Origin of the sequence: Mycobacterium sp. 1245805.9 (assembly GCF_001672915.1) — a bacterium.
Classification (GTDB): Bacteria; Actinomycetota; Actinomycetes; order Mycobacteriales; family Mycobacteriaceae; genus Mycobacterium.
The window spans coordinates 1-55,266 of record NZ_LZKR01000062.1 but is presented as its reverse complement, the minus strand read 5'-3'; the positions used below and the strand labels follow the sequence as shown (position 1 = coordinate 55,266).

Genomic DNA, 55,266 nt, shown 5'->3' with positions numbered 1-55,266 from the left:
ACCTCCACCCGCAGCGGCGATCGGGCGCGAATCCGTTCGGCGAGGCTGGTCAGGTTTTCCAGGGTGCCCAGCACGTACGCCGCACTCACCGCGAACGGCGCCGACGGCAGCCAGTCCAGCAGCAGGTCCGCCGCCGCGGCGACGGCGTCCACGCCCTGCAGCGCCGCGGTGGCCAGGATGTCCGCCGCCCCGGCGGCGCCCAGCGCGACCAACGTCGCCGCCTCGGCGGTGACCACCAGCGCGATGGCGCCGGGCAGCGTGACACCACGGAAGACTGTCCGCAGCAGCGCCGCCACCGCGTCGGGTTGCGAAACCACCCCGACGTCGGGGACCCCGGAGTCGGCCAACGCCTGACGAAACGCGTCCGCCTGCGCGGGATCCGGCGAATACAGCCGGGTGGCAACCAGATGGCGGCCCTCGGCGGCCAGCGCCTGCTGCGCGCCGGTCACCGTCTGGATCAACGTTTCGAACGGCTCGACGGGCAGCTCGACGACCAGGTGCTTGATCGCCGCGTAGCCGCCCCCGACGGGCCCGACGAGCGCCAACCGGGCGATAGAACCGGCGACCGCGATGCCGAGCACCGCGTCCATCGCCCCCAGCCGTCGCGAGGTGAGGCCCACCGGGCCGGTTTGAGCGTCGTCGTCCTCGGGCTCGGTCAGCCATTCCATCGGGAGCAGGTCGGACTCGCCGGCCATCGAGTACGCCAGGTCGGCTCCGACCTGGCCGGCCGGGGGCGTTCCCCCGACCGCGGGAGCCATCGCCGTCGCCTCCCCGAACGCGGGCGCCATCGCCGTCGCGTCCCCGACCGACCCGACCGCGGGGGCCATCGCCGTCGCGTCCCCGGCCAGCCCGGCCGCCATCGCCGCGCCCCGGGCCAGCACCACGGTGGGGTCCGCGTCGGGCCGCGGCCGCGCGCCCACCCCGGACAGCGCCTGCGCTTCCGAGAGCACGGCGACGTTCTGGACGCCCGAGTCCTCCAACGCCTGCCGCAACCGCTCGGCCCATTGCCGATCCGACCAGCACAGCCGCGTGGCGAGCAGCCGGTGGCTCTCCTCGGCCAGCAACCGATTCGTCCCGGCCACCGTCTCGGTGAGTTTCTCGATCGGGCGATCGGCAAGGTCAACGACGGACTCGTCGATCAGGCCGGCGCCCGCACCGACAAGCGCCAAGCGGGCACGGGGACCTGTGACCGCGACCCCCAGCACGACGTCCATCCCGACTCTCCTTCGGCCGGCTACCCCACAGCCAGCATGTCCCGGCATCATTACACTGCGATACCGTCGGCGGTAACAGTCATTCGGGCGACGAGGTTTTCGGTGTTCGCCTGTGAGCGCAGCGTAACCGCGTGGCGGCCACCCCGGAAACGCACACGTCCTCACCACTGCCGCGTCGCCCGAACGGAGATTATGTTTCCAAGTAAGCAACGTGGTCGATGCGGCAGGGGGTTCCCCAGCCGCGCAACCGAGGTTGCGCCGCCAGAAGCCGTCCTCGACACCCGGGGGGAACCGTGAGTCAGAGCAGCGACGACGCCCCGACCGGGCCAATCCGGGCGCGCACGCGGCAGACGCCGCAGGCATCGGCGGACGCGCGGCCCGGCCGGCGTTCGGACGTCGCGGTCGATTTGACCGCGGCCGCCTTGCTCGTCGTGGCGCTGCTGTTGCCGTGGAACCTGTATTTCGGCTTGGGTATCGACGGAAGCAACAAGCCGCTGCTGGCGGTGCTGTTCGTCGTGACGCTGCTGTCGCTCGCGTCGGTCGTGCTGGCCGGTTCCTGGCGGTCGGCGAGTCCGCGGTTCAATCCCGCGCTGGCGGGACGCCTTCGGCTGGCGCTCAACGCCCCCTACGCGCTCTTGGTCGTCGGCTTCGTCGCGTTCGACGTGTTCGAGACCGCGCGGTTCGGCGGCAGCGTGAACGTGCCCGGCGGTGTCGGGCCCGGGGCGTGGCTGGGAATCGCCGGCTCGCTGCTGAGCGCGCGACCGGTGACCACGGACCCGGCCGACACCGACTCCGCTGACGGTCCCAGGCCGGTGCGGATCATCGGTTACGCGTCGATGGTGGGGGCGGCGCTGAGCTTTTGCTTCAACCTGTTCTGGCGGCTCAAATACGCGCTGCACGACGCGGGCGGTTCGTCCGGCTTCGGCAAGCAGAACGTCGCGGTGATCGCGACGGCGCTGGTGTACGGCGTGGTGGCGCTGCTCGCGGTGCTGGTCGGGTCGCGGTGGCTGCTGCGCAGCAGCAGGGCGTCCCGGCTGGCGACCGTGGCTCTCGGGGTCTCGACGCTGGTCGCCGGGCTTCTGGTGTGGATCCTTCCCGTCGGCCGGGACATCGACGCGTTCCACGGCATAGCGCAGAACACGTCGACGGCGGGAGTGGGCTTCGAGGGCTACCTGGCGTGGGCGGCGGCCGCGGCCATCTTCGCGCCCGCGGCGTTGTCGGCCCGCCGTGACGCGTCGGCGACGGAGGAGAACGCGTGGCGCGCGGCGGCCCGAAACGGGTTGCTGCTCATCATCGTTTGGTGCCTGGGGTCGATGGTCATGCGCATCACCGACCTGGCCGTCGCCGTGACCCTGAACTACCCGTTCTCGCGCTACGACAGCATGGTGCTGGCCGCCTTCGACCTGGCGACCGCCGTGCTGGCGATCTGGCTGCGCATCAACCTGGGCAACGACGCCGTCTCCCCCAGGCTGATCTCGTCGCTGTGCGGACTCGTTGCGACCCTGGGCATTTCCCGCGTCGTGCTGGGCGTCGCGCTGGCGCCGCGGTTCGAGGAGGCGCCCAACGCGCCCGCACCCAACCCCGTGTACGGCAACAACCTCGCCCAGCAGATCACCAGCACCTTCGACGTCGCGCTGTGCGTGCTGGCGCTGTGCATCCTCGCGGCGGCGATCATCACCGGTCAGCTCGGCGCGCGGCGCGCGCGACGCCAGCGCCGTCGTCCCGCCCACACCCGGGGCGGCCCGGCCGGCACCCATCCGGGTCCGGGCGCGCCGACGACGCGCATCCCCGTGGGCCACGCGGCCCCGTCGGCCGCGGCGACGACGCGCATCCCGGCCGGCGGCGCGACCCCGCAGCTCGCCGGTTCGCCGCGGATCTTCCGGGGCGACGACTCCGCCACCCGGCAGATCCCCGTCCAGAAGCCCCGGATCTTCCGCCCGCCGCAGGGTTAGTGCTAGCTGGCGGCGACCCGCTGCGCCCGGCTTCGCCGCGCTTGCGATCGCCTTAACGCAAAGGCGCGAAAGCGAATTCGCGCAAGCCCTCGTGCGGATCGACGGCGGCGCGGAACCCCAACACCTCGGCGGCCCGCGCCGGGTCGGCGACGATGTGGCGCACGTCGCCGCTGCGATACTGCCCCGTGACCACCGGGGAGACCGAACCGTCCCGCGCCTCGCACAGCGCGGTGGCGACATCCAGGATCGAGATGGGCCGGCCCGAGCAGACGTTGACGGCGGTGAAGCCGTCGCGGTCGGTCATCGCGGCGGCCACGTTCGCGGCGGCGACGTCGTCGACGTGGACGAAATCCCGCATCTGCCCGCCATCCTCGAAAACCCTTGGCGGCTCGCCCTTTTCCAGGGACGAGCGGAAGATCGCCGCCACCCCGGAGTACGGGGTGTCGCGCGGCATGCCCGGGCCGTAGACGTTGTGGTAGCGCAGCGCCACCACCGAGCCTCCCGTCGCCTCAGCCCACGCCAGCGCGTAATGCTCCTGCGCGGTCTTGCTGGCCGCGTACAGGCTGCGCGGCCGCAACGCGGCGTCCTCGTCGACCAGGCGCCACGCCACGTCGAGTCCGCATGCCGGGCAATGGTTTTCGAATACCCCGGCGTCCAGGTCGGCGCGCCGGCGCGGCGGCGGGTCGACGAGCCCGTGCTCGGGGCAGGCGTAGTGGCCCTGCCCATAGACCACCATCGACGAGGCCAGCACCAGCCGACGCACGCCCGCGGCGAACATCCGTGCCAGCAACACCGTGGTGGCGAAATCGTTGTGGCTGCCGTAGGCCGGCGCGTCGGCCGCGTCGACGCCGGCACCCACCATCGCGGCCTGATGGCAGACGAGGTCCACGCCGTCCAGCAGCGGGGCCAGCGCGTCGCCGTCGCGGACGTCGACGCGTCGGCAGCCCTGCGGCAGCACCGGATTCGGGCCGTGCGCCGCGGGCAGCATCGCGTCGACGCCGATCACGTCGTGACCGGCCGCCCGCAGCGCCGCGTCCACCCGCGACCCGATGAACCCGGCCGCCCCGGTCAGCAGCACCCTCACGGCAGCTCCACCGGCAGGGTCACGCCGGTGTGCGGTTGGCAGTGCGTGCAGTCGCGCTCGGCGGCGACCCGGCCGATCGCGGCGCGCACCAGCTCCTTGAACGGCCCGATGTTCTTCTCGAATTGGGCGAACACCTCGACGGCCTTCACACCCTCACCGGCCTGGACGCCGGCATCCAAGTCGGTCACCAAAGCTATTGCCGCGTAACATATTTCAAGTTCGCGGGCCAGCACGGCCTCCGGATAGCCGGTCATGTTGACCAGGCTGAAGCCGGCCGAGGCGAACCAGCGGCTCTCGGCCCGGGTGGAAAACCGGGGCCCCTGGATCACCACCATGGTGCCGCCGTCGACGACGTCGGGCAGGGCCGTGGCCGCGGCCCGCAGCGTCGGGCAGTAGGGGTCGGCGAAGTCGACGTGGACGGCGCCGGAGTCGAAGTAGGTGTCGGGGCGGCCGGTGGTGCGGTCCACCAGCTGGTCGGGCACCACCACCGCGCCCGGGCCGTTGCCGGGGTCCAGGCTGCCGACCGCGCACGGGCCGAAAACCCGTCGCACGCCGAGCTTGCGCAGCGCCCACATGTTGGCCCGATACGGCACGGTGTGCGCCGAGAACTGATGGGTCGCGCCGTGCCGGGGCAGGAAGGCGACCTCGTGGTCGCCGACGGCGCCCACCGTGACCGGGGCGCTGGGCGGGCCGAAGGGGGTGTCGACGTCGATGTCGCGGGTGTCGGACTCGAAGAACGTGTAGAAGCCGCTGCCGCCGATGACTCCGAGCATCCGCCCATTGTGGTGCATGAGGCAGGATGGCCTGGTGGCCAGTCTCGCGCAGTGGGTCTCGGGCGCCCGGCCCCGCACGCTGCCCAACGCGGTGGCGCCGGTGGTGGCGGGCACGGGCGCGGCGGCGTGGCTGGGATCCGCGGTGTGGTGGAGGGCGCTGCTGGCGCTGGCCGTCGCGCTGGCGCTGATCGTCGGCGTGAACTACGCCAACGACTACTCCGACGGCATCCGCGGCACCGACGACGAGCGGGCCGGCCCGGTCCGGCTGGTGGGCTCGCGGCTGGCCGCCCCGCGCGCGGTGCTGACCGCGGCGGTGGCGAGCCTGTCGGTGGGCGCGGCCGCCGGGCTGGTGCTGGCGCTGCTGAGCGCGCCGTGGCTGATCGCGGTCGGCGCGGCCTGCATCGCCGGCGCGTGGCTGTACACCGGAGGCTCAAAGCCCTACGGCTACGCGGGTTTTGGCGAGGTCGCGGTGTTCGTGTTCTTCGGCCTGGTCGCGGTGCTGGGCACCGAGTACACCCAGGCGTTGCGGGTGGACTGGGTCGGGGCGGTGCTGGCGGTGTCGATCGGGGCGATGTCGTCGTCCGTGCTGGTGGCCAACAACCTGCGCGACATCCCCACCGACGCGCAGTCCGGCAAGATCACCCTGGCGGTGCGGCTGGGCGATGCCCGCACCCGGGTGCTCTACCAGGCGCTGCTGGCGACCGCGGGGGTCGCGACGCTGGTGCTCATGGCGGCCACGCCGTGGTGCGCCGCGGGATTGCTGGCCACGCCGCTGGCCCTGCGTGCGCTCGCCCCGGTGCGCTCCGGCCGCGGCGGGCGCGAGCTGATTCCGGTGCTGCGGGACACCGGGCTGGCGATGGTGGTGTGGGCGTTCGCGGTGGCGACGGCGTTGGCCCTCGCGCATTGAGTGTGTGCTCAGGGTTTTGACTGTGAGCCGGCGGCGGGATCCGGGCCACTTTTTCGCCCTGGACGCACACGCAACGCCACCGATGCACACGCAACCGAGCGGCTATGCCTCGGGCGGCGCGTCGGGCTCCGGACGCGGCGCCTCCTCGCCCCGCAACCGCGCCTGTAGCTGTTCGCGTTCGCGGCGCCGGCGTTCGCCGGCTACCGCGAGCGACGCGGTGGCGCGGCGGCGCAGCGGGCCGAACACCCAGATCCCCAATGGCATCGCGATGATCAGAGCGAACAGCACCGCGACCACAACGGGGAACTGGGCGATCCCCAGCAATCGCGCGATCCCGTAGATGGCGCCGCTCAGCGCGGCCACCAGCGCCACCCGCGCGACCGCGTAGAGCAAAACGTCGGCGACGACGCGATTGCGCGGGCGCTCTTCGGTGCTGCTGTCGGCGGGCCGTTCTGACACACCCCGAGCCTACGGCCCGCGTATATTCGCTCGGAGGAGGTGTTGAGTGCTCTACCTGCTACTCGTTCTGGTCCTGGGAACGCTGATCTATGTTGGCTGGCGCGCGGCGCGGTCGCAGGCGCAGCGGCCGAAGACGCGTGTCATCGGACCCGACGACGATCCCGACTTCTTGCGGCGGTTAGGCCACGGGGATAACCCCCGCTAGTTCCTCCTAAACCAGACCCGGGTTGCGCTGGTCGCCGGGGAACCCGTCGGCGACGACGGCGGCCAGCTCGGTGAGCGCTTCGCGGGTGCCGCGCCGCAACCGGTCCAGGTCGATCTCGGCGCCCTCTTCGAGGTGCGGGTCGAACGGGATCAGCCGCACCGCGCGGCAGCGGCGCGAGAAGTGGTCGACGACCTTGTTCATGTCGACCTTGCCGGTGCGCGGGCGCACCGCGTTGATGACCGCGACCGAATTGCGGACCAGCTCCTCGTGCCCGTGGGCGTCCAGCCAGTCCAGCGTCGCCGAGGCGCTGCGCGCGCCGTTGATGGACCCCGACGCGACGACCAGCAACACGTCGGCCTTCTCCAGCACCGACGACATCACCGAGTGCAGCAGCCCGGGGCCGCAGTCGGTGAGCACCAGGCCGTAGAACCGCTCCAGGATCTCCAGCACGCGGCTGTAGTCCTCGGCGCCGAACGCGTCGGAGATCCCCGGGTCGGTTTCCGACGCCAGTACCTCCAGGCCGCTCGGGCCCTTCGAGGTGTACCGGCGGACGTCGCTGTAGCGCTCGATGGCACCGGCGTCGTGCAGCAGCTGGCGCACGGTCGCCGCCGTCTCCAGCGGGATCTTCTGGCTCAGCGTGCCGCGGTCGGGGTTGGCGTCGACGGCGACGACGCGGTCCCCGCGGATCGTCGCGAACGTCGCCCCCAGCGTCGCGGTGATCGTGGTCTTGCCGACGCCGCCCTTCAGCGACAGCAGCGCTACCCGGTAGCAACCCCGCAGGGGCCGGTTGACCTGCGCCACCAGGTTGTTGTGACGCTGGGCCCGCGGGCTCTCGCCCAGGTTGATCAGGTGACCGGACAGGTCGTAGATCACCCGGCGCCAGCCCTCGGAGGGCGGCGGTTTGACCGGGCGCAACAGCATGCCGGTGGACAGCTCCGGATACGGCGTGTGCGGCAGGTGCTCGGGCCGGTACGGGGGCGCCTGCGCCTCGGCCGGGGGCGCCTCCGCGGGCCCGTTGTAATAGGCCCCGAACGCGGTGGGGTCGACACGGGGGATGCCGGTCACCGGCGTGGGATCCCAGGGCGGCATCCCGCCGGGCGCGGCGGGGGGCACGGGGGCCACGGCCTGCCGCCGCTCGGGCCCGGGGACGCGCCGCTCGGTGCGGAATCCGGCGAAGGCGCGGGTGGGCGCCTCGTCGCCCGGCCCGGCCTGCGGGGGCGGCGCTTCGGGGGGCGTCTGCGTGGTCGGCGGCTCGGGCGCACCCACGCCGGTGGTTGGATGGTCGGACACGTGCACTCCCCCTGTTGTGTGTTACTCGGGTCGGTTGCTGACTGTCATCCCACGCCCGCATACGAATGCAGGCCCACGGTCACCAGGTTAACGAAGAACAAATTGAAGATCATGGCGACGAAACCCGCGACGTTGATCCAGGCCGCCTTCCTGTCTCGCCATCCCGCCGTCGACCGTGCGTGCAGATAGGCCGCGTATACCACCCACGCGACGAACGAAACCGTCTCCTTGGGGTCCCAGCCCCAATACCTGCCCCAGGCCTCTTCGGCCCAGATGGCGCCGAAGATGACCCCGAAGCCGAACACCGGGAACGCGAAGATCGTGGTGCGGTAGGCGACGCGGTCCAGGGTCTGGGCGTCGGGGAGCCGCCGAACCATGCGGGCCAGCGCTCCGTCGGCCTCCGGATCACTGAGGCGCGACGTGCGCAACAGGAACAGGATGCTGGCGATGCCCGCGACCATGAACACCCCGGAGCCCAGGCTGACGACCGACACGTGGATGGGCAACCAGTAGGACTGCAGCGCGGGCATCACCGGCGCTGCGTTGGTGTAGAGCCAGCGCCCGGAAACGGTCAGCAGGATCAGGATCGGCAGCAGCAGGAAGACCCACAGCGGGCGGTACTGCGGGCGGCGCAACACGATCGCGCCGGCGACCAGGCCGCAAAAGCAGGTCAGGTTGATGAACTCGTACATGTTGCCCCACGGCACCCGCACGGTGGCCAGGCCGCGCAACACGATGCAGGCCAGCAGCAGCCCGATGCCGAGGTAGACCACGGCCAGGCCGGCCCGCCCGACGCGCTCGTCGAACGGCCGCGCCTCGGCGTCCTCCACGATGCCGGGGACCGAGCTGTCGGCCGCGACCGAGCCGGCCAAGACCGCCGCGCGCTGATCGGCGCGCCGGGCCCCGACGTAGGCCAGCTCCACCGCCAACAGCAGCAGCGCGACGACCAGGGCCACGATCGCCGAGGTGAACGCCCAGTCCGAGTAGCGCGCCAGCGTGACGTTGACGTGCAGCGTGTTCATTTGACGTCCACCTGAGAACTCCTTACGGACCCGGCGCTGTCGGGCTCGCCCAGCCCGTGCAGCAACCGCTCGGTCAAGCGCTCGAACTCGTCCCCCCACCCGGAGTTGTCGGTGCGCGCCAGCCCGCCCATTTCGACGTTCACCGTACCGGCCGCCGGGCTGAGCCTGACCCACACCCTGCGGCGGCGCACCAGCAGCGACACCACCAGCCCGCCCATCATCGTGACCGCGAAGACGAGTACCCAGGCCTGCCCGGGGTCGTGGGAGACCTGCAGGTTGACGAACGGCACGGCCCCGTCGAAGCGGACGACGGTGCCGGCGGCCGGGCCTTGGTCGAGGCGGACCTCCTGGCCGGCGCGCAGGTTGACCCGCTTCTCCTTGGTCAGCCGACCCTGCTCGATCAGCCGGGGATCCAGCGTGAACAACGACTGCGGCCGCCCGGTGTCCAGGCCGGTGTCGCCGCGGTAGATGTCGACGGCCACGGCCGGGGCGTTCAGCGCCGGGAAGCGCGACGACAGCAGGGTGCCCTCGAGCTGCTCGGTCGGCGCCAGCAGACCCTGGATGGCGATCTCGTGCTGGCGGCGCTCGGCCGCGTTGGGATAGCTGCCGGCCGGCGGGTCGATGCGCGCCACCCCCGAGGACAGCAGGGTCTGCGGGTTGTCGGGCCGCCATTGCACGGTCGACGTGCGCGTCTGCCCGTCCGGGAACCTCACGGTGAAGGTGGGCGCGTAGCCGTGGCCCTGCAGGTACACCCGGTCGCCGCCGACGCGCAGCGGGTGGTTGACCTCCAGCAGGTAGTGCCGCCAGCTGTTGGACGCCAGGTCGCGGCCGTTCTGGTAGTCGATGTCGGCGGCGAACGAGGTGGCCTGCCCCGACGGCAGGTAGTGCGCGGCAAAGTCGTTGACCCGGATGCAGATTGGGTGCAGTGACGTGCCGTCGACGGTGTTGCCGGCGCGGAACGAGTCGAACGCCGCCGGCGAGGCCGAGCAGAAGCCGGGGCCGCCGTCGGCGATGACGATGACGTTGCCCTCGTAGCCGAACAGCTTGCCCACGGCCACCGCGACCAGCAGGCCCAGCAGCGAGAAGTGGAAGACGATGTTGCCGAACTCGCGCAGGTAGCCCTTCTCCGCGGACACCTCGACGACCTCGCCCTCGTGCCGGATGGCCGTGCGCCAGCCGCGCAGTCGCCCGGCGATCGTGTTCGCCAGGGTGTTGAGATCGGCCGCGTCGCCGGCGATTTCGGCTCCGGCGTGCTTGGGCAGCCGGGCCAGGTTGCGCGGGGCGGCCACCGGGGTGGCGCGCAGGCTGCGGGCGTGCTCGATCAGCCGTGGGGTCAGACAGCCGACCAGCGACACGAACAGCAGCACGTAGATGGCGGTGAACCAGAAGCTGGAGAACACGTCGAAGGCCTGCAGCCGGTTCAGCCAGGGCCCGATCACGCGGTGGGTGGCCAGGTACTCGTCGACCTTGCCGGCGTTGAGGCTGCGCTGCGGCAGCAGCGCGCCGGGTATCGCGCCCAGCGCGAGCAGGAACAGCAGCACCAGCGCGGTGCCCATCGAGGTCAGCGCGCGCCAGGTGTTGCGCGTCGTGGCGCGAAGGGTCGCGAACAGACGCAGAATCGCACTGGCGCGGATCTTTTCGTGCGATTCTGCGTCTGCTCGCGCATTCAGGGGGGCACTCAAATCGGCAGCCTCACGTCGGAGACGAACGCATCGCGCAGCCAGGAGACGAAGTCGTTCCACACCCCGGTGACCAGCAGGGCGCCGACGGCGATCAGCAGCGCGCCGCCGAAGATCTGGATGGCCCGGGTGTGCCCTCGCAGCCAGCCCAGCGCCCCCACCGCCCCGGCCGAGCCGAACGCCAGCAGCACGAACGGGATGCCCAGCCCCAGGCAATAGGCGATCACCAGCGCGACGCCGCCCGCGACGTTCGCGCCGTCGGTGGCCGACGCGACGGTGATCACCCCGGTCAGGGTGGGCCCCAGGCAGGGCGTCCAGCCGAGGGCGAACACTGCGCCGAGCAGGGGCGCCCCCGCGACCGTGGTCAGCTGCCGCGGGCTGAACCGGGCCTGGCGCTGCAGCGCCGGGATGAGGCCCACGAACACCAGGCCCATCACGATCGTCAGCACGCCGCCGATGCGCTGCAGCAGCAGCTGGTTGGTGATCAAGGCGGTGGTCATGCCGAGGACGGCGACGGTCCCGAGGACGAACACCGTGGTGAACCCGGCGACGAACAACGCCGCGGATCCGGCCACCCGCCACCGCGCGGCCGGCGGCGCCTTGATCGCGCCGGGCGGCGGCTGCTCGTCCACCCCGACGACCGCGGCCAGGTAGGACAGGTAGCCCGGGACCAGCGGGACCACGCACGGCGAGGCGAACGACACCAGCCCGGCCAGCAGGCACACGCCGAGCGCCAGCAGCAGCGGCCCGGCGGCGGCGATATGGGCGAAGCCGGTCACTGCTGGGCCACCCGCTGCACCACGGGCTGCAGGTCTCCGGCCAGCAGCTCGCGCAGGAACACGGCCGCGACCCGGTGCTCGCGGTCCAGCACCAGCGTGGACGGGATCACGGTGGTGGGGTACTTGCCGCCGAACGCGATCAGGGTGCGCATCGCCGGATCGTAGATGGACGGGTAGCTGACGTGGTGGTCGTCGACGAAGTCCAGCGCCGCCTGCCGGTTGTTGTCCCGGACGTCGATGCCGAGGAAAGACACCCCGGCGCCATGGGTGGCGTCATACACCTGCTGCAGCTGGGCGACCTCGGCGCGGCACGGACCGCACCACTGTCCCCAGATGTTGACGACGACGACGCGGCCGGCGAACGTCGGGTCGTCCAGCGAGAGCGTGTGCGCCGGATCGGCCAGGTCCGGCCCGGACAGCGGGCCCGGCCGGCCGCGGCTGGCGGGCGGGTCGTAGGAGATGTCGGTCTTCCCGCCGGGCGAGACGAATTCGAAGGTGCCGCCCTGGGCCACGGCGTCGCGACCGGAGCAGCCGGCCAACACAATGGCCACCGCTGCCCCGGCCATCGCCAGCCGCCGGAAGCTGATGGCGCCGCTCCTCCTCATCGCTTCGTCCTGCATCGTCGCCGGCGCGCCGTCATGTCGCCGCGGGTTCGCAGTACTCGATGTCAACCAGGCGATCGCCGTCGTAGACCAGGGTCGTCACCGAGGCGAGCCCGCATTCCCGTCGCCGCGGGTCGTGCCACAGCCGCCTGCCGCTCAGGTGCAGCCGCAGCGTCCACACCGGCAGCTGGTGGCTGACGCACACCGCCTCGTGCCCGGCGGCGCGGGCGCGCGCCTTGTCCACCGCGGTCGTCATCCGCGCCGCGATCTCGGCGTAGGGCTCACCCCACGAGGGGGTGAACGGGTTGCGCAGCTGCCACCAGAACCGCGGGTCGCGCCAGGCGCCGTCGCCCGGGCCGACGCGGCGGCCCTCGAAGAAGTTGAGCGATTCGATCAGGTCGGGGTCGGTGTCCACGGCCAGGCCGTGCTTGGCGGCGATGGGCGCGGCGGTCTCCTGGGCCCGCTGCAGCGGGGAGGCGATGACGGCGACGATGTCACGGTCGGCCAGCGCCTCGGCGACCGCGTCGGCCTGCGCCCTCCCCCTGTCGGACAGATGGAATCCGGGCAGCCGGCCGTAGAGCACGCCGCTCGGGTTGTACACCTCGCCGTGGCGGACCACGTGGACTTTGGTCTGTTCGGCCATCAGGGCCTGTCCTCCTGTGCGGCCGCGCTGGCCGCCCGGGCCTGCCCGGCCGAGATCCGGTCGAATGCGTCGTCGTCCAGGGCCGTCGAGACGAACCACGCCTCGAACGCGCTGCACGGCGGGTAGACGCCCGCGTCCAGCAGAGCGTGGAAGAACGATGGGTATCGCCAGGTCTCGCTCGCCCGCGCGGAGGCGAAGTCGGTCACCGGCGACTCGGAGAAGAACACGCTGAGCATGTTGCCGGCCCGCGGAACCTGGTGCGGCACACCGGCTTTCGTCAGGGCCTCGGACAGCAGTCCGGCCAGCCGGTCGGCGTTGGCGTCCAGCGCGGCGTAGGCCGCGTCGTCGGCGGCGCGCAGCGTGGCCAGCCCGGCTGCCACCGCCACCGGGTTCCCCGACAAAGTGCCGGCCTGATACACCGGACCCAGCGGCGCCAGCCGCTCCATCACCTCGGCCTGCCCGCCGAACGCGGCGGCGGGCAGCCCACCGCTCATCACCTTGCCGAAGGTGAACAGGTCGGCGGCGACGGGATCGATTCCGTACCAACCGCTTCGGCTGACCCGAAACCCGGTCATCACCTCGTCGACGATCAGCAGCGCGCCGTGCTCGGCGGTGATCGCGCGCAGCGCCGCGTTGTAGCCAGGCGCCGGCGGGACGACGCCCATGTTGCCCGGGCTGGCCTCGGTGATCACGGCGGCGATCTGGTCGCCGAACTGGGCGAAACTCTGCCGCACCGCATCGATGTCGTTGTACGGCAACACGATTGTGTCGGCCGCGGCCGCGCCGGTCACCCCGGGCGAGGACGGCAGGCCCAGCGTCGCGACGCCGGAACCCGCGTCGGCGAGCAGCGCGTCGACGTGCCCGTGGTAGCAGCCGGAGAACTTGACGATCTTGGCCCGGCCGGTGAACCCGCGGGCCAGCCGGACGGCGCTCATCGTGGCCTCGGTGCCGGAGTTCACCAGCCGGATCCGCTCGACCGGCGCCACCCGCCCGATGATCTCGGCGGCCAGCTGGCTCTCGGCCGGCGTCGGCGCCCCGAACGACAGGCCCGAGGCGGCGGCTCGGGTGACGGCGTCGACGACGGCCGGGTGGGCGTGGCCCAGGATCATCGGGCCCCAGGAGCACACCAGGTCGACGTAGCGGTTGCCGTCGGCGTCGGTGAGCCAGTACCCCTTCGCCTCGGTGATGAAGCGCGGGGTGCCGCCCACTGCGGTGAACGCGCGCACCGGGGAGTTCACCCCGCCGGGGATGACGGCGCAGGCGTCCTCGAACAGCCGCGCCGACGCCGCCGTCGTGGCAGCATGGGCGGTCGCCTGGTCACTGGTACCCATGCCGACCAGTGTCCCAGCCTCGGCCGATCGTTCAACTACAGGGTGTAGCAGAGCGCGGGCCGTCAGGCGTCTTGCTGGTCGGCTTCCTGCGCGGCACGCAGCTCGCGGCGGGCGGCCTCGCGTTCCTTTGCCGCCGCGCGCCGGTGGGCGGCGACGTCGCCGAGGCCCTCCGCGACCGCGAGTTCCTCGACCTCGGCGGCGCGTTCGTGGGCGGCGCCGGCCGCGTAGTGGCGATACACCGCGCGTTCCCGGGCCGCCTGGTCCCGCCGGTGGGCGCGATCGGCGCGCTCGGCGGCGCGCCGCACATCGTCCTGGGTGACGGCCTTGCGGGCGGCGAGTTCGGACTCCCGTCGCAGCAGCTCCTGGGCGCGCTGGGCGGCCTCGTCACCAGGCGAGTCGGCCATGAAATGACACTACGCTTGCGCGGGTGACACGGCACACGGCCGCCGAAGTCGCCAGGGCCCGGGTCGCCGGCGTGCGCGACGATCCGGATGCCCGGCTCGCGCTGATGCGGGGGCTCTACGAAGTCCCGGCGCGCGTCGACCGCGGACACCTGCCGTATCGCCAGGCGGCCTCGGCCTTCATGGGATGGCAGCTGCGGCGCGGGCTGCTCAACCCGGCCGGGGGGCCGTCCCCCGGCAGCCCGTGGTGGCGCGCGATCAACGAGCGCCTGCTCCGCGACGGGTGGGAGGCGCGCGCCCTGGCCTTCGGCCACCCCGGCGCCCCGAGCTCTGCCGCGGTCGCCGCGTCGCTCGAGTTCATCCGGCGGCCGTCGGCCCAGCGCTGGTACCGGGCGCACAACGTCAGTGTCGTGACCGCGTACCTGGAGAACCTGCACCTTGCCGCGCGCGAGTCCCGCGTCGAGCGATTCTTCATCAACCTGGTGCTGATGCGGGTCCTCTACGCCCACGCGCTGGTCGCCTCGCCGCGCCTCGCGCTCGGCTGGCTGGCCGTCGCCGGTCGGCCGCTCGGCGACCCGCGGCTGGGCATGACTGGGATCTTCCTGTCGCTTTCCCGGGTGCTGCCCGATCGCTACCCGCTCGGCGATGACCTCGCGCCCTACCTGCGGGCCGAGCACGGAGTAGGGCATCTGCTCGACGTCGGGGTCATCCAACCGCGAGTCGAACTGCTCTACGACTGGTCCGCAACCGAGCTGGCCATCCCCGGTCTGCGACGGCTGCTGGACGGCCAAACCCCTTGCTACGCATGGCCCGCGCACGATCAGCAGCCCTGGCGGCCGCCCCCGTCCCGCCCCGCCCGGCTCAAGGCATGCGGCGTGTCGCGGGCAGCAGCGCGCGCGCCAGCCGGGCGGGGCGGGCGGGGTGGATGGACGGCATGGAACTCCCACAGCGGCTCGCGCGGTTCAATCGGCACGTCACCAACCCCGTCCAGCGGCTGTGGGCCGGCTGGGCCCCGACGTTTTGCATCGTCGAACACGTCGGCCGGCGCTCCGGAAAGCCTTACCGCACGCCGGTTACCGTGTTCACCGCCGAGGTCGACGGCAAGCCCGGTGTGGCGATCCTGCTGACCTACGGCCCCGACCGCGACTGGCTGAAAAACATCACCGCAGCCAACGGGGCTCGAATCCGGCGCTACGGCAAGGCTTTCGGCGTCACCGACCCGCGGGTGGTCAGCAAGGAGGAGGCCGCGCCGCATGTCGCCCGCGGGTGGCGGCCGATTTTCGCCAGGCTGCCGTTCGAGCAGGCGGTGTTGCTCACAAAGACCGACTGACCCGGCCGCGCGCCCTGGCCACGAAATACAGCGCGATCACCACCGCCCAGGACAGCAGGCTGAGCCACAGCTGGCTGCGCGCCGAGCGGTCGAACGCCATTTGCACCAGCACGGCGGTGATTCCGGCGAGGGTGAGGATCGACAGCACCGGGAAGAACCACATCTTGATCCGCAGCTTTTCCTCGGGCGTCCGGCGCCGCAGCACGATCTGTGACAGCGCGATCAACCAGTAGACGAACAGAATGACGGCGCCCGACGAGTTGAGCAGGAAGAGGAACACCGTGCCGGGCGCGAGCCAGGCCATCAGGACGCAGCCAAAGCCGATGGCCGACGAGCACAGGATCGCGATGTGGGGCACGCCGCGCCGGCTGAGCCGGACCAGCCGGGCCGGCGCCTCGCGCCGGTCGGCGAGCACGAACAGCATGCGCGACGCCGTGTACAGCCCCGAGTTCAGGCATGACAGCACCGCGGTGAGCACCACTGCGTTCATCACCTGATCCGCCCCGCGCAGCCCCATGTGTTTGAGCGCGGCGACGTACGGCGAGGCGCCCACCTCGACCGAATTCCACGGCACGATCACCACGAGCAGGAAGACCGAACCGACGAAGAAGATCCCGATGCGCGCCACCACCGACCTCGTCGCCCGCTGGACCGCCAGCCCGGGGTCGCGGCTTTCGGCGGCGGCGACGGTGACGATCTCGGCGCCGACCATGGAGAAGATCACCACCACGATGGCCGCGAAGACCGCCGCGACGCCCTTCGGGAAGAACCCGCCGTGCGCCGTGAGGTTGGAGAAATCGGCGTGACGGCCGGGCAGCAGGCCCAGCACGTAGACCGAGCCGACGGCGAGAAAGATCACGATCGTGGCGACTTTGATTCCGGCGAACCAGAATTCGAATTCGCCGAACGACGACACCGAGAACAGGTTCGTCGCGGTCATCAGCACCATCAGGCACAGCGAGAGCAGCCACAGCGGCGCGTGGAACCAGTAGCCCAGCACCTTGCCGCCGGCGACCGCCTCGAACCCGACCACGATCACCCAGAAGTACCAGTACAGCCAGGCCACCGAGAATCCCGCCCAGCCGCCCAATGCCCGTGCCGCGTAGTCGGCGAACGACCCCGTCGACGGGTTGCCGGCGGCCATCTCGCCCAACATCCGCATCACCAGCACGATCAGCAGGCCGCACAGCGCGTACGTCAGGAACGCGGCGGGCCCGGTGTCCTTGATCACCACACCCGACCCGACGAACAACCCGGCGCCGATCACGCCGCCCAGCGCGATCATGCTTAGCTGCCGCTGCGATAGCCCTTGGCGCAGTTGGGTGGTGCCGGCCACGGTTAACCACATCACATCGGCGGACAGGGCGCGACCGGTTGCGGCGACCGCTTACGGCGCCGAGACTGCGCACAGATCGCGAATTTTGCGAAAATCCCGCGCTCACCGCAGTCTCGATGCCGAGGTGGGGCGCGGCGGCGCCCGGTCAGCTCACAGGTACAGGTCCCGCTCGCGGATCTTGGCCGTGGCGATCACGCTGATGACCGCCGTGGCCACCAGGTACCCGCACGCCAGCCACGGCTTCTTCCCGGCGGCGGCGATGAGCGCGGTCAGGATCATCGGGGTGACGCCGGAGGCGTACACGCCCGAGACCTGGTAGACGAACGACAAACCGGTGTAGCGGGTGGCGGTGGGATACAGCGACGAGTACAGCGTGCCCTGCGCGCCGTAGAACAGCGCGTGCACGACACCGAACACGACCACCATCGCGAGGCCGAACAGGAGCAGGTTCTTGGTGCCGAACAACGCGAAGGCGGGGAACGCCAACAGGCCGTAGCAAGCCACGCCAACCAGATACACCCGCCGCGGCCCGAACCGGTCGGCCAGGATTCCCGACACCGGCAGCAGCGCCGCCATCAGCAGGGCGGCGACGGTCACGACGACCAGAACCGACACCTTGTTGAACCCCAACGCGCCGGTGGCGTAGCTGATCGCGAAGACGCCCCAGGTGTTGAAGGCCGAACCCTCGGCCCACCGTGACAGCAGGCCCAGCAGGGTGTTGCGCCGGGAACGGGGTTCGCGGACGATCTCGCGGACGGGCACGGTGGACGTGGCCTCGAGGTCGGCCAGCTCGCGAAACGCCGGCGTCTCCTCGACTCGCAACCGCACCACGATGCCGATCGCCACCAGCACCAGGCTCAGCAGGAACCCGATCCGCCAGCCGTAGGCCAGGAACCGGCTCGGGCCCAACGCGATCTGCAGGAACGCGAAAATGCCGGTGCCCAAGGCCAATCCGAGCGCCAATCCGACCTGCGGGATCGCGCCGAAACGGCCGCGGCGGTCGGCGGGGCTGTGCTCGACGGCGAGCAGCACCGCGCCGGCCCACTCGCCGCCGAGCGCGAAGCCCTGCAGGATGCGCAGCGTCAGCAGCAGCACCGGCGCCCAGGCCCCGATCTGGGCGGCGGTCGGCAGGACCCCGATCAGCGCCGTGGCGACGCCCATGATCAGCATCGTCAGCGCCAGGCTGCGCTTGCGACCGATCCGGTCCCCGATGTGCCCGAACACCAGGCCACCGATCGGCCGCATGACGAAACCGACCGCGAACGTCGCGAACGCCAAAAGCGTTCCCACCAACGAGGTTTCGTTGGGAAAGAACACCTTGCTGAACACCAGGCCCGCCGCGGTGGCGTACAGGAAGAAGTCGTACCACTCCACGGTGGTGCCCAGCAGGCTGGCGGCGACCACGATGCGCAGCCGCCGGCGGCGTTCGACGTCGGATTCCTCGGGACCGTGCGACGTGGTGACGCCCGCGTCGGGCAGCGTGGTTGCCATGGCCTACTGCGCGGACGCGATCGCGAACGGCGTCGACGGCGCCGGTTGTGATTGACGATTGGGGTGCTGCCACAAGCCCTTTCGCTCGAGCAGCGGCAGGACACCCTCGCCGAACCAGTACGCCTCCTCCAGGTGGGGATAGCCCGACAGGATGAAGTGTTTGATGCCGAGCCGCGAGTACTCGGCCAGCCGCTCGGCGACCTCGGCGTGCGACCCGACCAGCGCGGTGCCCGCGCCGCCGCGCACCAGGCCCACCCCGGCCCACAGGTTGGGGCCGACCACGAGCCGGTCGCTGTCGCCGCCGTGCAGGTCCAGCATGCGCCGCTGCCCCTCGGACTCGCTGCGCGCCAGGCTGGCCTGCACCCGCTCGACGTCGGCCGGGTCGACGGCGGCGAGCAGCCGGTCCGCCTCGGCCCATGCCTGCTCGGAGGTGTCGCGGCTGATCACGTGAATCCGCAAGCCGTACTGCAGGATCCGCCCCGCATCGGCCGCCCGTCCCCTGATCCAGTCGAGCTTCTTGGCGACCGCCGCCCGCGGCTCACCCCAGGTGAGGTAGACGTCGGAGTACTTGGCCGCGACCGGCCCGGCGGCGGCCGACGACCCGCCGAAGAACACCGCGGGGATGGGATCGGGCGGGTTGTTCAGCTGGGCGCCGTCGATGCGGATGTGGTCCCCGGCGAAGGTGACCGGCTCCCGCGAGGTCCACAGTTGGCGCACCACGTGCAGGAATTCGGCGGTGCGGGCGTAGCGCGATTCCTTGTCCAGGTAATCCCCGTAGGCGCGCTGCTCGTGCGGTTCGCCGCCGGTGACGACGTTGAGCAGCAGCCGCCCGCCCGAGTGCCGCTGGAACGTCCCGGCCATCTGCGCGGCCAGGGTGGGGCTGAGCAGCCCGGGCCGGAACGCGACCAGGAACTTCAGCGTCTCGGTGCCCTCGATCAGCATCGCCGTCGTCAACCACGCGTCCTCACACCACAATCCGGTCGGCGTGAGCACCGCCTCGAAGCCGTTGTCCTCGGCGGCCCCGCAGATCTGGTGCAGGTACCGCAACGTCGCGGACCGGTCACCATGCATCGCGGTGCCGTGCCCGCCGGCGACCAGGTTTCGCGAATCCCCGTACGTCGGCAGGAACCAATGAAACGCCAGGCTCATCCACCCTCCCTCGTGTCCAGCCCCCGATCGTGCGTGAGATCGGCGCGACGCGCGAGGGTTGAAACCTCCGAGATTGGATCCCCGGCCGACGCTATTGCGGGTTGCCGGTACGGGGGTCGAGGGCCAGCGTCGGTTGGGTGGGGCCGGTGAAATCCAGCATCGCGGTGAGCGCGGCGGCGCGCTCGTCGAACGAGTGGTCCCCGATGCGTCCGGTGCTCCAGTTGTCCTCGATGAACCGCAGGATCGACGTCTGGTCGGTCAGCGTGTGGTCGACGAAATTTGTTCTGGTGTAAGGGGATATCACCAGCAGCGGCAGCCGCGGTCCGTACCCGCAGCGGCCCTGGTACGCGGCGGGCCCGGCGGCGGGATCGCCGCATCGGCCCGGACCGTTCAGCGCGTCCTCGGGCGTGGCCGAGGAGGACACGATCGGCGAGGGTTTGTGATCGTACCAGCCGTCGGAGTCGTCGTAGGCGACGACGATCGCCGTGTCGCGCCATTGCGGGAGCCGCTGCAGGTGGTTGATCGTCTCGACGAGGAACCGCTGCTCGTCGAGCGGATCGGAGTAGCCGGCGTGCCCATTTTGGTAGGCGGGCGGTTTGAGGAAGCTCACCGCCGGCAGGTGACCGCCGTCGGCGGCGGCCCAGAAATCGGACAGGTCGTATTGATGGTTGGCCTGGTCGCCGCGCCCGATCTGGTCGGTCGCGCTCGGCGGCAGGTGGTGCGGGTTGGCGGTGGACGGGTAGTACTGGAACGGCTCGTGGTGCGGGACGTAGTCGGGCTTGGTGCCGAACGGCAGCGGCCCGGTTTTGCCGGTCCCGCCGAGGCTTTCGCCGATGTTGTGGGTGGCGCCGCACTCGGCGGTGCCGTCGGGCCTGCGGTTGGTGGGCCGGAAGCCGCCCTGGAACCAGCCCCAGGTGACGCCCTTGGCGTTCAGCAGGTCACCGATGTTCTTGTTGCCGGCGCCGAACTGCACCTGGTCGCGTGACGAGCAGTCGTCCCCGAGGGGCTGGGAGTCGTCGATCAGGGTGCCCTGCCCGTTGCCGGTGTCGTCGATCACCGTGTGCGGCGGGAATGGTTGGCCGCCCGGCATGAATTTCTTTGTCACCCCATGCGTTTGGCCCGAGACCAGGTTGATGTGACCGGGCGACGACGGGCCGAAGGTGGTGTTGTAGGAGTTGTCGCTCATCGCGTAGTGCTGCGCGTAGTTCCACAGCGCGGTCACCGTGTTGCCGTCGTAGTAGCCCATCACCAGGCCGGGGGTGTTGAAGGACGGCGCCGGGCACGGGTCGCCCTCGGTGTGCTCGACGAACCGATCCATCGCGCCGCCGTTGAAGGCCAGTTGTTCGGCCTGGTATGCGTGGTCCTGATCACAGGTCACGATCTGACCCGGGCCGCCGAGGCGCATCGGCTGCACCGAATTGGGATTGTGCGTCAACAGCTCTGGGGTCAGGCCGTCCACCGTGGGGGTGCCCGGCCGGGCGGTGAACGGCTGGCCGTCGGCGCCCGCCGCGCGGGGATACGTTCCGAAGTAGTGGTCGAACGAGACGTTCTCTTCGAAGATCACCACCAGGTGGTGGATCGGCGTGGCGGTCGCGGGCTCCGCACTCGGGCTGGTGGGTCGGTGCGCGCACGCGGCGACGAGGACGAGTGCCGCCGCCGCCGTGGCGAAACGCCTACGGTCCATCAAAGGTCTCCTCTTCGTGACCAACAGGTCACGCCAGATCACGCAATGCTTCCAATACGGCGTGGCTCGGCCGGTAATGCCGGCTCGGCGCGGCATCATTGCGATCATGCCTGACCTGACACGCCGGGCGGTGCTCCGGATGGGTGCCGGCGCAAGCCTCGGGGCCGCCGGCGTGTTCGCCTTGAGCGCCCTGCTGGATCCGGTCAAGCCGCAAGCGGCTCCCGCGCCGTACGAGCCCCCGACCGCCGGCGCCGCGTTGCCGAACAAGATCACCGGGTCGTTCGTGTCGGCGGCGCGCGGGGGCGTCAAGACCAACTACGTGATCGCCGTGCCGCCGGGCCAGACCGGGATGCTGCGCCCGGTGATCGCGCTGCACGGCGTCGACGGCGACGCCAACCAGATGCTGGACATGGGTGTCCCGGAGGGCCTGGCCCGGCTGGTCAAGGAGGGCAAGCCCGCGTTCGCCGTCGTGGGCGTCGACGGGGGCAACACCTATTGGCACAAAAGGGCTTCCGGCGTCGACTCGGGCGCGATGGTGCTCGAGGAGCTGCTGCCCATGCTGTCCTCGATGGGCATGGACACCTCGCGGGTGGGCTTCATGGGGTGGTCGATGGGCGGCTACGGGGCGCTGCACCTGGGCGCCAAGCTAGGGCCGGCACGGACGGCCGGCATCTGCGCGGTCAGCCCGGCGCTGTACACCTCGTTCACCGGCAGCGCGCCGGGAGCGTTCGACAGCTATGACGACTGGGTGCAGAACAGCGTCCTGGGTGTGCCCGCGCTGAACTCGATTCCCCTGCGCGTCGACTGCGGCACCTTCGACCGCTTTTACTTCGCCACAAGACAATTCGTCGGCCAACTGAAAACCCCGCCGGCGGGTAGCTTCTCCCTGGGCGGACACGACATCGGTTACTGGCGCACGCAGCTGCCCGGTGAACTGACCTGGATGGCGACCTAGGCCACGCACATGACAGTCCGGCAGGAAGTGCTCGCCAGCGGCCCACGTCGAGTGGAGCGGCGAACTTCCCGGAAGGGATTCCGGCCCGACATCGAGGGATTGCGCGCCGTCGCGGTCATCGCCGTCGTGCTCTACCACGCGGGCATCCCGGGTGTCACGGGCGGCTACATCGGTGTGGACGTCTTCTTCGTCATCTCCGGCTTCCTCATCACCGGCCTGCTGTGGCGCGAGGTCACTACCACCGACACCGTCCGGCTGGGCCGCTTCTACGGCGCGCGCGCCCGGCGCCTGCTGCCGGCCGCGGCCACCGTCGGCGTCGTCACCGCCGCGGCGGCGGCCGCGGTGCTGCCGCCCCTGCAGGCGCGCAGCGTCTTCCTCGACGGCATCGCCAGCGCCCTCTACGTCGGCAACTACCGGTTCGCCCGGCAGGGCACCGACTACCTGGCCTCCGACACCCCGTCGCCGTTCCAGCACTACTGGTCGCTGGGCGTCGAGGAGCAGTTCTACCTGGTGTGGCCGGTGCTGATCATCGGCACCGCGTGGCTGGTCCGCCGCGTGAAAAGCGGTGCCGGCAAGGGGGCGACGCCCTATGCGGTGGTGCTGGCGGTGGTGGGCGCCGCCTCGCTGGCGGCGGGCGTGGTGTGGACCCGCACGTCGCCCGCCTTCGCGTTCTTCTCGTTGCCGACGCGCGCCTGGGAGCTGGCGGCCGGCGGCCTGGTGGCCCTGTCGATCCCGGTGTGGCGCAGCCTGCCCCTGCTGCCGGCGTCGATCGCGGGGTGGGGCGGCCTGGGGCTGATCCTGCTCACCTGCACCCAGCTGGGTCCCGGCACCCCCTACCCTGGCACCGCGGCGCTGCTGCCCGTGTTGGGCACCGCGCTGGTGATCGGCGCGGGCTGCGTGACCGGCGGCCTCGGCGCCGGCCGCCTGCTGTGCAAGCCGGCGATGCGCGCGATCGGCCGGGTCTCCTACTCCTGGTACCTGTGGCACTGGCCGGTGCTGCTGCTGATGCCGCAGCTGCTCGGCGAGCCCGCCGGGCTGCCCGCCAGGCTGACCGCGACCGCCGTCTCCGCCGGCCTGGCCGTGATCACGCTGCATCTGGTCGAGGACCCCGGCCGGTTCGCCGCCGCCCTGCGCCGATCGGCGAAGGCCAGCCTCGCGGTGGCCGGTGCCGCCAGCGCTGCGGTGGCGTGCGCGTGCGTGCTGTTGCTGACGCTGACACCGGTGCCGGCGGGTCACGGGGTGGCGGCGCCGAAGGCCAACATCGTCGCGGTGCCCCCACCGGGCGTCCCCGCCGTCAGCGCGACCGAAGCGGCGCTGCGCGAGGCGTTCGCGCAGGTGCGCCAGGCCGTCGCGGCGTCCGCGGCGCTGCGGCCCGTCCCGTCCAACCTCGACCCGCCGCTCGCCAAGGCCCCGGCCGACAAGGCGGCCGTCTTCGTCAACGGGTGCGTGCGATCGTGGCGCGACGTGGGCCAAAGCGAGTGCGCGACGGGCGATGTCGCGTCGCCGACGACGGTGGCCCTGGTCGGTGACTCGCACGCCGCCATGTGGGAGCCGGCGTTGCAGCGGGTCGCCGAGCAGCGGCACTGGCGGCTGGAGGCGCTGGCCAAGGTGACCTGCCCGCTGCAGGACCTTCGCATCACCAGCCCGTACCTCGGCCGCGAGTACACCGAGTGCGTCCAGTGGCGCGGCCAGATCATGGACCGGCTGAAGGCGGAACGCCCACGGTTGATCGTGCTGGACATGAGCCGGCGCTACGGGGCGGATTTCGGTTTCAGCTCATACGATCCCGCGTGGATCGACACCCTGGGCCGCACGGTCGAACAGTTGCGCAGCACCGGCGCGGCCGTCCTCGTTCTTGGGCCCGCCCCCGATCCGCACGGCCCCGTGCCCGCCTGCCTGTCGGGTCACCTCGACGACGCCGCGGCGTGCGCGCCGGCCCGATCGGCCGCGCTCGACGAAGACGGTATGGGTGCCGAGCGGGCGGCGACCACCGTCGCCGGCGGGCAGTACGCCGACCTGACCGACCTGTTCTGCGCCGCCGACCGCTGCCCGGTAATCGTCGGCAACACCCTGGTTTTCCGGGACGACAACCACATCACGACCGAATACGCGCAACTGCTGGCACCGGTGATCGGTGCGCTGACGGACCGCGCCCTGGCGGACGGCTGACGCGTAATGAACTTCTCCCCGCGGACGAACGTCATATCAGTGAAAGGTGTTTGGAGGTTTTCAAGATGACTCCGCTGCTGCTGATCTGCATTGCGGCCATCGCGCCCGTCGCGGGCGTCGGCCTGATGCAGTTGCAAACGCGCCTGGAGCAATGGGATTACGAGCGCCACGCGGAAGACTAGCCTGAAGGCCTTGCGCGCCTGAGGGTTTGGCTGGTCACCGCGACTTCATCGAGACAGCTGCATGCCGATCAGCGGCGCGATCTTGTCCGCCAGATACTGATGCCCCGCGTCGTTGGGGTGCACACCGTCGGGGCCAATCAGGTCGGGCCGGTCGACGAACCAGCGGTCACCGATCGGATCGACGAACGCCGCCCCGGCGGCCCGCGCCGCGCCGTTGAGCACGTCGCGGATCTCGAGGACGGAATCGGGCACGTCGGCGGTCGGCCACGGCGGCCCGATCACCAGCAGCCGCGCGGACGGTGACAGGCGCCGCGCGAGACCGAAGGTGTCCCGCACCTTTCCGGCCAGCAGCTCGGGGTCCTCGGGGTGAAAGCCCTGGTCGTTGCGGGAGCCGAAGAACACGACGAGCGCATCCTCGGGCTTGACCGCCCTCCCGGTCAGATCCTCGAAGATGCTGCCGTGATCGCCGGGCACCCCATAGCCGGCCCTGCCCTCGGCCGAAACGTCCGGCACGATCCGCACGCCGCGCTGGGCCAGCGTGTGCCAGGCCAGCGCGGTCCACGAATGCGGGCCGAGGCCGCCCTCGTCGGTTCCGGTGGTGTAAGAGTCGCCCACGACGGCGACGTGGTTCAGCCGCGAATCCAGGGTCAGCGTTTGGTAGGCCCGAACCCGTGCCGGGCCCGCGAGTACGACGCCCGCCACCAGGGCGAGGCCGAGCATCAGCGTGGCCAGACGACTCATGGCTACCTCCCCCCGAAAGCTGTATCGTCGTGCGCCGCATCCGAATCAACGGAATCGTACGAGGAAACGGCGCGAAGCGGGCGTCAATCCGCCGAATGGCGGCCGGCCGCTAGCGCCATGGTATCGACGGTTTCGGGCGCGACCGGATCCGTGCGCGGAGGTAAATCTCACACCGCGCGGGCCGAAATCGCTTCCCGCGCATCCTCGATCGGACGAACCTTGGCGCTTGGCAGTTCGCTTGGCTCGGTCTTCGCGCTCGCGGGCCGGACGTCGACCATCCTGCGCATCCAGCGGCGGGCGGGCTCTTCGACAAAGTGATACAGCAGGATTGACATGCCGAGGGCGATCGTGAGCAGGCCGACGACGTTCCATTTCCACGGGTTGTCCGCCGGCTTGAGCTCGAACTCTTCGACCGCCCATCCCCACGCGGTATGCACCAGCTCATGGACCATGTACAGGCAGAACGAGATCTGCCCGCCGTACACCATGACCCGGGTGGACAGGACTCTCGGCAGGCCACCCACGCCGATCGCCAGCGCGATCACCAGCGGAACGAACAGCACGTCGACGACCCCGCCGCTGTCGTTCTCCACCACGCCGGGGATCGGGTGTGCGCTGAACCAGTACAGGACGCCGACCATGGCCGCCAGCAGGAGCAGCGATACCCATCCCGCGGCGCGGCGACCGCGACTGGTCAGCCGCAACCTGCGCACGGCGGCACAGGCCAGGGCGCCCGCGACGAACTGGGTCACGATGCGCGGCAGCCAGCTCCACGGCGTGTAGAAGTGCCCACTGGCCAGCAGCATCACCACCGGAGGCAACGACGCCGCGAACGCCAGCAGCATCAGGCTGCGCGCCCTCGTCGCCTGCTTCATCCGCAGAATCACCAGCACCAGCACGCCGAAGAGCAAGTAGGCCAGCCATTCCGCGCTGATCGACCACGCCGGCCCGTCCCAGCTGGAGTCGTCGAAGAACGGCTGGAACCACAGCTGCACGAGCAGGACCTGGCGCACGTAGCTGATCGCGGTGAGCTGGGCGGCGTCGGGCGACGGCACATGGCCGACGTGCAGGGTGAAGATCACCCACAGGGCGGCCAGGTGCATCGTGACCAGGTACACCGGCCACACCCGGGCCAGGCGCAGCCACAGGAAGTGCAGGGTGGCGCGCGTCGACCAGGACCGGCCCATGCGGTCGAGGTAGTTCCAGGTCAGCACGAACCCGCTGAGGATGAAGAAGAGGTCGACGCCCTGGGCCCCGCAGTTGAGCACGGGCGCGAGGGCGTCGCGCAGATCGGGCGACGCGTCGCCCAGCATCGGGCGGAAGTGAAACAGCACAACCCACACCGCGGCGATGATGCGGAGTCCCGTCAGGGCCTTGATCTCTCCCCGGATCTCTGCGCCGCGCACGTTGCTCTTTCCGTCTGGACTCTCGCTGTTTCGTATCCGTTGGGTACCGGCTGACCGGGCGATGACAAGCCCCCCGACCGGCAACCGGCAGCCCTCGAAGCGTAACAGCGCGAGCGCGCCGATCGCGTGATGGGCCGTGGCGTGGCACGGGTGTCGGCGGGCGGCCCTCGTCGCCCCGCGCAAGCCGTCGGCGTTGCTTCGGCCCAGGCCAGGACCCCCGAAAGTGGCTTCTTAGCAAAGAGTTAGGACCGGCTTTCGGTCTCCTTATATTTAGCGGGCACCTTTAGGAGGACAGGTCCGAAGGGAATGGGGCGCTCATGACGATCACCAATGTCGCGACTCGGCACGGTTACGGCACGTTCGATTGCGGCGGCGCCCAGATTCGCGCCCACTGCCGGCACCTGGCGACCGTGGTGACCGTCCGCGGCGACGTCGACGCCTCCAACGTCGACCGGGTCAGCGAATACCTTTGGCGGTTCACCCTCGGGAGCAATCCCCTGGTGCTCGACCTGACCGACGTGGGCCACTTTGCTGCGGCCGGCATCGCGCTGGTGCACCGGCTCGACGAGGACTGCCGCGCCGCCGGCGTGGAGTGGACCTTGGTCGCGAGCCCCGCGATCACCGGACTTCTCGGCGACCGGGGCGAGTTCCCGATCGCGCGCTCGGTGCACGAGGCGCTGCGCAACCTCGCCGAGGCCATCGTCAGCCGCCGTCAGCTCGTGCTGCCGCTCATCAAGAAGACGGCCTAGTTCTCCCCGACTGCCCGCTCCCGGAACGTGTTTCGGTAGCTCTGTGGCGACACCCCGGCGACGCGCCGGAACTGTTCGCGAAAGCTGGACGCTGACCGAAAGCCGACCCGGCGGGCGATGAGTTCGATGCTGTCGGGTGTTCGCTCCAACAGTTCCTGCGCGTGGCGGATCCGCACCCCGGTGACCCACTGCATGGGGGTTTGACCCGTCTCGGCCTGGAATCGACGGTTGAGGGTGCGGACGCTGCTGGACGCTTTGGCCGCGACGTCGTCGAGGCTGAGCTCCTCGCACGCGTGTTCCTCGATCCATGCCAGCAGCGGGCCGAGTTCGGTGTTGGCGGGCCGCCGGTTGCGCACGATGAACTGCGCCTGTCCGCCGCTGCGATGCAGCGGCGCCACCGCCAGCCTCGCCGCCTCCGCGGCAACCGCGGACCCGTGGTCGCGGGCGACCATGTGCAGACACAGGTCCAGGCCCGCCGACGCGCCGGCGGACGTCAGCACCCGCCCCTCGTCAACGTAGAGCACGTCGGCATCGAGCGTGACGGCGGGAAACGCGGCCCGAAACTGCTCCGCGGCCAGCCAATGCGTGGTCGCCCGCTTGCCGTCGAGCAGCCCCGCCGCCGCGAGCGTGAAGGCCCCGCTGCAGATGGAGGCGATCCGAATCCCCTTGGCGTATACGGCTTTCAGTGCGGTGATGACGTCGTCCGGGACGGGCGTCGTGACGTCGTAGCGGCCGGGCACGACGACGGTATCCGCCTCGGCAAGTGCGTCGATGCCCAGTTCGGTCGCGATGCGTATCGGGCCCGCCGTCACCACGGCCTCGGCGCCGCACACGCGGACGTCGTATCCGGGCGAGCCGTCCGGTAGGCGGACTCGGCCGAAGACCTCCACGGGGGTGGCCAGATCGAGGGCGACGGTGTCCGGCAGCGCCACAACCACAACACGGTGCACGTTGGCAATATAACGGCGAAACATGGCTTTTTGGCCACTGGCCGGCGACGCCCGCGTCGGCAAACCTGGTACGGGTGTATGCGCAGATCGTGTTGTTCGACGGGTTCGACCCGCTCGACGTCATCGCCCCGTTCGAGGTGCTTGCCGCCGGCGGCGACGCGGTCGGCGGGGACCTCGTCGTGGAGCTCGTTTCGGCCGAGGGCGCGCGTCCGGTGGTCAGCGGCACCCGCCACCTGACGCTCGCGGCGGGCGGCCCGCTGGATCCCGGCAAGCCGGGATACGTCGTGGTTCCGGGCGCGAACGGGCCGCTAGCGGGCGACCCGGACGACGGGGTCGCGACGATCCCGGTGCTGCTGGCCCAGGCGGCCGACACCACACTGACACCGTTGATGCGCGAGGCGTTCGACAATCCCGCGGTCACCGTGGCGACCGTCTGCGGCGGCTCGATCGTGTTGGCGATGAGCGGGCTGATCGAGGGCCGCCACGCGGTCACCCATCACCTCGCCATGGACCTGCTCGAAGCGGCGGGAGTGCACCCGGTGCGGGCACGTGTCGTCGACGACGGCGACCTGATCAGCGCCGGGGGAGTCACCTCCGGTCTGGATCTGGCGCTGTATCTGCTGGAGCGCTCCTATGGACCGCGCATCGCGCGGGCGGTCGAGGAGATGTTCGAGTACGAACGCCGCGGCACGGTGTGGACGCCGGCCGGGCGCGAACCGATGGAGGTGTGAATGAGCGTGCTCGGTGATTGGGACGTCACCATCAAGACGCCGATCGGCTCCCTGGCGGTGTCTTACACGTTCGGCCAGGCCGCCGATGGTGCCGTCGGCACGGCGACTTATAAGGGCGATACCGTTGCGCTGCAGGACATTTCGATCGACGGGGACCGAGTGACCTGGCGGCAGTCGGTGACCAAGCCGATGCGGCTGAATCTGGCGTTCGACGTCGTCGTCGACGGCGACTCACTCGCCGGCCACTCGCGGGCCGGTCGGCTGCCGCGGTCGGCCGTGACGGGCACGCGCAGCAGACGGTCGGCTTGACCCTTGGCGCCGCCGCAGCCGGGCGATGCCCAGCACCGCCAGCACCCCCGCGGTCGTCACCAGCACCAGGGCCAGCAACAGCAGCTGGGGGTTGTACACCAGCGAGGTGGTGAACGGCTGCCCGTCCGCGATGGGCGCGACGCGCACCGTGTGGCGCGCGTGCACCCAGGTCACGCCCGCGCCCGCCAGCGCCGCACAGGCCAGGACCAGCAAGAGCAGCGCCCGGAAGCTGCCGAAGCGGGCGGTCACGACGTCGACCCGTCCTCGAAATCGTCGTCGGCCAGATCGGATCCGGCGGGCTCCACCCGCTCCTGAACCAGCGGGGTCAGCGCCGCCCGAAGGTGACGGTGGCGGCGCGCCCAGGCCTGGGCGGTGCGATCGTTGGTGAGCTTGAGGCCGATCCCTATCCGGCCGCGCGGCACCCCCACCAATTCGCCGAGCGCCCGCGCCGACTGCCACCGCGCCAGTTCCTTGCCGGAGGCCTGGTGATGCTCGGGAGCCGGGTAAACCTTGAGGATTTCGCGCACCAGGATGGTCTCGGTGCCCTGTCGCAGGGCGTCCTCGGTGAGCTCGACGGAGACGTGGATCCGCGCCGCCTTTACCTGCAACCCCACGAACGCCGACACCAGCACCAAAAAGATCGCCGGGACGATCAGCGATATTTTCGCGCCGCTCCAGATTTCGATCAGGATCATCGCGCCGGCCGACGCCGGGCCCAACGCCACCCACCACCAGCTCGCGCCGGGCTCGTAGAACAGCGGCCGTGGCTCGGCGCCGTCCGCCGTGGTCTCCGATGTCAAAGCGCGCCCCGTCTCACGAAAGCCACCCCGCCGCGTCGGCGGCCCAATAGGTGAGCACGATATCGGCCCCGGCGCGCCGGATGCTCGTCAGCGACTCCAGCGCCGCGGCGCGTTCGTCGATCCAGCCGCTGGCCGCCGCCGCGCAGATCATCGCGTACTCCCCCGACACCTGGTAGGCGGCCACCGGCACCGGCGAGATCGAGGCCGCCGCGGACACCACGTCCAGGTAGCCCATCGCGGGCTTGACCATCACGATGTCGGCGCCCTCGTCGAGGTCCAGCCGGATCTCGCGCAGCGCCTCGCGGAAGTTGCCCGACTCCTGCTGGTAGGTGCGCCGGTCCCCGGACAGGCTGGAGCTCACCGCCTCGCGGAAGGGGCCGTAGAACGCCGAGGCGAACTTCGCCGCGTAGGCCAGGATCACCACGTCGGCGTAGCCCGCGGCGTCCAGGCCGTCGCGGATGGCGGCCACCTGGCCGTCCATCATCCCGCTCGGCCCGACCACGTGGGCGCCCGATTCCGCTTGTGCCACGGCCAGTTTGACGTAGCGGGCCAAGGTGGCGTCGTTGTCCACCCGGCCCCGCGCGTCCAGGACCCCGCAGTGGCCGTGATCGGTGAACTCGTCCAGGCAGGTGTCGGCCATCAGCACCGTGGCGTCGCCGAGATCCTTGGCCAGGTCGCGCAGCGCCACGTTGAGGATGCCGTCGGGATCGGTGCCGGCCGAGCCGGTCGCGTCCTTGTCCTGCTCGCGGGGCACGCCGAACAGCATCAGCCCGCCCACCCCCGCGGCGACCGCGTCTTCCGCGGCCGCGCGCAGCGAATCCCGGTTGTGCTGAACCACATTCGGCATCGACGCGATGGGCCGCGGTTCGTCGATGCCGTCGGCGACAAACATCGGCAGCACCAAATGCCTTGGCTCCAGCGACGTTTGCGCTACCAGGCGACGCAACGCGGGGGTCGAGCGGAGCCGGCGCGGACGCTGCCGCGGGTAACTCATGGTCGTCCGTTTCCGCGAGGGTGCGCAGAATGCCAGCCCGTACGGCGTGTCGTCGTACAGACACGCACGCTCGCGGGTCTGGCGCTCACTTAGCGCCTGCGGCTCTTCTTGCGCGGCGGAGGCAGCGCGCCCTCGGCGCGCAACCGCGCGGCGTGTTCGGCCAGGGCGTCGACTAGGGGGCCGACGGCGGCGGTGTCGGGCTGGACGTCGACCCGCAGGCCGAACTCGGCCGCGGTCTCGGCCGTCTTGGGCCCGATGCAGGCGATGATGGTGCGCGCGTGTGGCTTGCCGGCGATGCCGACCAGGTTGCGCACGGTCGAGCTGGACGTGAAGCACACCGCGTCGAAGCCGCCCGTCTTGATCATTTCGCGGGTGGCCGCGGGCGGCGGCGCGGCGCGCACCGTCCGGTACGCGGTCACGTCCTCGATCTCCCAGCCGCGCTCGCGCAGGCCCTCGGCCAGCGTCTCGGTGGCGATGTCGGCCCGCGGCAGCAGGACACGGTTCACCGGGTCGAAAATGCTGTCGTAGGGCGGGAAGTCGTCGAGCAGACCGAGCGAGGACTGCTCACCGGCCGGCACCAGCTCGGGGCTGATCCCGAAGGCGCGCACCCGGTCGGCCGTCGACTCGCCGACGCAGGCGATCTTCACGCCGGAGAACGCGCGGGCGTCCAGGCCGAACTCACCGAACTTCTCCCACACCGCACGCACCGCGTTGGTGGAGGTGAACACCACCCACTGGAAGCGGCCGTCGACCAGGCCCTTGACCGCCCGTTCCATCTGGGCGGGGCTGCGCGGCGGCTCGACGGCGATGGTCGGCACCTCGACCGGCAGCGCGCCGTAGGAGGTCAGCCGCTCGCTCATCTCGCCGGCCTGGTCCTTGGTGCGGGGCACCAGCACGGTCCAGCCGTACAGCGCGCGGCTTTCCCACCAGTTCAGCTTCGCCCGGCTGGCCACCGTCTTGCCGATGGTCACCACGAGTGGCCCGGTCAGCGGGCCGGCCGGGTCGCTGCCGCCCAGGACGGCCGGATCGGTCAGGCCACTCAGCGTGGTCTCGACCGAACGCTGCTGGCAGGTGGTGCCTTGCGCGGTCACCACGCAGGGCGTGGCCTCGGCCAGCTCATGGTCGATCAGGGCGCGGGCCGCGTCGGCCAGGTGGGAAGCGGTGGACTGCAGGATCAGCGGGCCGGGAGCCGCGGCCAGCGCATCCCAGTCGACGTCCCCGCGCACGTCGGCGACGGTGTGCGACGAGCCCAGCGGCAGGCCGGCGTAGGTGGGGACGGCGTTGGTGGCGGCCAGGCCGGGCACGATTTCGATGTGCAGGTGGCTGCGCGCGACGGCGTTCACCTCGGTGATGACGGCGTCGAGCGTCAGCGGGTCGCCGGCCACCAGCCGCACCACGTCGACGCCGGCGCGGGCCTCGGCGACCAGCGTCTTGGCCACCTCCGCCGGCTCGCCCAGGGCCGGGCGGACATCGGGTCCGGCGGAAATCACCGCGGGCGCCGCCTGGGCGTGATCGTCCCCGGCCCCGTGGCTGTCGCCTTCGGCGGCCGGGGCGGCCGGGCCCGCCGGCGCCGGGCCGGAGACCGGTGGCAGGTCCTTTCCGATCAGCGCTAGCACAGGCTCGGGCACGTCCGGGTCGGTGAACACCAGGGCGGCGTTGGCCAGCACCGAGGCGGCCCGCGTCGTTAACAGTCCCGGGTCGCCGGGGCCCGAGCCCACGAACGTGATGTGGCCCGGTCTCGGCTTACGCCCTCGCGTCGTCATTGTCGCTCCCAAGTGACTCTCTTCAGTTTCCTTGCGCGGGGTCTTGCGCCCCCCCAATCAGCTCCCGCGCGCCCAGCTCGAACAGCTCCGCGGCGACCGAAAGCCCCAGCTCTCGTGCCCGACCGGGAGTGCCGACTCCGGACGCCCGGATCACATCCGACCCGTCCAGCGCGGCCACACAGCCACGCAACGACAGCTCTTCGAAGACCCGGCCGTCCTCATCGATGGACTCGACCACCTCGGCGATCGCGCCCACCGGTGCGGAGCAACCCGCCTCCAGTTCGGCCAGCAAGGCTCGCTCCGCGGTGACCGCCGCGCGCGTGTCGGCGTCGTCCAGCTCCGCCAGCACCGCCGCCAGTTCGTCACCAGCGCGGCATTCGACGGCGAGCGCGCCCTGAGCCGGTGCTGGCAACATCTGCACCGGCTCTAGCGTCTCGGTGACATCGTCGAGGCGGCCCAGCCGGGCGAGACCGGCCCGGGCCACCACGATCGCGTCAAGATCACCACTGCTTACCCTGTTCAACCTGGTATCTAGGTTGCCTCGTAGGGGGCGGATTTCCAAACCGAGACCCAATGCTCTAAGCTGTGCGGCCCGCCGCGGCGACGAGGTCCCCACCAGCGAACCCGCTGGCAACTCCCCCAGCACCAGCCCGTCCCGGGCGACGAGCGCGTCGCGGGGGTCGTTGCGCGGGGGGATCGCCGCGATGGTGAACCTCGGGTCGTCGGCGGTGGGCAAATCCTTGTGCGAGTGCACCGCGGCGTCGACGCGGCCGTCGTCGATGGCCTCCCGCAGCGCGGTGGTGAACGCCCCCACACCCAGGCTCTGGATCGGCGCCGACGACCGGTCGCCCGCCGTCGTGATGGTCACCAGTTCCGCGGGGTGGCCGTTGGCGATCAAGGCGTCCCTGACGACGCCGGCCTGGGTGGTGGCCAACAGGCTGCCCCGGGTGCCTATCCGGATCACGTGCGCCAATCGGCTACTCGGCGGACTGTTTCGGCATGCCGGCATCGAAATCGCTTGGCATCACGGGTAATTCGCCGGCGGCGACGGCATCCACAGCGGTCTGGTCGAGTTCGAAGAGTTCGCGCAGGGCCTCGGCGTAGCTGTCGCCGCCGGGCGCGCTGGCGAGCTGCTTGATCCGCACGGTCGGGGCGTGCAGCAGCTTGTCCACCACCCGCCGCACGGTGCGGGCCACCTCCTCGCGATGGGCGCTCTCCAGGCCGGGCAGCCGGTTGTCGAGGCGCAGCAGCTCGGCTTCGACGACGTCGGCGGCCCGCTGGCGCAGCGCCGTCACGGTCGGGGTGACCTCGGCCATCCGCTGTCCGGCCAGGTAGCTGGCGACTTCGGCCGCCACGATGTGGCGCGCGGCGTCGACGTCGGAGGCCGCGGCATGCGCCGACGGCTCGTGTTGCACGCGTTCCACGTCGACGACCCAGACGCCGGGCAGCCCGGCCACCGCGGGGTCGACGTCGCGGGGCATGCCCAGATCGCAGATCACCAGCGGATGGTTGGTCTCGTCGCGGCGGGCGGTGGCCAGCGCGTGGTGCACGTCGGCCAGCGAGACGACGGGGCTGACCGCGCCCGTGCAGCTGACCACGACGTCAGCGTCCGCGATCGCGTCGGCCAGCCGGTCAAGGGTCAGCGCCTCGGCGCGCACCCCGGACTCGCGGATCTTGCGGGCCAGCCGCTGCCCCCGCGATGCCGACCGGTTGAGCACCAGGACGCGGTCGATGCCGGCCCGGGTGAGGTGGGCGGAGGACAGCGCGCCCATCGCCCCGGCGCCGATGACCGCGGCGGTCTTGCCCGCCAGCCCGCCGAGCCGGCGTTCGGCCATGGCCAGCGCGACCGACACCACCGAGGCGCCGGCGGCGTCGATGGCGGTTTCGGAATGCACTCGCTTGCCGACCGACAGCGCCCGCTGGGCCAGCTCGTGCAGCACCCGGCCGACCGTGCGGTTGGCCTCGGCGGCGGCATAGGCGCGGCGCACCTGGCCGAGCACCTGCTGCTCGCCGATCACGGCCGAATCCAGGCCGCTGGCCACGGCAAAGAGGTGTTCGACGGCGGCCTCGCTGTAGCGGACGTAGGCGTATTTGGTCAGATCACCCATCGACATGCCGGAGTGTTCGGACAGCACCTGCCCGACCACCGCCAACCCGCCGTGGAACGCGTCGACGACGGCGTACACCTCGACGCGGTTGCAGGTCGAGAGCACCATCGCCTCGGTCACCAGCGGCGACTGCAACACCCGGTCGACGATCTTGACCTGATCGGCTTCGTCGATGCTTAGTTGCTCCAGGACGGAGACCGGCGCACTGCGGTGCGAAACCCCGAAGAGCAAGACGCTCACGGCAGCATCACCTGGCCAGCTCCCTTGCTTCCTCCAGTAACTGAACTGGTGTCCACGGTAAACGTTAATCAGCTGGGCTACCAAATGAATGGTCGCGTGGCTACCGACCGAGATCGGCCCGCAACCGGGGCTCGTCGACCTCCCAATAGCTGTGCTCGCGCCCGTCCAGCAGGATCACCGGCAGCCGGTCGCCGAACTCCGCCCGCAACGCCGGGTTGCCCGCCGCCGCGGCGGCGTCGACGTCGGTCGCGGCCAGCTCGAAGCCCAGCTCGGCCGCCAGTTCCTCCAGCCGCGCGTGCACCTTCGCGCAGATGGTGCAGCCGTCGCGGGTCAGCAGCTCCACACGTCGCCGGGTCATGGGCACCAGTGTGCCTAGTGAATTGTGGGGCCGAGCGTTCCGGGTGAATTGTCGGACCGCCCCAAATTCACTAGCGTGCCGGTATGGGCGCTGAGGGGACGCTCCACGTCGATTCCATGGTGATGCGGGAGTTTGCCGCCTCCGTTGGCGGCGCTGCCGAGCATCTGATGGCTCAGCTGGAGCAGCTTGACGATCAGGTGGGTCAGATGTTGGGCGGCTGGCGCGGGGCATCGGGGACCGCGTACGGGTCGGCATGGGAGCTCTGGCACAAGGGCGCCAGCGAGGTGCACACGGGCCTGGCAATATTGGCGCACCTGGTGGGTCAGGCCGGCGGCGTTTACGAGCAGAACGAGGCGAAGGGCGCCCAGGAGATGCGCGGGGTTTACCGTGGCTGAGGCGTTCCGCGTGGATCCCGAAGCGTTGGCCGACGCGGTCCAGCGGATGACCGAATTTCAGCGCCAGGCCGAAGAGATGCTCGCCGAAATCGATTCGCGGGCAAAGCGTTTGCACGCGGCCTGGACCGGGGAAGGCGCGGCGGCTCACGCCGAGGCCCATCAGCATTGGGCCCGCGGCGAGGCAATGATGCGTGAGGCGCTGGGTCAGCTGCGCGCGGCTGGGGAGACCGCCCACCGCAACTACACCGGCGCCATGGCACAGAACCTGTCTATGTGGTCCTAGGCGATGGCGCCGCTGGCAGTCGACCCCGCGGCCCTCGACAGCGCGGGCGCCGAGGTGGTCACCGCCGGCGAGGGTTTGGGCTCGGTGATCTCCACCCTGACCGCGGCGCTGTCGGGGTGCGCCGGGATGGCCGGCGACGACCCCGTCGGGGCAAGGCTTGGCCACAGCTATGACGGTTCGGCGGCCAAGCTCATCGAGGCGATGGTCGCCACCCGAAACGGCTTATGCAGCCTCGGCGACGGCGTGCGGATGTCCGCGCACAACTACTCCGTGGCCGAAGCGATGTCCAATGTCGCCGGCGGTGGCGGTCCGCTTCCCACGCCGGCGGTGACGGAGCCGATGGCGGCCGGCTCTGCGCCGTCATCGGTCGGGCACGGCACCGGTGCCCCCGCGGGCTGGGGGTGGGTGGCCCCATACATCGGGATGATCTGGCCGACCGGGGATTCGGCGAAATTGCGCGCCGCCGCCGCGGCGTGGAGCGCGGCGGGCACACGATTCGCGCTCGCCGAAATCCTGGGGACGGGCGGTCCGATGGGAGCGATTCGCGCCCAACAGATCCCGGAAGGCGCGGCCATCGATCGCGCGTTCACCGACGCCTTCAGCAGCACCACCAGCGTCGTGCAGCAGTGTCAGCAGATCGCGGCCCAGCTCAACAGCTATGCGGCGAAAGTCGACCAGGTACACGCGGCGATCCTGGATCTGTTGGCCCGCATCTGCGACCCGTTGACCGGAATCAAAGAGGTCTGGGAATTTCTGACCGACGAAGACGAGGACGAGATCCGGAAGATCGCCAACGACATTCGCACGGTGGTCGACGACTTCGGCGCCGAGGCCAGCGCGCTGCGCTCCGAGATCGCTTCCACGTTGGCGGCGGCCACCACGATCGTCACCGACATGGGCCGCCACGCCGCGCGGGAGTGGGATCAGTTCCTGCACGGCACGGATGTGGGGCGGGCCGTCAACCAAGTCGGGCAGTACGCCAAGGGCGCATGGTCGGAAGCCGGCGGAATGCTCAAGGGCATCTGGGACATCAGCACCTTCCGGATGATGTTCGACCCGATCGGTTACGGCAGGGACATGGCCAGTGAGTTCAAGGGCGCCCTGCCGCTCGTCGGTCTCGGCGGCGAACACGCACCCAGCGTCGGGGAGTCGTGGAAACAGCTCGGCAAGGGCCTCGCTCACTGGGACGAGTGGAGCAAGAACCCAGCCGAGGCCGCCGGCAGATCTGTATTCGACGTCGTCACGCTGGCCCTACCGGGCGGCCCACTCTCAAAGCTGGGCAAGATGGGCCGCACCGCCGCCGATGCGCTCAGGGGTTTGAAGCCGCCGCCGGAGCTTCCCAAACCGCCGTCGTTCGAGCCGCCGAAGCCGCCGGTCGAGCCACCGCCTGCACCCAGGCCGCCGGAATCGGGAAACCCCGCACCCGCGCCCAAGCCGGCGCCAGGGCCCGCCAATGGCCCACTGCCGCACAGCCCGACGGAATCCAAGCCGCCGATCGTCGAGAAGCCCCCCGCCGGGGAGCCGCCCAAACCTGTCGCGATCCCACCGGAGTCCCCGGGCAAGCCGCCGGTGTCCGCGCCGGCAGAACAAGCACCGCTCGCCCACTCGAAACCGCCTGAGCCCGTTCATGTTCCGACCTCACCCGTGGGCGAGCCAGCCGAACCAGTTCCCAGTGCGGCGCACCCGCCAACATCCGCACCGATGGCTCCGCCGACTGAAGCAGCCCCGCACCTGCCGGCCCCCACCTCGCCAGGCGGCGTCCCGGCGGAAACTCCGGCGCCTCACGGCGGGGTGCCCCAAGACGGACAACCTGGCATTCACCCATCCAAACCACACCATCCGCCTGATGGCGAGCATCATGGCCACCACGGAGATCGCGCCGATCACCACAGCGGTGATCACGATCCGCCCAGTGATGGGGGCGGCTCGCACGGGTCGCATCCGACGGGGGGCGACTACCGTCCGAGCGAAGTAGCGATGGAGGCCGCGCAAAGAGTGTTTGACCGTGCCTCCATAGCCGAGCCGGAGATTTCACGGGCCGTGGTTGATGCTGTTCGCGATACTGGAGGACACTTAGAACGGTTCGAATCGCGGCTGAAGCAGATCGACTCGCTTGCGCGCAAACTGGATGGCGAATTGTCAGACGTTTCGCCTTCCAATTTCGAGACGATCGAAGCTACAGAAAATGCTCTTAGGGATTCCGTTCGATATACTGCAGTAGTTCCGGATCAAGGCTATTGGCGCTACGGCGACCGCATAATCGAAGCCTTGGAAGAGCGCGGGTTTACTTTGGAGAAGGATCCTGGCGGGTGGAATGTGCCCGACGTATATCGAGGGCGAAACCTTGCGTTTCAGACGCCTGATGGCCTGAAGTTCGAAGTGCAAATCCACACGGCTGACAGTCTGTCGGCCGCCGAAGAAACGCATCTTTTGTATGAAGAGCAACGGTTGCCCACGACCTCGCTGCAACGCAGAGAAGAACTAGAATCGCTGCAGGCCGAAATATTCAACAATGTGCCGATTCCGGAGGGCACGCCGCTCATATGGAAGGATCCGTAATGCGATATGCGATGAAGACCGAGAGCAGTTTTCCACCGCTGCTCGCCCGTCTGACCGAAGACAACGCAGCCGAGCTGTATTTATCGGTGCCGAAGAAATGGATTCCGATCGGTTACCCGGTTAAGGCAGAGATAATGTTCACGGGCGAGTGGGACCCCGTGCGATCCGAAGACGTTGCCGCGGTGATCGAGCAACTAGCGAGCAGCCATCGCCATGACCGCGACCGATTCTGGTTGGTGTCACGCAACCCCGACGCTCCGCATGTGATCGTGCGTTCCTACGCCGATGGCCCTCTCGAGAGTTACGTACTGGGCAGACGGCAATGGGTGGCGCTGCCCGACGACGATCCACTTGTCGGGGCCGATCGAGGCGACTGGGACGAAATGCTTCTCAGGGAAACCGGCGTGGTGCGCCAATGTTTGGAGGATGAGTGGCACCAGCGGCACGCGTCTCCGAATTCGCATGCCCGTCGTCACTAAACTCTTGGCTGCCCATGGTGTTGCGCTGGCCCGTACATACCGAGACCGCTCCGCTTCGGCGCGCTAGGAAGTTTCTGAATGATCGATGACTTCGTAACCAGGGCGAGAATGCTGGCCGAACGTGCGCACGCCGGCCAAGTCGACAAGGCCGGCTTCCCCTACATCGGCCATCTTGAGCGTGTAGCCGGCTACGTCGACCCTAGCGACCCTCTCGCACAGACCGCAGCTCTGCTGCACGACAGCATCGAGGACACCTCACTCACGTCATATGATCTCGCCGACCACGGCATCCCGGCGCCGGCGATTGAGGCCATCGAGCTTCTGACGCGCCGCCCAGATCAAAACGCCGAGGACTACTACCAGGCAGTCCGGGAGAATGCCCTGGCGCGTGAGGTGAAACTGGCCGACCTGGCAGACAACTCCGACCCAGCCCGCCTGGCACTGTTACCCGACGCGCTGCATGCTCGCCTAACCCGCAAATATTCCGCGGCGTATCGCGCGCTCGGAGCCTGTGTCGACGACGGGGACCTCCGGCGCGCCAGGGCTCACGGCGTGCAAGAGCCGGGGTAAAAACAAGCCGCGGACGCGTCGAACTCAAAGCCGCGAACCTTTACCGAACACCGCGCGCGCGGCGGAACGGTTCCACACCGCACATCCGAGGCGTAAAGCTCGCCACAACATCTGCCGGATAGGGTTGGTATTGGGCACCCACTGGGTCGCCAAGCAAGACAGCGATCTAGGAGGTTTGGCGATGACTTCCTCTGAGTCGGGCGGCGCCGAGCACACCGGCCGCTCCGACCTGGATTCGCTGATCGACAACGCGAGCGCCGAACGCGCGCTCGAGGACCTGCAGGCCGCTAGCGCCACCGACGAGGGCCGTCCGCAGCCGCCGATCGACCTGACCGCGGCCGCGTTCTTCGACGTGGACAACACCCTGGTCCAGGGCTCGTCGGCCGTACATTTCGGCCGCGGGTTGGCCGCCCGCAACTACTTCACCTACCGCGATGTGCTCGGATTCATCTACGCCCAGGCCAAGTTTCAGTGGCTGGGCAAGGAGAACAGCAACGACGTCGCCGCCGGCCGGCGCAAGGCGCTCGCCTTCATCGAGGGCCGCTCCGTCGAGCAGCTGGTCACGTTGGGCGAGGAGATCTACGACGAGATCATCGCCGACAAGATCTGGCCGGGCACCCGCGAGCTCACCCAGATGCACCTCGACGCCGGCCAGCAGGTGTGGCTGATCACCGCCACGCCGTACGAGCTCGCGGCGACCATCGCCCGGCGGCTCGGACTGACCGGCGCGCTCGGGACCGTCGCCGAATCGGTCGACGGCGTCTTCACCGGCAGGCTGGTCGGCGAGATCCTGCACGGCACCGGCAAGGCACACGCCGTGCGCTCACTGGCGATCCGCGAGGGCCTCAACCTCAAACGCTGTACCGCGTACTCGGACAGCTACAACGACGTACCGATGTTGTCGCTGGTGGGCACCGCGGTGGCGATCAATCCCGACGCCCGCCTGCGGGCGCTGGCCCGCGAACGGGGCTGGGAGATCCGCGACTTCCGGACCGCGCGCAAGGCGGCCCGGATCGGGGTGCCGTCGGCGCTGGCCCTGGGCGCTGCCGGCGGCGCGCTGGCGGCAGTGGCATCCCGGCGCCAATCGCGCTGATAGGCTGCGCCGCTAGACGTAATCGAGCGGGGAGCAAAGAGCGGCATGACAGTCCCAGAATCGGCCCAAGGGCTCATCGGCAGCCATTACCGGGCACCGGACTATTTCCTGGTCGGACGCGAGAAGATCCGCGAGTTCGCGCGGTCGATCAAGGACGAGCATCCGACGCACTTCGACGAGTCCGATGCCGCGGCCGCCGGATACCCCGCGCTGGTGGCGCCGCTGACCTTCCTGGCGATCGCCGGGCGGCGCGTGCAGCTGGAGATCTTCACCAAGTTCAACATCCCGATCAACATCGCCCGGGTTTTCCACCGCGATCAGAAGTTTCGCTTCCACCGGCCGATCCTGGCCGGCGACAAGCTGTACTTCGACACCTATCTAGACTCGGTCCTGGAGTCCCACGGCACCGTGCTCGCCGAAATCCGCAGCGAAGTCACAGACGCAGAGGGGAAACCGGTCGTCACTAGCGTCGTTACGATGCTGGGGGAAGCCGCACACCAGGACGCTGGCGCTGAAGAAACCGTCGCCGCGGTCGCATCCATATCAGCCGGAAAGTAGGGTCGATTTCCATGTCACAGGATGAATCGGGTGGCACGCAGCTGAAGCCGCCGGTCGAAGCAGTCCGATCCCACTACGACAAATCCAACGAGTTCTTCAAGCTTTGGCTTGACCCGTCGATGACCTACAGCTGCGCCTATTTCGAAGAGCGCCCGAACATGACGCTGGAAGAGGCGCAGTACGCCAAGCGCAAGCTCGCGCTGGACAAGCTCAACCTCGAGCCGGGCATGACGCTGCTCGACATCGGCTGCGGCTGGGGATCCACCATGCGCCACGCGGTCGCCGAGTACGACGTCAACGTAATCGGTTTGACGCTCAGCGAAAACCAGTACGCCCACGACAAGGCCAAGTTCGAGGAGATGGACAGCCCGCGGCGCAAGGAGGTCCGGATCCAGGGCTGGGAGGAGTTCGACGAGCCGGTGGACCGCATCGTGTCACTGGGCGCCTTCGAGCACTTCGCCGACGGCGCCGGCGACGCCGGGTTCGAGCGCTACGACACGTTTTTCAAGAAGTTCTACAGCCTGACGCCCGACGACGGCCGGATGCTGCTGCACACGATCATCGTGCCCAGCGCCGAGGAGGCCAAGGAGCTCGGCCTCACGGCGCCGATGAGCCTGCTGCGCTTCATCAAGTTCATCCTGACCGAGATCTTCCCGGGCGGCCGGCTGCCGCAGATCCCGCAGATCGACCACTACTCGTCCAACGCGGGCTGGAAGGTCGAGCGCTATCACCGGATCGGCAAGAACTACGTGCCGACGCTGACCACGTGGGCCGACGCGCTCGAGGCGCACAAGGAAGAGGCGATCGCCCTGAAGGGCCAGGAGACCTACGACATCTACATGCACTACCTGAGGGGCTGCGCGGACCTGTTCCGCGACCGCTACACGGACGTCTGCCAGTTCACCCTGGTCAAGTAAGCGACGGGCGCTAGCCGAAGAAGATGTTGCGGCGGCCGGCCAACAACCGGTACAGCGTCTGCTGGATCGTCTCGCGCACCTGGTCGGTCAGCTCGAAGGTGACCATCGGGTCCTCGGCGTCGGATGCGGCGTAGTCGTTGGTGTAGATCGGTTCGCCGAACGCGATGCGCCACTTCGACGGCAGCGGCACCAGGCCCGCGGGCCCGGCCAACGGGAACAGCGGGGTGATCGGGAAATAGGGCAGCCCGAACAGCCGCGCCAGCAGCTTGACGTCGGTGAGCATCGGGTAGATCTCTTCGGAGCCGATGATCGAGCACGGGATGATGGGGGCCTTGGTGCGCAGCGCGGCGGTCACGAAGCCGCCGCGGCCGAACCGCTGCAACCGATAGCGGTCCTCGAAGCGCTTGCCCAGCCCCTTGTAGCCCTCCGGGAACACGGCGGTGAGCTCCCCCGCCGCCAGCAGGCGGTGCGCGTCCGTCGTGCAGGCCATGGTATGGCCCGCCTTGCGGGCGGCCTCGCCGACGACGGGCAGGTCGAACACCATGTCGGCGGCCAGCAGCCGCAGGTCTCGCTGCGCCGGATGTTCGTCGTGCACGGCCACCGACAGCATCAGCCCGTCGAACGGCAACACCCCGGCGTGGTTGGCCACCACCAGCGCGGCGCCCTCGCTCGGCAGGTTCTCGATGCCACTCACCTCGACCCGGAACCAGGACCGGAAGAAGAACCTCAGCAAAGGCCGAACGATGGCGCTGTTGAAGTGGGGATCGAATCCGAATTCGTCGACGGTGTAGTCGCCGGTGATCCGCTGCCGCAGGAAGCCGGCGACCGCGGCGACCCGTTGCGCAAGCTCGTTGAGCGGCGCGTCGGACGTTGACGTCGCACTCGCCGCGCGGCGGTGTTCGTCGATTTCGCGGACGACCGCGGCGATTTGTTCGGCAGACGCGCGGCCCCGCGGATCGGTGAGCATCGAGGGGTGCTGACGGGACGAATCCGTCCTCTGATCGGCTCTCCGGCGAGCCGCTACCCGACCCCTATTCGTATGCAGTGGAATGACGTTCGCTCTGGTTTCGCCCGCCACGATACCTACCTGCCCCCACCCCATGGAATTGCATTTCGGCTTCCCCAGCGCTGCGCTAACGCTATGGCGCGACCCTCCAGGGAGCGTACCCGATCAGGGTCGATTATGGGAGTCAAGCCACGGCCGCGGACGTAGTCGTCGAACGCCTCGGCCGTCGTCCATTTCGGCTGGAAGCCGAGCTCCGTGCGCATTCTCGTGGTGTCCATGACGCGGCCGTAACTCAAATAATTGAATTGATCGCGAGTGATTTCGGTATAGCGATTAGCCCGTCTCAGCGAATCCAGGGCCCACACCCCAAAACCCGGTACTGGCACCGGAATTCGGCCCGCCCGGCGGATGGCCTGCGACAGCATGATGATGCCGTCCGCGCCGATGTTGAACGTGCCGGCCTTGCCCGCCATCGCGGCGCGCTCCAGCGCGCCCAGCGCGTCCTGCTCGTGCAGCAGCTGCAATCGCGCGTCCCGGCCGAACATCGTCGGGACCAACGGCCCGGCCAGATAGCGCGACAGCGTCGTGTCCATCGCCGGGCCGATCATGTTGGCCAGCCGCAGAATCGTCACCGCGATGTCGGGGCGGCGCCGGCCCAGCCCGCGCGCGTAGCCCTCGATGTCGAGGCTGTCCTTGGCGAATCCGTCGCGGAAGGGTCGGCGGCTGCTGCTGTCCTCGGTGAACATGACCGGGTCGTGCGCCGTCGACCCGTACACCTCGGAGGTCGACTTCAGCACCACGCGGCGCACCGAGGGCGCCTTCTGACAGGCCGCGAAAAGCTGCATCGCGCCCATCACGTTGATTTCCTTCAGCGCCGCGCTGCCGCCGGCCCGGGGCGCGTAGGACGCGGCCGCGGCGTGCACCACCGTGTCGACGTCGCCGTTGCGAATCACCTTGGCAATGAAGGGATTGCGAATGTCGGCGCGGACGAACTCGGCGCGCCCCATCCGGCGCAGCATGTCCTTGCTGGGGGCGATCGCGTCCACCGCGATGACCCCTTTGATCAACGGGTTCTGGGCGAGCCGCGCGGTCAGGTAGCCGCCCAGAAACCGGCACGCGCCGGTAACCAGCACAACTTTGGGGTAGTGCACGGTGCCGCTCGTGCCGGCACCTTCCCCGCTCGACTGATCCACTCAATCAGCGTAACGGGCTGGCGCGACGACGGCGTTAAGGCGGCGTGACGGTCGACTGGGCTTGCTAGCGCTTACTTGCCGAGTTTTCTGCGCTGCACCCGGGTGCGACGCAGCAGCTTGCGGTGCTTCTTCTTCGACATTCGCTTGCGCCGCTTCTTGATGACTGAACCCATGAACTCCGCTATCTGACCGGGGACTGCTCACATGACCAAAAGACCCCGCCACTTTACCCGGCCCGCAGCACCGAACACCAAACCGGCGACCGCGTGACGTCTTGACGGCCCGCGCGGCAGTCGCAGCTCAGCCCGCGTCGAAGTACGAAGTCTCCAGCATGTCGTGGACGGCCTTGGCGTGCACCCGGAAGGACCGGCCTACCCGGACCGCCGGCAGCTCGCCGTTGTGCACCAGGCGGTACACGGTCATCTTGGAGACGCGCATCAGCGCTGCCACCTCGGCGACGGTAAGAAACTGTGTCCTGGCCTGCTGGCCATCGGCGGAACCGGAGTCCCGCCCCTTAGCAGCGGAATCTCGCGCCGATGGCCCGTTCGTAGACGTCATCGCAACCCAATCGTGTCAGGCTCGCGCAATGCCAGCGGCTTCCCCTCCGCTGGCACCCACACGTGCATACAAAGAGGAGAATAGCGGGACTAGTGGGGTTAATGGTACTGGTGAGGGACAATCAATCCGGAAATCTCAAATTATTCCGATGTAATTCTTAGCTGCTCAGAGCGCTTTTTCGCGGCCTGGACGGCCGCGTCGACGGCCACCCGCAATCCCCCTCGCTCCAGTTCGCGCAGCGCAGCGGCGGTCGTGCCGCCGGGCGAGGTGACCGTCGCGCGCAGCTGCGCCGCCGACGCGTCCGCGCGCATGCCGAGCGGCTCCCCCTCGACGGCGCGCTCGGCATCCATCCGCTCGAGCAGCATGGCCGCCGAACCGGCCATCGTCTGCGCGGTCAGGTCGGAGGCGACCTGGCGGCTCAGACCCGCCGCAACGCCCGCGTCCACCAGAGCCTCGACCATCAGGAAGAAATACGCCGGGCCGGAGCCGGACAGCGCGGTCACGGCGTCCATCTGGGATTCCGGAACGGTGAGCACGCCGCCGACGGAGTCGAACAGCGCCGATACCTCCTCGAGCTGCGGTTCGGTGACGAAGCGGCCCCTGGCCAGCGCGGTTACCCCCGCGCCCACCAACGCCGCCGCGTTCGGCATCGCGCGGACCACCGGCGTCCCGGCCGGCAGCTTGGATTCGAAGTAGGTGATCGTGATGCCGGCGGCGACGGTGACGAACACCTGCTCGGCGCTGTCCGTCTCGGCCGCGCCGGCCGCCTGGACCAGCTCCCCGAGCACCGTCTCGACGTCGGCCGGCTTGACCGCGACGACGATGAACGTCGCGTAGTCCACCGCTTCCGCGACCGACGCCACACGCACCGAATAGGTTTCCGCGAGGTACTTGGCGCGCTCGGGCACTCGCTCGGCCACCACCAGGTCCTTGACCTGGCGGCCGGCGCGCAGCAGGCCCGACAGCAGCGCCTCGCCGATGCTGCCGCCGCCGATGATCGCGATTCTCGCCATGCCCGAAAGCATTCCAGACAGCCGGCGCTAACGAGCGGCGGGCACCATGGCCAGCTGGCGCGTCTGGACCACCAGGCGACCCAGCTGGTCGACGACGATGTGGTCCTCGTCGAACCAGTCGTGCCCGATCTCCACGCAGGTGGCGATGATTCGCAGCCAGCCGTCGGCGGGCAACGCGCGCAGGAAGGCCGTCAGCTGGATGGTGGGCGCCCAGCCGGTGCGGTCCACGGCGAACGTCACCGGCGCCGACACATCCCCGCACATGAGCGCGAACAGCGCGTCCGGGGCCACGTCGCGGGGGCGCGCCCACACCTGGATCACCGGCGGGTGCCCGTCGCGGGGCCGCATCGTTGACAGCAGCGGCCGCACGTCGCAGCCCTCGCCCAGGTGCACCAGGCCGGCCAGCGGGTGGCCCGGGCCGATCGGCTCGACGTCGTCGGGCGGCTCGGGCGCCATCAGGTCCAGGACCGGGTTCGCCGACAGGAGGGGCGCGTGCGAGCCGTCCGGGGGATAGTGCTCGGGCTGGCCCAGGTTGACGACGGCGTGCACCGCGGTGCGCTCGCCCTGCATGAGCTCGACGTCGACGACGCTGACCCGCCGGCCGCGCTTGCGGAAGGAGGTCAGCAGCCGCATGGGCCCGGGGTCCGGCGCCCCCAGGAAGCTCGCGGACACGGCCACCGGTTGGGGCCCGTCGGCGCCCCGGCCGCACGCGGTCCGCGCGGCGTTGGCGCACAGCGCCAGCATCGCGCCACCGTGCACCTTGGGCCCGATGGTCCAGTGCTTGTCCAGCTCGCCCTCGTACATGCCGGGGCCGGCCTCCCGCAACGTCATCGCGGCGGTGAATAACGCGTTCATCTTCTCCTGGGTGGTCTGTCGCGGATCACCGCATCAGGTGGGTGCGCGCGAACTGCAGCGACTCGAGAAGCATGGCTTCCCGCTCGTGCGCCGAACGCGCGCTGGACGTCGACACCTCCAGGATCACGTGGCCGGCGAAGCGGCCGCCGGCCAGCATCTGGCAGACCTCGGCGGTGGGTTGCGTGCCGTGCCCGGGCACCAGGTGCTCGTCGGCGGGCAGGCCGCTGCCGTCGCACAGGTGAAGGTGGGTCAGGCCCTCACCCATCCGCTGGGCCATGTCCAGCGAATCGGTGCCCGCGGTCGCCGTGTGGGAGAGGTCGAGCGTGTAATTCGCGTGGTTGCCGTCCAGCGGGTCGTAGGACGGCGCGAACGCCGAGATCGCCGGGCCCGGTCCGCCGCCCCGCCTGCGCATCCGTTCCAGGGACTGGCCGGCGCCGAAGAACCGGTCGGCCCGAAACGGGAACATGTTCTCCACGGCGACCTTGACGCCGCTGGACGCCTCCAGCGCGGCGACCTGGTCACTGAACCCCTCGGCGTAGCGCCGCTGCCAGCGGAACGGCGGATGCACGACGACGGTCTGGGCGTCGAGTTGTTCGGCGGCCCGCACGCTGCGGTCCAGCTTGGGAATCGGGTTGGCACCCCAGACCCGCTGCGAGATCAGCAGGCAGGGTGCGTGCACGGACAGCACCGGCACGCGATAGCGCTGGGACAGCTTCTTGACCGCGGCGATGTCCTGGCTGACCGATTCGCTCCAGACCATCAGCTCGACGCCGTCGTACCCGAGCCTGGCCGCATACTCGAAGGCGGCCTCGGCCCGCAACGGATAGACCGAGGCCGTCGATAGGCCGACTTTGATGGCTGGGCGCACTGTCGGTGGTGGCGCCTAGCCCGACTGCAACGACAGCACCAACGGTCCCAGGGTGATCAGCGCGCCGACCGCGATGGCGATCAGGCTGCTGGCGATGTCCTCGGTCTTGCGGACCACCCGGACACCGACCACCAGGCCGAGAATGACCAGCACCGTAAGCACCAAAGCCACGATGCTGTTCCAGCGCCACAGCTCGTCGAACGCGACGAATAGCCCGGCGCCGAACGCGACGGCCAGCATCGACTGCAACACGATCAGCGTTCCTCGCCACAGCGACTGCAGCCTGCCGGGCGCCTCATGCGCGGGCTCGGCCTCGATGCCGAGGCGGTCGTCGTCGACCTCTTCTTCGGTGCGCGCGGCGGCGCCCCGCTCGGCACCGCGGCGCCGGGCCACCTCGTCGGCCAGCGTCTGCCCGCCGAACAGCGTGGAGTCCGACTGCAGGTAGGAGCGCACGTAGGCGGAATCTTCGGACGCGGGCTCGGCCTCGCGCACCTCGGAGTCCATCACGTCCACCGGGATGTCGGAGTAGTGGTCGACCGGGTCCGGGCTCATGCCCTCGGCGCCGGACTGCCCGGTCCGGTCGGCGGGCGCGTCGGCGTGCCGCAGGGGTCGCGGGTAGGAGCTGCGCTCGGGTCCGGTCAGCCGTTGCGGCTGGGGCGGTGACTTGGGCCAGCGCGGCTCGGGTTCGGACCAGTACGGGGCTTTCGGCTGCTCCTCGGTGACCGGCTCGGCGGCCCGGACCGTCGTGCTGGCCGGAGGTTCGGGTTCGTCGTCACGGATGACCGGGATCTCGCCGGTGAGCTCGGCGACGGTGACCGCGTCGCTGTCGCCGCGCCGACGGCGGCGCCGCCGGGAGACCGACGGTTCGCCGATCGTTCCATTCCTGGCCAGGAGTTCGGCCACCGAGATCGGCCGAGTGCCAGGGCTCTCGGTCTCGGAGTGTGGTCCGCTCATGATTTGTCGCCCTTCGATCGGTTGGTGTTCCGATCAGCTTTCTGACCTCCAGCATCTCGCACCGAAGTCTCGACGAGTGCAGTTCCGTCAGCCTCACTGTCGAGTTTTCGCAAGATGAGACCCTCCCGCAACGCCCACGGGCAAATGTCCACCGCTTCGATCGACAGCACTCGCATACTCGCCTCGGCCACCAGGGCGCCCGCCACGATCTGGGGTGCCCGCTCGGCGCTCACTCCTTCCAATTCAGCCCGGTCAGCGGTCGTCATCCTAGAGATGAAAGATATGAGTTGTCTGAGGCCGTTTGCTGTCAGCGTCCGCTTCACCCGCGGCCCGGCCGCCGACGGCGCCGCCCCGGTGAGCCGCGCTAGCGAACGAAACGTCTTCGACGTGGCGACCGCGAGATCGGGAGCGCCGGCGTCGAGCACCGTCTCGCAGGCTTCCGCGAGTTCGGCGTCCAGCCAGTCGCGCAGCATCGCCACGCGGCGCCGCCCGGGCGGGTCGTCGGGCAACCATTCGCGGGTCAAGCGCCCCGCGCCCAGCGGCAGCGACAGCGCGACCTCGGGCTCCTCGTCGACGCCGCTGGACATTTCCAGCGAGCCCCCGCCGATGTCGAGGTTGATGATTCGCCCGGCGCTCCACCCGTACCACCGGCGCACCGCCAGGAACGTCAGCCGCGACTCGTCGACGCCGCGCAGCACCTCCAGCTCGACGCCGGCCTCCTTGCGCACCCGCGCCAGCACGTCGTCGGAGTTCTCGGCGTCGCGGACGGCCGATGTGGCGAAGGCCATCAGCTCCTCGCAGCCGGAGCTGTCCGCGATCTTGGCGAACTCCTCGATCGTCGAGACCAACTTGTCGGCGCCGCGCTTGGTGATCTTTCCCGAGCTGTCGATCGACTCCGAGAGGCGCAGGGTGGCCTTCGTCGAACTCATGGGTGTCGGATGCCCACCGCGGTGGGCATCAACCACCAACAGGTGGACTGTGTTGCTGCCCACGTCGAGCACACCTAACCGCACAGAAACAACCTAGTCGGCTGACGATGCGCGCCGCGCAGCGGCGCGAGGTGGAGGCCGGCAATCGGCCTAGTCGGGCTGCTGAGGGTGCGCCGCGGAGGGCGGCCGTGTGTCAGCGGCGTCACCAGGCGGAATCGTGGACTAACGTTGACAAAATGGCGAATTCGCATCCGCGACCGGGTGAGGAGGTCGAGTTGGACTTCGCCCGCGAATGGGTGGAGTTCTACGACCCGGACAACCCCGAGCACCTCATCGCAGCCGACCTGACCTGGCTGCTGTCGCGTTGGACGTGCGTGTTCGGCACCCCGGCATGCCGTGGCACCGTCGAGGGCCGCCCGGACGACGGGTGTTGCTCGCACGGCGCGTTCTTGTCCGACGACGACGACCGCGCCCGGCTCGATGATGCGGTCAAGACGCTGACCGACGACGACTGGCAGCTCCGTGAAAAAGGCTTGGGCCGCAAGGGTTATCTGGAACTCGACGAGCACGACGGCCAGCCCCAGTACCGCACCCGCAAGCACAAGGACGCCTGCATCTTCCTCAACCGGCCGGGCTTCGCCGGCGGCACGGGATGCGCCCTGCACACCAAGGCCCTCAAGCTCGGTGTGGCCCCGCTGACCATGAAGCCCGACGTCTGCTGGCAGCTGCCCATCCGGCGCAGCCAGGAGTGGGTGACCCGGCCCGACGGCACGGAAATCCTCAAAACCTGGGTCACCGAATACGATCGCCGCGGCTGGGGTTCCGGCGGCGCGGACCTGCACTGGTATTGCACCGGCGATCCGGCCGCCCACGTCGGCGCCAAGCAGGTCTGGGAAAGCCTGGCCGACGAGCTCACCGAGCTGCTGGGCGCGAAGGCCTACGCCGAGCTGGCGGCAATGTGCAAGCGCCGCAGCAAGTTAGGGCTGATCGCCGTGCACCCGGCCACCCGGGTCGCCGAGTAGCCCGGAGCCCCGGCTCAGGTCTCGTGAGTTTTCCGGTACGCCAACACCATTCGCAGCGCGCTGGCGTTTAGGTAGCCCTCGACCGCCGCGGCGGCCGCCTCGCCGTCGCGCGCCAGCACCGCGTCGGTGATCGCCCGCAGGTCGGCGGCGGCCGGGGCGGCGTCCTCGTAGGCCGCGGTGAGCTCGTGCTCGCGGCCGCCGAACGCGTGCTCGACCCAGCGGTACATCAGACCCAGCGCGCGGTTGCGGCTGGTGTGGATGAGCACCCGGAAGTAGGCGACGTCGGCGGCCTGCAGCGCCGCGGGCCCGTCGGCGCCGGCCACCGCCGCCAGCGCGGCGCGCAGCGCCCCGGCATCCTCCGGCGCGCCCCGCTGCGCGGCCAACCGCCCGATCAACGGGCCCAGCGCCGCCCGGATCTCCAACAGTTCGGCCAGGAACTCCGGGCCGAGCCTGCGGACCAGCGCCTCCACGACCGCGGGATGGGTGAGCGCCTCGGGGTCGCGCACCACGTTGCCGCTGCCGTGCCGGGCCTCGATGAGACCCATCTGCTGCAGGCGGGCCAGACCCAGTCGCAGCGACGTGCGGTTCACGTTGAGCTGCTCGGCCAGCTCGCGCTCGGGCGGCAGCGTGGATCCGGGCGGGAAGGCGCCGTCGAGGATCGCGTCGGCGATCGTCGCGGCGATCTGTTCATCGACCCGCTGTCGATCCGGCGGCTGCAGCGCACTTGACTGGTTCATTGGCTCAACCAATATAGTGGACGAACCGGGCGCGGGGCAGCAAGCACGCCTGCGCGCCCCAATCGGAGGTGAGCACATGGATGACGAGATGCGATCGGCCACGGCCCCGCGTTGGCGGGGCAAGGCCGGCCGCCTGGAAGTCTGGTACGCCACCCTGTCGGACCCGGTGACGCACGCCGGGCTGTGGATCCACTGCGAGACCGTGGCACCGGTGCACGCGGCGGACGCTCCCTACGCGCACGGCTGGGCGACCTGGTTCCCGCCCGACGGCCCGCCGCGCACCGAACGGTTCGGTCCCGAACCCACGTCGCCGGCGGCGGGAGCGGCCTGGTTCGACGCGGCCGGCGTGCGCGCGTCCCAGGAAAAGCTGGCCGGCAGCGCCGGATCGCTCGCGTGGGACCTGTCGTGGAAGGACGCCGGCACGCCGCTGTGGACGTTCCCCCGCGCTGCCTGGGAGCGCGAGCTGCTGCCCGGCGCGCAGGTGGTCCTGGCGCCCACCGCCGAGTTCGCCGGCTCCTTGACCGTCACCGATGCCGCGGTCCACGTCGACGGCTGGCGCGGGGCCGTCGCCCACATCTACGGGCACGGCAACGCCCGGCGCTGGGGATGGATCCACGCCGACCTCGGCGACGGCGACGTCATGGAGGCGGTTACGGCCGTCTCCCACAAGCCGGGGCTGCGCAGGCTCGCGCCGATGGCGTTCGTCCGCTTCCGCATCGACGGAAAGGATTGGCCCACAGGCCCGTTGCCGTCGCTGCGGGTGCGCACGACGCTGGGCGTGCGGCACTGGCAGCTGGAGGGACGCATCGGGGGTCGGCGGGTGCTCATCCGCGTCGACCAACCACCGGAGAGGTGCGTGAGCCTGGGCTACACGGACCCCGACGGCGCCCGCGCGGTGTGCACGAACACCGAGCAGGCCGACATCCACATCGAAATCGACGACCGGCACTGGTCGGTGCTGGGAACCGGGCATGCCGAGGTCGGGCTGCGCGGCGCCGAGGCACCGGAGATCAACGAAAGGATCCCCACGTGAGCTTTGCCCTCGACCCACCCCTGCTCTTCGCCGCCGGAGTGCTCATCGAGCGCCGAGTTCCGTCGGACCGCCGCGATCTGGCCGAGGCCGCCACGCTCGGAGTCTTCTTCGGCGGCTCGTTCGGGCTCTACAACAACGTGCCCGGCCTCGGCGTGCTGTGGCGCCCCTTCCGCGCCCGCAACGGGCGCGACTTCATGTGGAACAGCGGCGTTTTCGGCGTCGATACCGCTCGGGCGGGCTGGCCGCTGCACGCGGCGGCGGGCGCCATCTTCGCCACCTATCCGTTCTTCATCAAGCTGGGGCGCCGGCTCGGGCGCATCGTATGAGCCGTCTCGCCGCGTCGTTCGGCGCCGCGCTGCTCCCCGAGGAGTTCGGCGGCCCGGCCCCGGCCCAGCTCGTCGAGCGCGTCGACCGCTACCTGAACCGGCTGCCCGCGACCTCCCGGTGGGCCGTGCGGGCCGGACTGCTCTCGGTCGCGGCGGCCAGCTACCTCACCAGCGGGCGCTCACTGTCGCGGCTCGACGCCGGCCAACGGGACCGGGTGCTGCGGCGGGTCGCGGCGCTCGGCCCGGACGCCGGAGCGGCCGTCGAGGCGATGAAGGCGGTCGTGTTGCTCGCCAACGGCGCGGAAACCTATGCACCCGAACTGCTTTCGCGCGCCCAGCGACACGACATCGCACGCCCCGGTGCGGCCCTGACGATCATCCCGTCGACCGAAAGCCGCTCCATCGTCGCCGCCGACGCCGTGGTCGTGGGGGCCGGCGCCGGCGGCGCGATGGTGGCCCGCACCCTGGCCCGGGCGGGCCTCGACACCGTCGTGCTCGAGGAGGGACGCCGCTGGACGGTCGAGGAATTCCGCAGCACCCACCCGATCGACCGCTACGCCGGCCTGTACCGCGGCGCGGGGGCCACCGTTGCGCTGGGCCGCCCGTCGGTGGTGTTGCCCATCGGCCGGGCGGTCGGGGGCACCACGGTGGTGAACTCCGGCACCTGTTACCGCCCGCCGCCCGGCGTGGTGCGGCGCTGGCGCGAGGACTTCGGCCTGCGCCTGGCCGATCCGGACCGGCTGGCCGAGCGCCTCGACGACGTCGAGCGCACGCTGCGGGTGGCGCCGGTGCCGCTGGAGATCATGGGCCGCAACGGGCGGCTGCTGCTGGACGCCGCGACGACGCTGGGCTGGCGGGCGGCGCCGATCCCGCGCAACGCGCCGGGCTGCGAAGGCTGTTGCCAGTGTGCGATCGGCTGCCCGCGAAACGCCAAGTTCGGCGTGCACCTCAACGCGTTACCGCAGGCGTGTGCCGCCGGGGCGCGGATCATCTCGCATGCCCGCGTCGAGCGGGTGCTGCACCGGCACGGTCGCGCCCGAGGCGTGCGGGCCCGCCGCCCCGACGGCACGTCCCTGGACGTCCTCGCGGACACCGTCGTCATCGCCGCCGGCGCCACCGAAACGCCGGGGTTGTTGCGGCGCAGCGGTTTTGGCGCGCACCCGCGCCTCGGCAGAAACCTCGCGCTGCATCCGGCGATGATGCTCGCCGGCCGGTTCGACGACGACGTCGTCGCCTGGCACGGGGTCCTGCAAAGCGCGGCCGTCCACGAGTTTCACGAGTCCCATGGCGTGCTCATCGAAGCGACCTCCACGCCGCCGGGGATGGGCTCGATGGTCTATCCCGGCTACGGCGCCGAGCTGCTCGGCTGGCTGGACCGCGCGCCCCAGGTCGCGACGTTCGGCGCGATGGTGGCCGATCGGGGCGTTGGCTCGGTGTCGTCCGTGCGCGGCGAGACGCTGGTGCGCTACAACCTCGCCCGGGCCGACGCCGCCAAGCTGATGGTTGCGATCGAGGCCATGGGCCGGCTGCTGTTCACCGCGGGCGCCGTCGAGGTGCTGACCGGCCTGCCCGGCGTGCCGGCGGTGACATCGCAGCCCGCGCTGCGCGAGGCGCTGGGCCGAAGCGACGCGCGAGGCCTGCACCTGGCCGCGTTCCACCCCACCGGAACCGCGGCCGCGGGCGCCGACGACCAGCTGTGCCCCGTCGACGAAACCGGGCGGCTGCGCGGCGTGGACGGCGTGTGGGTCGCCGACGCGTCGATCCTGCCCAGCTGCCCGGAGGTGAACCCGCAGCTGTCGATCATGGCGCTGGCGCTGGGCGTAGCCGACGAGGTGGTCGCCGCGCGCTAATTGCGTGTGCATCCAGGGCGCCCTGGACGCACAATCCTCGCCCGGGCTTCACACCCAAACGCCGTCAACGCACACTCGGTGAATGCCGATCCCCGACTTCATCGTTGAGCTTCGTCGCGCCGTCGGCAACGCGCCGTTGTGGTTGCCCGGCATCACGGCGGTCACGATCCGCGACCGAAAAGTGTTGTTGGTCAAGCGTTCCGATAACGGCGCTTGGACGGCGGTGACGGGAATCGTCGAGCCGGGTGAGAATCCGGCGGACTGCGCTGCCCGCGAAGTGAG

At 70.2% G+C, this 55,266-nt stretch carries 56 protein-coding genes and 2 pseudogenes; 22 read left to right on the top strand and 36 right to left on the bottom strand.

What is annotated here, in order from left to right; translation table 11 throughout:
* Positions 1–1,214 (bottom strand): annotated as a pseudogene (locus tag A9X00_RS31790) (hypothetical protein); the annotation flags it as partial.
* 329 nt (positions 1,215–1,543) lie between these two features.
* Between A9X00_RS31790 and A9X00_RS09525 the strand changes: the two are divergent.
* Positions 1,544–3,166: a hypothetical protein gene (locus tag A9X00_RS09525; protein WP_197515113.1), complete on the top strand. Its 1,623-nt coding sequence runs from the start codon at positions 1,544–1,546 to the stop codon at positions 3,164–3,166.
* Positions 3,167–3,218: 52 nt separating this feature from the next.
* On the opposite strand, the gene A9X00_RS09520 is transcribed toward A9X00_RS09525, so the two are convergent.
* Both A9X00_RS09520 and A9X00_RS09515 read right to left on the bottom strand, forming a co-directional pair.
* The gene (locus A9X00_RS09520) at positions 3,219–4,250 is read right to left on the bottom strand and encodes an NAD(P)-dependent oxidoreductase (RefSeq protein WP_067152270.1); all 1,032 of its coding nucleotides are present in this window, start codon (positions 4,248–4,250) and stop codon (positions 3,219–3,221) included.
* Positions 4,247–5,023 carry an S-methyl-5'-thioadenosine phosphorylase gene (locus A9X00_RS09515; RefSeq protein WP_232006726.1) on the bottom strand — a complete coding sequence of 259 codons (777 nt, stop codon included), beginning with the start codon at positions 5,021–5,023 and terminating at the stop codon, positions 4,247–4,249. The genes A9X00_RS09520 and A9X00_RS09515 overlap by 4 nt, the downstream gene beginning before the upstream one ends.
* Before the next feature lie 34 nt (positions 5,024–5,057).
* Between A9X00_RS09515 and A9X00_RS09510 the strand changes: the two genes are divergently transcribed.
* On the top strand, positions 5,058–5,930 hold the full coding sequence (locus A9X00_RS09510; RefSeq protein ID WP_067152292.1) for a 1,4-dihydroxy-2-naphthoate polyprenyltransferase: 873 nt from the start codon (positions 5,058–5,060) through the stop codon (positions 5,928–5,930).
* A gap of 102 nt (positions 5,931–6,032) precedes the next feature.
* Here A9X00_RS09510 and A9X00_RS09505 read toward each other — a convergent pair whose 3' ends face one another.
* Positions 6,033–6,389, bottom strand: coding sequence for a DUF4229 domain-containing protein (locus A9X00_RS09505; RefSeq protein WP_067152266.1), 357 nt, complete (start codon positions 6,387–6,389; stop codon positions 6,033–6,035).
* A gap of 46 nt (positions 6,390–6,435) precedes the next feature.
* On the opposite strand from A9X00_RS09505, the gene A9X00_RS30680 reads away from it, so the two are divergent.
* On the top strand, positions 6,436–6,594 hold the full coding sequence (locus tag A9X00_RS30680) for a hypothetical protein (protein WP_156772014.1): 159 nt from the start codon (positions 6,436–6,438) through the stop codon (positions 6,592–6,594).
* A 6-nt stretch (positions 6,595–6,600) separates the two neighbouring features.
* On the opposite strand, the gene A9X00_RS09500 is transcribed toward A9X00_RS30680, so the two are convergent.
* The 8 genes from A9X00_RS09500 to A9X00_RS09465 form a co-directional block, all read right to left on the bottom strand.
* Complete coding sequence (locus A9X00_RS09500) at positions 6,601–7,884, bottom strand: MinD/ParA family protein (protein ID WP_067152290.1); 1,284 nt, start codon at positions 7,882–7,884, stop codon at positions 6,601–6,603.
* A 44-nt stretch (positions 7,885–7,928) separates the two neighbouring features.
* A complete protein-coding gene (gene ccsB, locus A9X00_RS09495) occupies positions 7,929–8,906 on the bottom strand; it encodes a c-type cytochrome biogenesis protein CcsB (RefSeq protein WP_067152264.1) in 978 nt (325 codons plus the stop codon).
* Positions 8,903–10,462 carry a cytochrome c biogenesis protein ResB gene (locus A9X00_RS09490; RefSeq protein ID WP_082974953.1) on the bottom strand — a complete coding sequence of 520 codons (1,560 nt, stop codon included), beginning with the start codon at positions 10,460–10,462 and terminating at the stop codon, positions 8,903–8,905. Before A9X00_RS09490 ends, ccsB begins: the two co-directional genes overlap by 4 nt.
* A 122-nt stretch (positions 10,463–10,584) precedes the next feature.
* Positions 10,585–11,364 carry a cytochrome c biogenesis CcdA family protein gene (locus tag A9X00_RS09485; protein ID WP_067152262.1) on the bottom strand — a complete coding sequence of 260 codons (780 nt, stop codon included), beginning with the start codon at positions 11,362–11,364 and terminating at the stop codon, positions 10,585–10,587.
* Complete coding sequence (locus tag A9X00_RS09480) at positions 11,361–11,930, bottom strand: TlpA disulfide reductase family protein (RefSeq protein WP_082974952.1); 570 nt, start codon at positions 11,928–11,930, stop codon at positions 11,361–11,363. The genes A9X00_RS09485 and A9X00_RS09480 overlap by 4 nt, the downstream gene beginning before the upstream one ends.
* A gap of 70 nt (positions 11,931–12,000) precedes the next feature.
* Positions 12,001–12,609: a histidine phosphatase family protein gene (locus tag A9X00_RS09475; RefSeq protein ID WP_067152258.1), complete on the bottom strand. Its 609-nt coding sequence runs from the start codon at positions 12,607–12,609 to the stop codon at positions 12,001–12,003.
* Positions 12,609–13,940: a glutamate-1-semialdehyde 2,1-aminomutase gene (hemL, locus tag A9X00_RS09470; RefSeq protein ID WP_067152256.1), complete on the bottom strand. Its 1,332-nt coding sequence runs from the start codon at positions 13,938–13,940 to the stop codon at positions 12,609–12,611. The genes A9X00_RS09475 and hemL overlap by 1 nt, the downstream gene beginning before the upstream one ends.
* Positions 13,941–14,002: 62 nt before the next feature.
* On the bottom strand, positions 14,003–14,344 hold the full coding sequence (locus A9X00_RS09465) for a hypothetical protein (protein ID WP_067152254.1): 342 nt from the start codon (positions 14,342–14,344) through the stop codon (positions 14,003–14,005).
* A gap of 931 nt (positions 14,345–15,275) precedes the next feature.
* Here A9X00_RS09465 and A9X00_RS09455 point away from each other — a divergent pair.
* Positions 15,276–15,671, top strand: a complete 396-nt coding sequence (locus A9X00_RS09455) for a nitroreductase family deazaflavin-dependent oxidoreductase (protein ID WP_067152252.1) — start codon at positions 15,276–15,278, stop codon at positions 15,669–15,671.
* Here the strand turns inward: A9X00_RS09455 and A9X00_RS09450 are convergent.
* The 4 genes from A9X00_RS09450 to A9X00_RS09435 form a co-directional block, all read right to left on the bottom strand.
* The gene (locus A9X00_RS09450) at positions 15,655–17,007 is read right to left on the bottom strand and encodes an amino acid permease (protein WP_067152286.1); all 1,353 of its coding nucleotides are present in this window, start codon (positions 17,005–17,007) and stop codon (positions 15,655–15,657) included. The genes A9X00_RS09455 and A9X00_RS09450 overlap by 17 nt on opposite strands.
* A 150-nt stretch (positions 17,008–17,157) precedes the next feature.
* On the bottom strand, positions 17,158–18,498 hold the full coding sequence (locus tag A9X00_RS09445) for an MFS transporter (RefSeq protein WP_067152250.1): 1,341 nt from the start codon (positions 18,496–18,498) through the stop codon (positions 17,158–17,160).
* 3 nt (positions 18,499–18,501) lie between these two features.
* Complete coding sequence (locus A9X00_RS09440; RefSeq protein WP_067152248.1) at positions 18,502–19,647, bottom strand: LLM class flavin-dependent oxidoreductase; 1,146 nt, start codon at positions 19,645–19,647, stop codon at positions 18,502–18,504.
* Between the two features lie 91 nt (positions 19,648–19,738).
* Positions 19,739–21,331: a phospholipase C gene (locus A9X00_RS09435; protein WP_067152245.1), complete on the bottom strand. Its 1,593-nt coding sequence runs from the start codon at positions 21,329–21,331 to the stop codon at positions 19,739–19,741.
* Between the two features lie 106 nt (positions 21,332–21,437).
* On the opposite strand from A9X00_RS09435, the gene A9X00_RS09430 reads away from it, so the two are divergent.
* Both A9X00_RS09430 and A9X00_RS09425 read left to right on the top strand, forming a co-directional pair.
* Positions 21,438–22,286, top strand: coding sequence for an alpha/beta hydrolase (locus tag A9X00_RS09430; RefSeq protein WP_369830734.1), 849 nt, complete (start codon positions 21,438–21,440; stop codon positions 22,284–22,286).
* A gap of 51 nt (positions 22,287–22,337) precedes the next feature.
* On the top strand, positions 22,338–24,455 hold the full coding sequence (locus A9X00_RS09425) for an acyltransferase family protein (protein ID WP_232006730.1): 2,118 nt from the start codon (positions 22,338–22,340) through the stop codon (positions 24,453–24,455).
* A gap of 227 nt (positions 24,456–24,682) precedes the next feature.
* Here A9X00_RS09425 and A9X00_RS09420 read toward each other — a convergent pair whose 3' ends face one another.
* Entirely contained in the window at positions 24,683–25,378 is a 696-nt protein-coding gene (locus A9X00_RS09420; RefSeq protein WP_067152241.1) for a GDSL lipase, read from the bottom strand.
* A 167-nt stretch (positions 25,379–25,545) separates the two neighbouring features.
* Positions 25,546–26,784, bottom strand: a complete 1,239-nt coding sequence (locus A9X00_RS09415) for an acyltransferase (RefSeq protein WP_067152239.1) — start codon at positions 26,782–26,784, stop codon at positions 25,546–25,548.
* A gap of 317 nt (positions 26,785–27,101) precedes the next feature.
* Here A9X00_RS09415 and A9X00_RS09410 point away from each other — a divergent pair, with 317 nt between their 5' ends.
* Entirely contained in the window at positions 27,102–27,533 is a 432-nt protein-coding gene (locus A9X00_RS09410; protein WP_067152237.1) for an STAS domain-containing protein, read from the top strand.
* On the opposite strand, the gene A9X00_RS09405 is transcribed toward A9X00_RS09410, so the two are convergent.
* Complete coding sequence (locus A9X00_RS09405; protein WP_156772012.1) at positions 27,530–28,507, bottom strand: helix-turn-helix domain-containing protein; 978 nt, start codon at positions 28,505–28,507, stop codon at positions 27,530–27,532. The two genes, A9X00_RS09410 and A9X00_RS09405, sit on opposite strands and share 4 nt — an antisense overlap.
* A 50-nt stretch (positions 28,508–28,557) precedes the next feature.
* Here A9X00_RS09405 and A9X00_RS09400 point away from each other — a divergent pair, with 50 nt between their 5' ends.
* Together A9X00_RS09400 and A9X00_RS09395 are read left to right on the top strand one after the other, a co-directional pair.
* Positions 28,558–29,214, top strand: a complete 657-nt coding sequence (locus A9X00_RS09400; RefSeq protein ID WP_067152235.1) for a DJ-1/PfpI family protein — start codon at positions 28,558–28,560, stop codon at positions 29,212–29,214.
* Positions 29,215–29,523 carry a hypothetical protein gene (locus tag A9X00_RS09395; RefSeq protein ID WP_067152233.1) on the top strand — a complete coding sequence of 103 codons (309 nt, stop codon included), beginning with the start codon at positions 29,215–29,217 and terminating at the stop codon, positions 29,521–29,523.
* Here the strand turns inward: A9X00_RS09395 and A9X00_RS09390 are convergent.
* From A9X00_RS09390 to A9X00_RS09360, 7 genes and pseudogenes are all read right to left on the bottom strand, one after another.
* Positions 29,506–29,772, bottom strand: a pseudogene (locus A9X00_RS09390) (hypothetical protein); the annotation flags it as partial. The gene A9X00_RS09395 and the pseudogene A9X00_RS09390 sit on opposite strands and share 18 nt — an antisense overlap.
* A complete protein-coding gene (locus A9X00_RS09385; RefSeq protein WP_067152280.1) occupies positions 29,769–30,281 on the bottom strand; it encodes a DUF3093 family protein in 513 nt (170 codons plus the stop codon). The gene A9X00_RS09385 and the pseudogene A9X00_RS09390, both read right to left, overlap by 4 nt.
* A gap of 55 nt (positions 30,282–30,336) precedes the next feature.
* Positions 30,337–31,317, bottom strand: coding sequence for a porphobilinogen synthase (hemB, locus tag A9X00_RS09380; RefSeq protein WP_082974950.1), 981 nt, complete (start codon positions 31,315–31,317; stop codon positions 30,337–30,339).
* An 89-nt stretch (positions 31,318–31,406) separates the two neighbouring features.
* Complete coding sequence (locus tag A9X00_RS09375) at positions 31,407–33,080, bottom strand: uroporphyrinogen-III synthase (protein ID WP_067152229.1); 1,674 nt, start codon at positions 33,078–33,080, stop codon at positions 31,407–31,409.
* 22 nt (positions 33,081–33,102) lie between these two features.
* Positions 33,103–34,044 (bottom strand): hydroxymethylbilane synthase, encoded by a 942-nt coding sequence (gene hemC / locus A9X00_RS09370; protein WP_067152276.1) that lies wholly within the window; start codon positions 34,042–34,044, stop codon positions 33,103–33,105.
* A gap of 13 nt (positions 34,045–34,057) precedes the next feature.
* Positions 34,058–35,428 carry a glutamyl-tRNA reductase gene (locus A9X00_RS09365; RefSeq protein ID WP_067152227.1) on the bottom strand — a complete coding sequence of 457 codons (1,371 nt, stop codon included), beginning with the start codon at positions 35,426–35,428 and terminating at the stop codon, positions 34,058–34,060.
* A gap of 100 nt (positions 35,429–35,528) precedes the next feature.
* On the bottom strand, positions 35,529–35,786 hold the full coding sequence (locus tag A9X00_RS09360; protein WP_067152225.1) for a glutaredoxin family protein: 258 nt from the start codon (positions 35,784–35,786) through the stop codon (positions 35,529–35,531).
* Positions 35,787–35,869: 83 nt separating this feature from the next.
* On the opposite strand from A9X00_RS09360, the gene A9X00_RS09355 reads away from it, so the two are divergent.
* From A9X00_RS09355 to cmaA2, 8 genes are all read left to right on the top strand, one after another.
* Positions 35,870–36,181, top strand: coding sequence for a WXG100 family type VII secretion target (locus A9X00_RS09355; RefSeq protein ID WP_067152223.1), 312 nt, complete (start codon positions 35,870–35,872; stop codon positions 36,179–36,181).
* The gene (locus tag A9X00_RS09350; RefSeq protein WP_067152221.1) at positions 36,174–36,464 is read left to right on the top strand and encodes a WXG100 family type VII secretion target; all 291 of its coding nucleotides are present in this window, start codon (positions 36,174–36,176) and stop codon (positions 36,462–36,464) included. Before A9X00_RS09355 ends, A9X00_RS09350 begins: the two co-directional genes overlap by 8 nt.
* 3 nt (positions 36,465–36,467) lie before the next feature.
* Positions 36,468–39,023 (top strand): hypothetical protein, encoded by a 2,556-nt coding sequence (locus A9X00_RS09345; protein WP_067152219.1) that lies wholly within the window; start codon positions 36,468–36,470, stop codon positions 39,021–39,023.
* Positions 39,024–39,034: 11 nt separating this feature from the next.
* Positions 39,035–39,502, top strand: coding sequence for a hypothetical protein (locus A9X00_RS09340; RefSeq protein WP_156772010.1), 468 nt, complete (start codon positions 39,035–39,037; stop codon positions 39,500–39,502).
* Positions 39,503–39,580: 78 nt separating this feature from the next.
* Positions 39,581–40,072, top strand: a complete 492-nt coding sequence (locus tag A9X00_RS09335; RefSeq protein WP_156772009.1) for an HD domain-containing protein — start codon at positions 39,581–39,583, stop codon at positions 40,070–40,072.
* Positions 40,073–40,253: 181 nt separating this feature from the next.
* Positions 40,254–41,165, top strand: coding sequence for an HAD family phosphatase (locus A9X00_RS09330; protein ID WP_067152215.1), 912 nt, complete (start codon positions 40,254–40,256; stop codon positions 41,163–41,165).
* A 45-nt stretch (positions 41,166–41,210) separates the two neighbouring features.
* Complete coding sequence (locus A9X00_RS09325; RefSeq protein ID WP_067152213.1) at positions 41,211–41,723, top strand: MaoC family dehydratase N-terminal domain-containing protein; 513 nt, start codon at positions 41,211–41,213, stop codon at positions 41,721–41,723.
* Between the two features lie 11 nt (positions 41,724–41,734).
* A complete protein-coding gene (cmaA2, locus tag A9X00_RS09320) occupies positions 41,735–42,640 on the top strand; it encodes a cyclopropane mycolic acid synthase CmaA2 (protein ID WP_067152211.1) in 906 nt (301 codons plus the stop codon).
* Between the two features lie 10 nt (positions 42,641–42,650).
* Here cmaA2 and A9X00_RS09315 read toward each other — a convergent pair whose 3' ends face one another.
* From A9X00_RS09315 to A9X00_RS09280, 9 genes are all read right to left on the bottom strand, one after another.
* Positions 42,651–43,742: a lysophospholipid acyltransferase family protein gene (locus tag A9X00_RS09315; RefSeq protein ID WP_067152209.1), complete on the bottom strand. Its 1,092-nt coding sequence runs from the start codon at positions 43,740–43,742 to the stop codon at positions 42,651–42,653.
* Complete coding sequence (locus A9X00_RS09310) at positions 43,724–44,839, bottom strand: SDR family oxidoreductase (protein ID WP_067152207.1); 1,116 nt, start codon at positions 44,837–44,839, stop codon at positions 43,724–43,726. The genes A9X00_RS09315 and A9X00_RS09310 overlap by 19 nt, the downstream gene beginning before the upstream one ends.
* Before the next feature lie 71 nt (positions 44,840–44,910).
* Positions 44,911–45,012: a 30S ribosomal protein bS22 gene (locus A9X00_RS29710; RefSeq protein WP_003402602.1), complete on the bottom strand. Its 102-nt coding sequence runs from the start codon at positions 45,010–45,012 to the stop codon at positions 44,911–44,913.
* A gap of 127 nt (positions 45,013–45,139) precedes the next feature.
* Positions 45,140–45,397, bottom strand: a complete 258-nt coding sequence (locus A9X00_RS09305) for a cell division/environmental response transcriptional regulator (RefSeq protein ID WP_067152205.1) — start codon at positions 45,395–45,397, stop codon at positions 45,140–45,142.
* A gap of 140 nt (positions 45,398–45,537) precedes the next feature.
* Positions 45,538–46,410 (bottom strand): pyrroline-5-carboxylate reductase, encoded by an 873-nt coding sequence (gene proC / locus A9X00_RS09300; protein WP_197515110.1) that lies wholly within the window; start codon positions 46,408–46,410, stop codon positions 45,538–45,540.
* 27 nt (positions 46,411–46,437) lie between these two features.
* The gene (locus tag A9X00_RS09295) at positions 46,438–47,265 is read right to left on the bottom strand and encodes a thioesterase family protein (RefSeq protein ID WP_067152201.1); all 828 of its coding nucleotides are present in this window, start codon (positions 47,263–47,265) and stop codon (positions 46,438–46,440) included.
* Positions 47,266–47,290: 25 nt separating this feature from the next.
* Positions 47,291–48,133, bottom strand: coding sequence for a sugar phosphate isomerase/epimerase (locus A9X00_RS09290; RefSeq protein ID WP_067152198.1), 843 nt, complete (start codon positions 48,131–48,133; stop codon positions 47,291–47,293).
* A 15-nt stretch (positions 48,134–48,148) separates the two neighbouring features.
* A complete protein-coding gene (locus A9X00_RS09285) occupies positions 48,149–49,087 on the bottom strand; it encodes a hypothetical protein (RefSeq protein WP_067152196.1) in 939 nt (312 codons plus the stop codon).
* Positions 49,084–50,100: a Ppx/GppA phosphatase family protein gene (locus A9X00_RS09280; protein WP_067152194.1), complete on the bottom strand. Its 1,017-nt coding sequence runs from the start codon at positions 50,098–50,100 to the stop codon at positions 49,084–49,086. Before A9X00_RS09280 ends, A9X00_RS09285 begins: the two co-directional genes overlap by 4 nt.
* 152 nt (positions 50,101–50,252) lie before the next feature.
* Here A9X00_RS09280 and A9X00_RS09275 point away from each other — a divergent pair, with 152 nt between their 5' ends.
* Positions 50,253–51,038, top strand: a complete 786-nt coding sequence (locus A9X00_RS09275; RefSeq protein ID WP_067152192.1) for a hypothetical protein — start codon at positions 50,253–50,255, stop codon at positions 51,036–51,038.
* A gap of 14 nt (positions 51,039–51,052) precedes the next feature.
* Here A9X00_RS09275 and A9X00_RS09270 read toward each other — a convergent pair whose 3' ends face one another.
* The gene (locus tag A9X00_RS09270; protein WP_067152190.1) at positions 51,053–51,775 is read right to left on the bottom strand and encodes a FadR/GntR family transcriptional regulator; all 723 of its coding nucleotides are present in this window, start codon (positions 51,773–51,775) and stop codon (positions 51,053–51,055) included.
* 76 nt (positions 51,776–51,851) lie between these two features.
* Here A9X00_RS09270 and A9X00_RS09265 point away from each other — a divergent pair, with 76 nt between their 5' ends.
* The 4 genes from A9X00_RS09265 to A9X00_RS09250 form a co-directional block, all read left to right on the top strand.
* Complete coding sequence (locus tag A9X00_RS09265; protein ID WP_067152188.1) at positions 51,852–52,808, top strand: hypothetical protein; 957 nt, start codon at positions 51,852–51,854, stop codon at positions 52,806–52,808.
* Entirely contained in the window at positions 52,805–53,134 is a 330-nt protein-coding gene (locus A9X00_RS09260) for a hypothetical protein (protein WP_067152186.1), read from the top strand. Before A9X00_RS09265 ends, A9X00_RS09260 begins: the two co-directional genes overlap by 4 nt.
* Entirely contained in the window at positions 53,131–54,984 is a 1,854-nt protein-coding gene (locus A9X00_RS09255) for a GMC family oxidoreductase (protein ID WP_067152184.1), read from the top strand. Before A9X00_RS09260 ends, A9X00_RS09255 begins: the two co-directional genes overlap by 4 nt.
* Positions 54,985–55,066: 82 nt before the next feature.
* Positions 55,067–55,266, top strand: a 200-nt coding sequence (locus A9X00_RS09250) for an NUDIX domain-containing protein (RefSeq protein ID WP_156772007.1), incomplete at its 3' end; no start/stop codon positions are given.

Coding starts and splice junctions, on each gene's coding strand:
- A9X00_RS09515 (WP_232006726.1), bottom strand. CDS start 5,023: ATGCTCGGAGTCATCGGCGGCAGCGGCTTCTACACGTTCTTCGAGTCC.
- ccsB (WP_067152264.1), bottom strand. CDS start 8,906: ATGAACACGCTGCACGTCAACGTCACGCTGGCGCGCTACTCGGACTGG.
- A9X00_RS09490 (WP_082974953.1), bottom strand. CDS start 10,462: ATGGGCACCGCGCTGGTGCTGCTGTTCCTGCTCGCGCTGGGCGCGATA.
- A9X00_RS09480 (WP_082974952.1), bottom strand. CDS start 11,930: ATGGCCGGGGCAGCGGTGGCCATTGTGTTGGCCGGCTGCTCCGGTCGC.
- A9X00_RS09475 (WP_067152258.1), bottom strand. CDS start 12,609: ATGGCCGAACAGACCAAAGTCCACGTGGTCCGCCACGGCGAGGTGTAC.
- hemL (WP_067152256.1), bottom strand. CDS start 13,940: ATGGGTACCAGTGACCAGGCGACCGCCCATGCTGCCACGACGGCGGCG.
- A9X00_RS09465 (WP_067152254.1), bottom strand. CDS start 14,344: ATGGCCGACTCGCCTGGTGACGAGGCCGCCCAGCGCGCCCAGGAGCTG.
- A9X00_RS09455 (WP_067152252.1), top strand. CDS start 15,276: ATGGAACTCCCACAGCGGCTCGCGCGGTTCAATCGGCACGTCACCAAC.
- A9X00_RS09445 (WP_067152250.1), bottom strand. CDS start 18,498: ATGGCAACCACGCTGCCCGACGCGGGCGTCACCACGTCGCACGGTCCC.
- A9X00_RS09440 (WP_067152248.1), bottom strand. CDS start 19,647: ATGAGCCTGGCGTTTCATTGGTTCCTGCCGACGTACGGGGATTCGCGA.
- A9X00_RS09435 (WP_067152245.1), bottom strand. CDS start 21,331: ATGGACCGTAGGCGTTTCGCCACGGCGGCGGCGGCACTCGTCCTCGTC.
- A9X00_RS09430 (WP_369830734.1), top strand. CDS start 21,438: ATGCCTGACCTGACACGCCGGGCGGTGCTCCGGATGGGTGCCGGCGCA.
- A9X00_RS09420 (WP_067152241.1), bottom strand. CDS start 25,378: ATGAGTCGTCTGGCCACGCTGATGCTCGGCCTCGCCCTGGTGGCGGGC.
- A9X00_RS09410 (WP_067152237.1), top strand. CDS start 27,102: ATGACGATCACCAATGTCGCGACTCGGCACGGTTACGGCACGTTCGAT.
- A9X00_RS09405 (WP_156772012.1), bottom strand. CDS start 28,507: ATGTTTCGCCGTTATATTGCCAACGTGCACCGTGTTGTGGTTGTGGCG.
- A9X00_RS09395 (WP_067152233.1), top strand. CDS start 29,215: ATGAGCGTGCTCGGTGATTGGGACGTCACCATCAAGACGCCGATCGGC.
- hemB (WP_082974950.1), bottom strand. CDS start 31,317: ATGAGTTACCCGCGGCAGCGTCCGCGCCGGCTCCGCTCGACCCCCGCG.
- A9X00_RS09375 (WP_067152229.1), bottom strand. CDS start 33,080: ATGACGACGCGAGGGCGTAAGCCGAGACCGGGCCACATCACGTTCGTG.
- A9X00_RS09360 (WP_067152225.1), bottom strand. CDS start 35,786: ATGACCCGGCGACGTGTGGAGCTGCTGACCCGCGACGGCTGCACCATC.
- A9X00_RS09355 (WP_067152223.1), top strand. CDS start 35,870: ATGGGCGCTGAGGGGACGCTCCACGTCGATTCCATGGTGATGCGGGAG.
- A9X00_RS09345 (WP_067152219.1), top strand. CDS start 36,468: ATGGCGCCGCTGGCAGTCGACCCCGCGGCCCTCGACAGCGCGGGCGCC.
- A9X00_RS09340 (WP_156772010.1), top strand. CDS start 39,035: ATGAAGACCGAGAGCAGTTTTCCACCGCTGCTCGCCCGTCTGACCGAA.
- A9X00_RS09335 (WP_156772009.1), top strand. CDS start 39,581: ATGATCGATGACTTCGTAACCAGGGCGAGAATGCTGGCCGAACGTGCG.
- A9X00_RS09330 (WP_067152215.1), top strand. CDS start 40,254: ATGACTTCCTCTGAGTCGGGCGGCGCCGAGCACACCGGCCGCTCCGAC.
- A9X00_RS09325 (WP_067152213.1), top strand. CDS start 41,211: ATGACAGTCCCAGAATCGGCCCAAGGGCTCATCGGCAGCCATTACCGG.
- cmaA2 (WP_067152211.1), top strand. CDS start 41,735: ATGTCACAGGATGAATCGGGTGGCACGCAGCTGAAGCCGCCGGTCGAA.
- A9X00_RS09315 (WP_067152209.1), bottom strand. CDS start 43,742: ATGGGGTGGGGGCAGGTAGGTATCGTGGCGGGCGAAACCAGAGCGAAC.
- A9X00_RS29710 (WP_003402602.1), bottom strand. CDS start 45,012: ATGGGTTCAGTCATCAAGAAGCGGCGCAAGCGAATGTCGAAGAAGAAG.
- A9X00_RS09305 (WP_067152205.1), bottom strand. CDS start 45,397: ATGACGTCTACGAACGGGCCATCGGCGCGAGATTCCGCTGCTAAGGGG.
- proC (WP_197515110.1), bottom strand. CDS start 46,410: ATGGCGAGAATCGCGATCATCGGCGGCGGCAGCATCGGCGAGGCGCTG.
- A9X00_RS09295 (WP_067152201.1), bottom strand. CDS start 47,265: ATGAACGCGTTATTCACCGCCGCGATGACGTTGCGGGAGGCCGGCCCC.
- A9X00_RS09285 (WP_067152196.1), bottom strand. CDS start 49,087: ATGAGCGGACCACACTCCGAGACCGAGAGCCCTGGCACTCGGCCGATC.
- A9X00_RS09275 (WP_067152192.1), top strand. CDS start 50,253: ATGGCGAATTCGCATCCGCGACCGGGTGAGGAGGTCGAGTTGGACTTC.
- A9X00_RS09270 (WP_067152190.1), bottom strand. CDS start 51,775: ATGAACCAGTCAAGTGCGCTGCAGCCGCCGGATCGACAGCGGGTCGAT.
- A9X00_RS09265 (WP_067152188.1), top strand. CDS start 51,852: ATGGATGACGAGATGCGATCGGCCACGGCCCCGCGTTGGCGGGGCAAG.
- A9X00_RS09255 (WP_067152184.1), top strand. CDS start 53,131: ATGAGCCGTCTCGCCGCGTCGTTCGGCGCCGCGCTGCTCCCCGAGGAG.